The 54141-nt window shown below is 66.2% G+C and carries 71 protein-coding genes, 5 tRNA genes, 1 pseudogene and 1 riboswitch (2 of these 78 running past the window's edge); of the genes and pseudogenes, 68 read left to right on the plus strand and 9 right to left on the minus strand.

All coding sequences use genetic code 11. The features are described 5' to 3' along the window. From rlmB to trpE, 66 genes are all read left to right on the plus strand, one after another. A protein-coding gene (rlmB, locus tag PJB24_RS02370; RefSeq protein ID WP_273842290.1) for a 23S rRNA (guanosine(2251)-2'-O)-methyltransferase RlmB crosses the window boundary here: on the plus strand, positions 1-100 show its 3' portion. Its footprint begins 620 nt before the window's first position; the window shows 100 of its 720 coding nt (coding positions 621-720); the start codon falls outside the window, past its left edge; its stop codon occupies positions 98-100. Further along, complete coding sequence (locus tag PJB24_RS02375) at positions 85-597, plus strand: NYN domain-containing protein (RefSeq protein ID WP_273842291.1); 513 nt, start codon at positions 85-87, stop codon at positions 595-597. Before rlmB ends, PJB24_RS02375 begins: the two co-directional genes overlap by 16 nt. A 20-nt stretch (positions 598-617) precedes the next feature. Then, positions 618-689 (plus strand) — tRNA-Thr (locus PJB24_RS02380). An 87-nt stretch (positions 690-776) separates the two neighbouring features. Continuing rightward, positions 777-858: transfer RNA gene (locus PJB24_RS02385), tRNA-Tyr, on the plus strand. Between the two features lie 9 nt (positions 859-867). Continuing rightward, positions 868-940: transfer RNA gene (locus tag PJB24_RS02390), tRNA-Thr, on the plus strand. A gap of 44 nt (positions 941-984) precedes the next feature. Further along, positions 985-1058 (plus strand) — tRNA-Met (locus PJB24_RS02395). Between the two features lie 40 nt (positions 1059-1098). Next, positions 1099-2301, plus strand: coding sequence for an elongation factor Tu (gene tuf, locus PJB24_RS02400; RefSeq protein ID WP_273842293.1), 1203 nt, complete (start codon positions 1099-1101; stop codon positions 2299-2301). A gap of 67 nt (positions 2302-2368) precedes the next feature. Beyond that, the gene (rpmG, locus tag PJB24_RS02405; RefSeq protein WP_273842295.1) at positions 2369-2518 is read left to right on the plus strand and encodes a 50S ribosomal protein L33; all 150 of its coding nucleotides are present in this window, start codon (positions 2369-2371) and stop codon (positions 2516-2518) included. A gap of 23 nt (positions 2519-2541) precedes the next feature. After that, positions 2542-2614 (plus strand) — tRNA-Trp (locus PJB24_RS02410). 30 nt (positions 2615-2644) lie between these two features. Further along, a complete protein-coding gene (gene secE, locus PJB24_RS02415) occupies positions 2645-2911 on the plus strand; it encodes a preprotein translocase subunit SecE (protein WP_273842296.1) in 267 nt (88 codons plus the stop codon). Between the two features lie 28 nt (positions 2912-2939). Further along, positions 2940-3470 (plus strand): transcription termination/antitermination protein NusG, encoded by a 531-nt coding sequence (gene nusG, locus PJB24_RS02420; RefSeq protein ID WP_273842298.1) that lies wholly within the window; start codon positions 2940-2942, stop codon positions 3468-3470. Between the two features lie 42 nt (positions 3471-3512). Further along, positions 3513-3950, plus strand: coding sequence for a 50S ribosomal protein L11 (rplK, locus tag PJB24_RS02425; protein WP_273842300.1), 438 nt, complete (start codon positions 3513-3515; stop codon positions 3948-3950). Then, positions 3943-4632, plus strand: a complete 690-nt coding sequence (rplA, locus tag PJB24_RS02430) for a 50S ribosomal protein L1 (protein ID WP_273842302.1) — start codon at positions 3943-3945, stop codon at positions 4630-4632. The genes rplK and rplA overlap by 8 nt, the downstream gene beginning before the upstream one ends. A 180-nt stretch (positions 4633-4812) precedes the next feature. Beyond that, positions 4813-5340 (plus strand): 50S ribosomal protein L10, encoded by a 528-nt coding sequence (gene rplJ / locus PJB24_RS02435; RefSeq protein ID WP_273842305.1) that lies wholly within the window; start codon positions 4813-4815, stop codon positions 5338-5340. Between the two features lie 39 nt (positions 5341-5379). After that, positions 5380-5769 (plus strand): 50S ribosomal protein L7/L12, encoded by a 390-nt coding sequence (gene rplL, locus PJB24_RS02440; RefSeq protein ID WP_273842307.1) that lies wholly within the window; start codon positions 5380-5382, stop codon positions 5767-5769. Positions 5770-5952: 183 nt separating this feature from the next. Beyond that, positions 5953-9324 (plus strand): DNA-directed RNA polymerase subunit beta, encoded by a 3372-nt coding sequence (rpoB, locus tag PJB24_RS02445; protein ID WP_273842309.1) that lies wholly within the window; start codon positions 5953-5955, stop codon positions 9322-9324. Positions 9325-9327: 3 nt separating this feature from the next. After that, positions 9328-13212 carry a DNA-directed RNA polymerase subunit beta' gene (locus PJB24_RS02450; RefSeq protein ID WP_420541866.1) on the plus strand — a complete coding sequence of 1295 codons (3885 nt, stop codon included), beginning with the start codon at positions 9328-9330 and terminating at the stop codon, positions 13210-13212. Between the two features lie 124 nt (positions 13213-13336). Further along, on the plus strand, positions 13337-13705 hold the full coding sequence (gene rpsL / locus PJB24_RS02455; protein ID WP_273842311.1) for a 30S ribosomal protein S12: 369 nt from the start codon (positions 13337-13339) through the stop codon (positions 13703-13705). A gap of 13 nt (positions 13706-13718) precedes the next feature. Then, the gene (gene rpsG / locus PJB24_RS02460; RefSeq protein WP_273842314.1) at positions 13719-14189 is read left to right on the plus strand and encodes a 30S ribosomal protein S7; all 471 of its coding nucleotides are present in this window, start codon (positions 13719-13721) and stop codon (positions 14187-14189) included. A 17-nt stretch (positions 14190-14206) separates the two neighbouring features. Next, positions 14207-16351, plus strand: a complete 2145-nt coding sequence (gene fusA, locus PJB24_RS02465; protein ID WP_273842315.1) for an elongation factor G — start codon at positions 14207-14209, stop codon at positions 16349-16351. A gap of 15 nt (positions 16352-16366) precedes the next feature. Then, positions 16367-17569, plus strand: coding sequence for an elongation factor Tu (gene tuf / locus PJB24_RS02470; protein WP_273842293.1), 1203 nt, complete (start codon positions 16367-16369; stop codon positions 17567-17569). A gap of 10 nt (positions 17570-17579) precedes the next feature. Then, on the plus strand, positions 17580-17891 hold the full coding sequence (gene rpsJ, locus PJB24_RS02475; protein ID WP_273842318.1) for a 30S ribosomal protein S10: 312 nt from the start codon (positions 17580-17582) through the stop codon (positions 17889-17891). Continuing rightward, complete coding sequence (gene rplC, locus PJB24_RS02480; protein ID WP_273842319.1) at positions 17891-18508, plus strand: 50S ribosomal protein L3; 618 nt, start codon at positions 17891-17893, stop codon at positions 18506-18508. The genes rpsJ and rplC overlap by 1 nt, the downstream gene beginning before the upstream one ends. A gap of 1 nt (position 18509) precedes the next feature. Next, on the plus strand, positions 18510-19139 hold the full coding sequence (gene rplD, locus PJB24_RS02485) for a 50S ribosomal protein L4 (RefSeq protein WP_273842321.1): 630 nt from the start codon (positions 18510-18512) through the stop codon (positions 19137-19139). Beyond that, positions 19139-19426 (plus strand): 50S ribosomal protein L23, encoded by a 288-nt coding sequence (gene rplW / locus PJB24_RS02490; protein WP_273842323.1) that lies wholly within the window; start codon positions 19139-19141, stop codon positions 19424-19426. Before rplD ends, rplW begins: the two co-directional genes overlap by 1 nt. 3 nt (positions 19427-19429) lie before the next feature. Then, the gene (gene rplB, locus PJB24_RS02495) at positions 19430-20269 is read left to right on the plus strand and encodes a 50S ribosomal protein L2 (protein WP_273842325.1); all 840 of its coding nucleotides are present in this window, start codon (positions 19430-19432) and stop codon (positions 20267-20269) included. A 5-nt stretch (positions 20270-20274) separates the two neighbouring features. Then, the gene (rpsS, locus tag PJB24_RS02500) at positions 20275-20556 is read left to right on the plus strand and encodes a 30S ribosomal protein S19 (protein ID WP_273842327.1); all 282 of its coding nucleotides are present in this window, start codon (positions 20275-20277) and stop codon (positions 20554-20556) included. A 2-nt stretch (positions 20557-20558) separates the two neighbouring features. Continuing rightward, positions 20559-20927 (plus strand): 50S ribosomal protein L22, encoded by a 369-nt coding sequence (gene rplV, locus PJB24_RS02505; protein ID WP_273842329.1) that lies wholly within the window; start codon positions 20559-20561, stop codon positions 20925-20927. Positions 20928-20931: 4 nt separating this feature from the next. After that, positions 20932-21591, plus strand: a complete 660-nt coding sequence (gene rpsC, locus PJB24_RS02510) for a 30S ribosomal protein S3 (protein ID WP_273842331.1) — start codon at positions 20932-20934, stop codon at positions 21589-21591. Positions 21592-21594: 3 nt separating this feature from the next. Next, the gene (rplP, locus tag PJB24_RS02515) at positions 21595-22005 is read left to right on the plus strand and encodes a 50S ribosomal protein L16 (RefSeq protein WP_273842333.1); all 411 of its coding nucleotides are present in this window, start codon (positions 21595-21597) and stop codon (positions 22003-22005) included. Positions 22006-22010: 5 nt separating this feature from the next. Further along, positions 22011-22205 carry a 50S ribosomal protein L29 gene (gene rpmC / locus PJB24_RS02520; protein ID WP_273842335.1) on the plus strand — a complete coding sequence of 65 codons (195 nt, stop codon included), beginning with the start codon at positions 22011-22013 and terminating at the stop codon, positions 22203-22205. Between the two features lie 37 nt (positions 22206-22242). Beyond that, positions 22243-22569, plus strand: a complete 327-nt coding sequence (gene rpsQ / locus PJB24_RS02525; RefSeq protein ID WP_420541872.1) for a 30S ribosomal protein S17 — start codon at positions 22243-22245, stop codon at positions 22567-22569. Between the two features lie 4 nt (positions 22570-22573). Then, positions 22574-22942 carry a 50S ribosomal protein L14 gene (rplN, locus tag PJB24_RS02530; RefSeq protein WP_273842337.1) on the plus strand — a complete coding sequence of 123 codons (369 nt, stop codon included), beginning with the start codon at positions 22574-22576 and terminating at the stop codon, positions 22940-22942. A gap of 2 nt (positions 22943-22944) precedes the next feature. Further along, positions 22945-23262, plus strand: a complete 318-nt coding sequence (rplX, locus tag PJB24_RS02535) for a 50S ribosomal protein L24 (RefSeq protein WP_273842340.1) — start codon at positions 22945-22947, stop codon at positions 23260-23262. Next, positions 23255-23794: a 50S ribosomal protein L5 gene (gene rplE / locus PJB24_RS02540; protein WP_273842342.1), complete on the plus strand. Its 540-nt coding sequence runs from the start codon at positions 23255-23257 to the stop codon at positions 23792-23794. Before rplX ends, rplE begins: the two co-directional genes overlap by 8 nt. 23 nt (positions 23795-23817) lie before the next feature. Next, positions 23818-24003, plus strand: coding sequence for a type Z 30S ribosomal protein S14 (locus PJB24_RS02545; RefSeq protein ID WP_273842344.1), 186 nt, complete (start codon positions 23818-23820; stop codon positions 24001-24003). 11 nt (positions 24004-24014) lie between these two features. Beyond that, the gene (rpsH, locus tag PJB24_RS02550; protein ID WP_273842552.1) at positions 24015-24413 is read left to right on the plus strand and encodes a 30S ribosomal protein S8; all 399 of its coding nucleotides are present in this window, start codon (positions 24015-24017) and stop codon (positions 24411-24413) included. A gap of 12 nt (positions 24414-24425) precedes the next feature. Further along, entirely contained in the window at positions 24426-24959 is a 534-nt protein-coding gene (rplF, locus tag PJB24_RS02555) for a 50S ribosomal protein L6 (RefSeq protein ID WP_273842346.1), read from the plus strand. A gap of 19 nt (positions 24960-24978) precedes the next feature. Beyond that, complete coding sequence (gene rplR, locus PJB24_RS02560) at positions 24979-25332, plus strand: 50S ribosomal protein L18 (protein ID WP_273842350.1); 354 nt, start codon at positions 24979-24981, stop codon at positions 25330-25332. An 85-nt stretch (positions 25333-25417) separates the two neighbouring features. Then, positions 25418-25981, plus strand: a complete 564-nt coding sequence (rpsE, locus tag PJB24_RS02565) for a 30S ribosomal protein S5 (protein ID WP_420541873.1) — start codon at positions 25418-25420, stop codon at positions 25979-25981. Continuing rightward, positions 25978-26163 carry a 50S ribosomal protein L30 gene (rpmD, locus tag PJB24_RS02570; RefSeq protein WP_273842352.1) on the plus strand — a complete coding sequence of 62 codons (186 nt, stop codon included), beginning with the start codon at positions 25978-25980 and terminating at the stop codon, positions 26161-26163. The genes rpsE and rpmD overlap by 4 nt, the downstream gene beginning before the upstream one ends. Continuing rightward, the gene (gene rplO / locus PJB24_RS02575) at positions 26164-26625 is read left to right on the plus strand and encodes a 50S ribosomal protein L15 (protein ID WP_273842356.1); all 462 of its coding nucleotides are present in this window, start codon (positions 26164-26166) and stop codon (positions 26623-26625) included. Between the two features lie 3 nt (positions 26626-26628). After that, positions 26629-27909, plus strand: coding sequence for a preprotein translocase subunit SecY (gene secY / locus PJB24_RS02580; RefSeq protein ID WP_273842358.1), 1281 nt, complete (start codon positions 26629-26631; stop codon positions 27907-27909). Further along, positions 27906-28541 carry an adenylate kinase gene (locus PJB24_RS02585; RefSeq protein ID WP_273842360.1) on the plus strand — a complete coding sequence of 212 codons (636 nt, stop codon included), beginning with the start codon at positions 27906-27908 and terminating at the stop codon, positions 28539-28541. Before secY ends, PJB24_RS02585 begins: the two co-directional genes overlap by 4 nt. Then, the gene (gene map, locus PJB24_RS02590; RefSeq protein ID WP_273842363.1) at positions 28538-29317 is read left to right on the plus strand and encodes a type I methionyl aminopeptidase; all 780 of its coding nucleotides are present in this window, start codon (positions 28538-28540) and stop codon (positions 29315-29317) included. Before PJB24_RS02585 ends, map begins: the two co-directional genes overlap by 4 nt. 98 nt (positions 29318-29415) lie before the next feature. Further along, positions 29416-29637 (plus strand): translation initiation factor IF-1, encoded by a 222-nt coding sequence (gene infA / locus PJB24_RS02595; protein WP_273842365.1) that lies wholly within the window; start codon positions 29416-29418, stop codon positions 29635-29637. Between the two features lie 21 nt (positions 29638-29658). Next, on the plus strand, positions 29659-29772 hold the full coding sequence (gene rpmJ, locus PJB24_RS02600; RefSeq protein ID WP_273842368.1) for a 50S ribosomal protein L36: 114 nt from the start codon (positions 29659-29661) through the stop codon (positions 29770-29772). A gap of 1 nt (position 29773) precedes the next feature. Then, positions 29774-30142: a 30S ribosomal protein S13 gene (gene rpsM / locus PJB24_RS02605; RefSeq protein ID WP_273842371.1), complete on the plus strand. Its 369-nt coding sequence runs from the start codon at positions 29774-29776 to the stop codon at positions 30140-30142. Beyond that, positions 30143-30547: a 30S ribosomal protein S11 gene (gene rpsK, locus PJB24_RS02610; RefSeq protein WP_273842373.1), complete on the plus strand. Its 405-nt coding sequence runs from the start codon at positions 30143-30145 to the stop codon at positions 30545-30547. It begins immediately after the preceding gene. 26 nt (positions 30548-30573) lie between these two features. Continuing rightward, positions 30574-31176 (plus strand): 30S ribosomal protein S4, encoded by a 603-nt coding sequence (gene rpsD / locus PJB24_RS02615; RefSeq protein WP_273842377.1) that lies wholly within the window; start codon positions 30574-30576, stop codon positions 31174-31176. Between the two features lie 45 nt (positions 31177-31221). After that, positions 31222-32166: a DNA-directed RNA polymerase subunit alpha gene (locus PJB24_RS02620; RefSeq protein WP_273842379.1), complete on the plus strand. Its 945-nt coding sequence runs from the start codon at positions 31222-31224 to the stop codon at positions 32164-32166. Then, complete coding sequence (gene rplQ, locus PJB24_RS02625; RefSeq protein WP_273842382.1) at positions 32153-32524, plus strand: 50S ribosomal protein L17; 372 nt, start codon at positions 32153-32155, stop codon at positions 32522-32524. Before PJB24_RS02620 ends, rplQ begins: the two co-directional genes overlap by 14 nt. Positions 32525-32602: 78 nt before the next feature. Then, positions 32603-33391 carry an ATP-binding cassette domain-containing protein gene (locus PJB24_RS02630; protein ID WP_273842385.1) on the plus strand — a complete coding sequence of 263 codons (789 nt, stop codon included), beginning with the start codon at positions 32603-32605 and terminating at the stop codon, positions 33389-33391. Next, positions 33388-34191: an energy-coupling factor ABC transporter ATP-binding protein gene (locus tag PJB24_RS02635; protein ID WP_273842388.1), complete on the plus strand. Its 804-nt coding sequence runs from the start codon at positions 33388-33390 to the stop codon at positions 34189-34191. Before PJB24_RS02630 ends, PJB24_RS02635 begins: the two co-directional genes overlap by 4 nt. Before the next feature lies 1 nt (position 34192). Next, the gene (locus PJB24_RS02640; protein WP_273842391.1) at positions 34193-34981 is read left to right on the plus strand and encodes an energy-coupling factor transporter transmembrane component T family protein; all 789 of its coding nucleotides are present in this window, start codon (positions 34193-34195) and stop codon (positions 34979-34981) included. Further along, entirely contained in the window at positions 34978-35742 is a 765-nt protein-coding gene (truA, locus tag PJB24_RS02645) for a tRNA pseudouridine(38-40) synthase TruA (protein ID WP_273842392.1), read from the plus strand. Before PJB24_RS02640 ends, truA begins: the two co-directional genes overlap by 4 nt. After that, positions 35732-36397 carry an O-methyltransferase gene (locus PJB24_RS02650; RefSeq protein WP_273842396.1) on the plus strand — a complete coding sequence of 222 codons (666 nt, stop codon included), beginning with the start codon at positions 35732-35734 and terminating at the stop codon, positions 36395-36397. Before truA ends, PJB24_RS02650 begins: the two co-directional genes overlap by 11 nt. A gap of 73 nt (positions 36398-36470) precedes the next feature. Continuing rightward, positions 36471-36672, plus strand: a riboswitch (cobalamin riboswitch). A 173-nt stretch (positions 36673-36845) separates the two neighbouring features. Continuing rightward, positions 36846-39629: a ribonucleoside-diphosphate reductase subunit alpha gene (locus PJB24_RS02655; protein ID WP_420541874.1), complete on the plus strand. Its 2784-nt coding sequence runs from the start codon at positions 36846-36848 to the stop codon at positions 39627-39629. Positions 39630-39651: 22 nt separating this feature from the next. After that, entirely contained in the window at positions 39652-40716 is a 1065-nt protein-coding gene (locus tag PJB24_RS02660; RefSeq protein ID WP_273842400.1) for a ribonucleotide-diphosphate reductase subunit beta, read from the plus strand. Between the two features lie 134 nt (positions 40717-40850). Continuing rightward, positions 40851-41282, plus strand: coding sequence for a 50S ribosomal protein L13 (rplM, locus tag PJB24_RS02665; protein ID WP_273842403.1), 432 nt, complete (start codon positions 40851-40853; stop codon positions 41280-41282). A gap of 5 nt (positions 41283-41287) precedes the next feature. Continuing rightward, positions 41288-41680: a 30S ribosomal protein S9 gene (rpsI, locus tag PJB24_RS02670; protein WP_273842557.1), complete on the plus strand. Its 393-nt coding sequence runs from the start codon at positions 41288-41290 to the stop codon at positions 41678-41680. Between the two features lie 52 nt (positions 41681-41732). Beyond that, positions 41733-43052, plus strand: coding sequence for a phosphoglucosamine mutase (glmM, locus tag PJB24_RS02675; protein ID WP_273842405.1), 1320 nt, complete (start codon positions 41733-41735; stop codon positions 43050-43052). Continuing rightward, positions 43049-43906 carry a hypothetical protein gene (locus PJB24_RS02680; RefSeq protein ID WP_337958999.1) on the plus strand — a complete coding sequence of 286 codons (858 nt, stop codon included), beginning with the start codon at positions 43049-43051 and terminating at the stop codon, positions 43904-43906. The genes glmM and PJB24_RS02680 overlap by 4 nt, the downstream gene beginning before the upstream one ends. Positions 43907-43911: 5 nt before the next feature. Continuing rightward, entirely contained in the window at positions 43912-44700 is a 789-nt protein-coding gene (gene hisF, locus PJB24_RS02685) for an imidazole glycerol phosphate synthase subunit HisF (protein WP_420541875.1), read from the plus strand. Continuing rightward, a complete protein-coding gene (hisIE, locus tag PJB24_RS02690) occupies positions 44669-45310 on the plus strand; it encodes a bifunctional phosphoribosyl-AMP cyclohydrolase/phosphoribosyl-ATP diphosphatase HisIE (protein WP_273842409.1) in 642 nt (213 codons plus the stop codon). Before hisF ends, hisIE begins: the two co-directional genes overlap by 32 nt. Continuing rightward, positions 45303-46814, plus strand: a complete 1512-nt coding sequence (gene trpE / locus PJB24_RS02695; protein WP_273842411.1) for an anthranilate synthase component I — start codon at positions 45303-45305, stop codon at positions 46812-46814. Before hisIE ends, trpE begins: the two co-directional genes overlap by 8 nt. Here the strand turns inward: trpE and PJB24_RS02700 are convergent. Then, the gene (locus PJB24_RS02700) at positions 46811-47389 is read right to left on the minus strand and encodes a TetR/AcrR family transcriptional regulator (protein WP_273842414.1); all 579 of its coding nucleotides are present in this window, start codon (positions 47387-47389) and stop codon (positions 46811-46813) included. The genes trpE and PJB24_RS02700 overlap by 4 nt on opposite strands. A 129-nt stretch (positions 47390-47518) precedes the next feature. Between PJB24_RS02700 and wrbA the strand changes: the two genes are divergently transcribed. Both wrbA and PJB24_RS02710 read left to right on the plus strand, forming a co-directional pair. Further along, on the plus strand, positions 47519-48124 hold the full coding sequence (wrbA, locus tag PJB24_RS02705; protein ID WP_273842415.1) for an NAD(P)H:quinone oxidoreductase: 606 nt from the start codon (positions 47519-47521) through the stop codon (positions 48122-48124). A gap of 11 nt (positions 48125-48135) precedes the next feature. Further along, positions 48136-49158, plus strand: coding sequence for an iron-containing alcohol dehydrogenase (locus tag PJB24_RS02710; protein WP_273842417.1), 1023 nt, complete (start codon positions 48136-48138; stop codon positions 49156-49158). On the opposite strand, the gene PJB24_RS02715 is transcribed toward PJB24_RS02710, so the two are convergent. From PJB24_RS02715 to PJB24_RS02750, 8 genes and pseudogenes are all read right to left on the minus strand, one after another. Next, positions 49152-50072 carry an NADP-dependent oxidoreductase gene (locus PJB24_RS02715; RefSeq protein WP_273842560.1) on the minus strand — a complete coding sequence of 307 codons (921 nt, stop codon included), beginning with the start codon at positions 50070-50072 and terminating at the stop codon, positions 49152-49154. The two genes, PJB24_RS02710 and PJB24_RS02715, sit on opposite strands and share 7 nt — an antisense overlap. A 5-nt stretch (positions 50073-50077) precedes the next feature. Beyond that, entirely contained in the window at positions 50078-50671 is a 594-nt protein-coding gene (locus PJB24_RS02720; protein WP_273842419.1) for a DNA integrity scanning protein DisA nucleotide-binding domain protein, read from the minus strand. Between the two features lie 183 nt (positions 50672-50854). Then, positions 50855-51802 carry a ring-cleaving dioxygenase gene (locus tag PJB24_RS02725; RefSeq protein ID WP_273842421.1) on the minus strand — a complete coding sequence of 316 codons (948 nt, stop codon included), beginning with the start codon at positions 51800-51802 and terminating at the stop codon, positions 50855-50857. A 10-nt stretch (positions 51803-51812) separates the two neighbouring features. Then, a pseudogene (locus PJB24_RS02730) lies at positions 51813-52222 on the minus strand (PPOX class F420-dependent oxidoreductase). After that, positions 52223-52726 (minus strand): DoxX family protein, encoded by a 504-nt coding sequence (locus PJB24_RS02735; RefSeq protein WP_273842425.1) that lies wholly within the window; start codon positions 52724-52726, stop codon positions 52223-52225. Between the two features lie 64 nt (positions 52727-52790). Then, positions 52791-53249, minus strand: coding sequence for a MarR family winged helix-turn-helix transcriptional regulator (locus PJB24_RS02740; protein WP_273842428.1), 459 nt, complete (start codon positions 53247-53249; stop codon positions 52791-52793). 97 nt (positions 53250-53346) lie between these two features. After that, a complete protein-coding gene (locus PJB24_RS02745; protein WP_273842430.1) occupies positions 53347-53820 on the minus strand; it encodes an SgcJ/EcaC family oxidoreductase in 474 nt (157 codons plus the stop codon). Between the two features lie 94 nt (positions 53821-53914). Beyond that, positions 53915-54141, minus strand: partial view of a DHA2 family efflux MFS transporter permease subunit gene (locus PJB24_RS02750; protein WP_273842433.1) — the 3' end only. It continues 1408 nt past the right edge of the window; the window shows 227 of its 1635 coding nt (coding positions 1409-1635); its start codon lies beyond the right edge, outside the window — the gene reads right to left on this strand; it ends in the stop codon at positions 53915-53917.

The following is a 54141-nucleotide window of genomic DNA, read 5'->3' on the forward strand; positions in this document are numbered from 1 at the left end:
CATTCCCATGCTCGGCGCCGTGGACTCCCTCAACGTCTCGGCCGCTGCGGCGGTCGTACTCTACGAGGCGATCAGGCAGCGCGGATGGCGCGGTACCTGATCCTTGACGGTTACAACCTGATCGCCGCGCTGGATCGCTACCGGCGGGGAGGGGAGGAGGCCGGGCTCGAGGAGCGCCGCGATCTGCTGGTGAACGACGCCCTCAAGGCAGCCGGGTGGACCGACCGCGTCGTCATCGTCGTCTTCGACGCCCACGGGACCACGGAACCGCGCAGGGAGGAAGAGCACGCCGGGGGTGCGGTGCGCGTGATCTACAGCTCCGCTGGCGAGACCGCCGACGACGTCATCGAACGGCTCATAGAGAGCCTCGATGGGCCCGCGACGGTCTTCACGGCGGACTTCGCCCTGCAGCGTACGGCCCTCATCCGCGGAGCCACCCGCGCGACACCCCGCGAGTTTCAGGACCTGCTCGACGAGCTTCCCGTCTTGGCACGCAGTCCCCGCAGTGCCCGCAGGCTGCGTCTCGCGGAGAGAATATCCGCCGAGACGCTGCGTTCGCTCGAGGAGATCAGACGCCGCGAGCCGAGGGAGCGGTGAGCTATAATCCCCCGGGAGAGGCCCGGGTAGCTCAGCGGTAGAGCAGCCGCCTTGTAAGCGGCAGGTCGGGGGTTCGAATCCCTTCCCGGGCTCCGCCGGAAGGACCGAAGGCGCGTTGAAAACTCGTTATGGTTTGCTACCATAGCGGGGTGCTCGAGAGAGCACCGAAAAAGCGTGTCGGGGGTGTGCCCGAGCGGCCAAAGGGAGCAGACTGTAAATCTGCCGGCATTGCCTACGGAGGTTCGAATCCTCCCGCCCCCATGACGACGTGCCCCTGTAGCTCAGTCGGTAGAGCACTTCCATGGTAAGGAAGGGGTCACCGGTTCAAGTCCGGTCGGGGGCTCTCGGCGTCCGGGCCTCTGCCCGGGTGTCGGGTGAAGTTGATGTGGCGGTGTAGCTCAGTTGGTCAGAGCAGCGGAATCATAATCCGCGTGTCGCAGGTTCGAGTCCTGCCACCGCTACCTCGGGTTTTGAGGTTTCAGAGAGAAAGGAACGGCCGAGATGTCCAAGGGCAGGTTTGAGAGGACCAAGCCGCACGTAAACGTGGGGACCATAGGGCACATAGACCACGGCAAGACGACGCTTACGGCGGCGATAACGAAGGTATTGGCCAAGCACTACCCGGATGATCCGGCCAACCACGAGGTGGCCTTTGAGCAGATAGACAACGCCCCTGAGGAGCGTCAGCGGGGGATAACGATAGCGACCTCCCACCAGGAGTACGCCACGCCCAAGCGGCACTATGCGCACGTGGACTGTCCTGGGCATGCGGACTACGTGAAGAACATGATCACTGGTGCGGCCCAGATGGATGGGGCGATACTGGTGGTTTCTGCGGCGGATGGGCCGATGCCGCAGACGCGGGAGCACATTCTTCTTGCGCGTCAGGTAGGGGTACCGTCGATTGTTGTGTTTTTGAACAAGGCGGACATGGTGGACGACCCGGAGCTGTTGGAGCTGGTGGAGATGGAGGTACGCGAGCTCCTGAGCGAGTATGACTTTCCCGGGGATGAGATACCGGTAGTGGTAGGCAGTGCCCTGAGGGCTCTTGAGGGGGATGAAGGGGAGCTTGGGGAGCAGTCGATCCTCAAGTTGATGGAGGCAGTAGACGAGTACATCCCTGAGCCCAAGCGGGATGTGGACAAGCCGTTTTTGCTTGCGATAGAGGATGTGTTCACGATCCAGGGTCGTGGGACTGTAGCGACCGGGCGAGTGGAGCGCGGGCGGCTGCGCCTCAACGAGGAAGTAGAGATAGTAGGGATAAGGCCGACGCGCAAGACGGTGGTTACGGGCATAGAGATGTTCAACAAGAGCATGGACGAGGCGCAGGCAGGGGACAACATAGGGGCGCTTCTGAGGGGCGTGAGGCGCAACGAGGTAGAGCGAGGGCAGGTACTGGCGCATCCTGGGACGATAACGCCGCACACGAAGTTCAAGGCTGAGGTGTATGTACTCAGTAAGGAGGAGGGAGGCAGGCACACGCCGTTTTTCTCTCACTACAGGCCGCAGTTCTACTTCCGGACGACTGATGTGACTGGGGAGATCACGCTGGAGGAGGGAGTAGAGATGGTGATGCCTGGGGACAACACGGTGATGAGTGTGGAGTTGATCTCACCGATAGCGATGGATGAGGGGCTCAACTTTGCGATAAGGGAGGGTGGCCGGACGGTTGGAGCCGGTGTGGTCACCCAGATAATAGAGTAGAGCGCTCAGGAGGTTTTCGTGGAGGGGCGGGAGATCCCGCCCCTCCCGGTGAGCTTAGAGGAGAAGCATGAGACAGCTGGTAACACTGGCGTGTGAGGACTGCAGGAGGCGCAACTACCACACCCGCAAGAACAGGCGCAACACGCCCGATCGTCTGCAGCTCAGAAAATACTGTCCGTGGTGCCGCCGGCACACCACGCACAGGGAGACCAGGTAGTAAGATAAGTGTCGGCGAAGCGGAGGGCAGTAGCTCAGTTGGTAGAGCAGCGGTCTCCAAAACCGCAGGTCGGGGGTTCGAGTCCCTCCTGCCCTGCTTTTACCTGCGAGGCGAGGCGAGGAAACGATGTCTAAGAGACGGGGCTCTACGGCTCAGCAGCGCCGGGCCGGTGGCAAGAAGGCCCAGCAGAGCGGCAGGCAGCGCAGGGCCGGGTCGGGAGTGGTCGATTCCCTCAAGGAGGCCCGGGCCGAGGTACGGCGGGTGAGTTGGCCCGACCGCGAGCAGCTCAAGCAGAGTACGGCGGTCGTGATCATCGTGGTCGTCGTACTCGGTATCTATGTCACGTTCTGGGACTATGTCTTCCAGAATCTGACGCGGCTGGTCTTCTTCTAGTGCTGTAGCGGCTGGGGAGTTGGTTGCTTTGAAGAAGTGGTATGTCGTCAATACGTACTCCGGGCACGAGAACAAGGTCAAGACCACGCTCGAGCGGAGGATAGAATCCCTCGGTCTCGGGCGGTACTTCGGGGAGATCAGGATCCCCACCGAGAACGTCGTCGAGATCAAAAACGGCAAGAAGGTGCCGACGGTCCAGCGGCAGTTCCCGGGCTACATACTGGTGAACATGGAGATGAACGACGACACCTGGCAGGTGGTGCGGCAGACGCCGGGGGTCACGCAGATCGTCGGGGCGGGGGACAAGCCGGTACCCCTCAGCCGGGCGGAGGTCGAGAGGCTTTTGCATCCGGGCGAAGTGGAGACCCGCGAGAAGGTCAAGACGACGGTGGACTACGAGATCGGGGAGACCGTACGCGTGGTGAGCGGTCCGCTCTCCGACTTCACCGGCCAGATCTCCGACATAAACGTCGACCAGTCGCGGTTGAAGGTGATGGTCTCGATCTTCGGGCGTGAGACGCCGGTCGAGCTCTCTTTCAACCAGGTCGCCAAGCTCTAGTTGTTCGTTTTGGAGTAAACGTGAGAGGGAGTTTGTAAAGCCATGGGTAGAGGACGCGGAAGAAGGGTGGCAAGGAAACTGAAGCTCCAGATCCCGGGCGGGCAGGCGAACCCTGCTCCCCCCGTCGGGCCGGCTCTCGGCCAGGCCCAGGTGAACATCGGGGAGTTCGTGCGGCAGTTCAACGACGCCACCCGAGATCAGATGGGCCAGATCATCCCGGTCGAGATAACGGTGTACGAGGACCGTTCGTTCTCTTTCGTCACCAAGACACCGCCGGCGGCGTTTCTTTTGCGGCAGGCCGCCGGGGTCGAGAAGGGGAGCGGCGAGCCCAACCGGGACAAGGTAGGCTCGGTGAGCCGCCAGCAGGTGGAGGAGATAGCCAAGACGAAGCTGCCGGACCTGAACGCCGCAGACCTGGAGGGCGCGGTGAAGATAATAGAGGGTACGGCGAGGAGCATGGGGATCACGGTAAATGGGTAAGAGGCTGCTCGAGCAGAAGAACAGGATAGACCGGGAGAGGCTCTACTCGCCCAGGGAGGCGATAGAGCTGTTGAAGGGGCTCGACGGAGCGAACTTCGACGAGAGCGTCGAGGTGCACATAAACCTCAACGTCGACCCGCGACGGGCGGATCAGATGGTGCGCGGGACGCTGATGCTGCCCAACGGCACGGGCAAGACGCAGCGGGTCGCGGTCTTCGCCGAGGGTGAGGCGGCCCGGGAGGCCGAGGAGGCCGGGGCGGACATAGTCGGGTCCGAAGATCTGGTAGCGCGCATCCGCGACGAGGGCTTCCTCGACTTCGACGTCGCGGTGGCGACCCCGGACCAGATGCGCATCGTCGGACGGCTGGGGCAGATACTCGGTCCCCGCGGGCTCATGCCGAACCCGAAGAGCGGCACCGTAACGCAGGACGTCGGAAAGACCGTGCGCGAGATAAAGCAGGGCAAGATCGAGTACCGGGTGGACCGCTACGGGATAATCCACAGCATCATCGGCAAGAAGTCCTTCGACACCGACTCTCTGCTCGAGAACTACTACGCGCTGCGCGACGAGCTGCAGAGGGTGCGCCCCTCGGCGGTCAAGGGACGCTACTTCAAGTCGGTGGCGATAACCAGCACGATGGGGCCCTCGGTGAAGGTTGACCCCGCCGCGACGAGCGATTAGTATCTTTCGCGGACCAGAGAACGACAAAAGAGAGAGGCCAGAGACAGCCGGGGCTCCGGTGAGGAGCTCAAACCCAGCGGGTAACCCGGCCGAGGCCGCGCAGAGAGAAGATTTCGGGATGGAGAGTCCCGGGTGCCTCTACGCGGCCCCGGGGCTCTCTTTTCAGGAGAGGAGTCGGAGGTGAGACGCGAGGAGAAAGCGAAGGTAGTAGAGGAGCTGGCCGAGAAGCTGAGGAGCGGCTCGGCGCTCGTGGTGGATTACCAGGGGATGAACGTGGCGCAGAGCACCGAGCTGCGCCGCCGCAGCCGGGAGCTCGGGGTGGAGTTCGTGGTGGCGAAGAACACCCTGGCGCGCAGGGCCGCGGACGCCGCCGGCATAGACGGCGAGTTTTCCGGGTTCTTCACGGGCCCGACGGCGATAGCCTTCTCGGAGGATCCGGTCGCCGGGGCGAAGCTTCTGGCGGAGTTCGCCGATCAGATAGAGACATTCACCCTGAAGGGTGGGAGGCTTGACGACGGGCAGGTTCTCGACGCGGAGCAGGTCGTCGCGCTCTCGAAGCTGCCCGGCCGCGAGCAGCTCATAGCCCAGGTCGTCGGCGGGCTCGCCGCCCCGATCTCCGCTCTGGTGAACGTACTCAACAACACGGTGCAGGGGCTCGTGATCGCGCTGAATCAGATCGCCGAGCAGAAGCGCGCGCAGGAGTCGTAGCAGGCAGGAAACGCTGGTAAGAACTGGAGGTTTTGGTTCATGGCCGTAAGCAAAGAGGAACTGATAGAGACGATCGAGAACATGAGCGTGCTCGAGCTCTCCGAGCTTGTCAAGGCGCTGGAGGAGCGCTTCGGGGTCTCCGCCACCGCCGTGGCCGCCGCCCCCGCCGCCGGTGCCGCCGCGGGCGACGGTGGGGCCGCCGCGGCCGAGGAGGAGAAGACCGAGTTCGACGTCATCCTGCAGGCGGCCGGGGACAAGAGGCTGCAGGTCATCAAGGAGATAAGGGCCGCCACCGGGCTCGGGCTCAAGGAGGCCAAGGCGCTGGTGGACGAGGCTCCCAAGCCGGTCAAGGAGGGCATCTCCAAGGAGGACGCCGAGGCCCTGAAGGCCAAGCTAGAGGAGGCCGGAGCCACCGTCGAGCTCAAGTAGCCTCTGTGGCGCGCAGCCCCAGGGTGTGCTAAACTTCCGGGCGTTGGACACAGAACCAACGCCCATACTTATTGTTCGGGATATTCTGCCCCGGATCTCCTTGACTTATACGGGGAAGCGGGGTAGGATATCCGTTCGCGTGCTTAGCCGTTCTTCAACGATTCAGCGTGGAGGAGAGCCAATTTGGTAACCCCTGTTGTGCGCCGCAAGCGGCGTCCCTTCTCGCGGACGCAGACTCTGGACTTTCAGATGCCGGGGCTGGTGGACATCCAGCTCGGCTCGTTCAGGAGGTTCCTCGATGAGGGCATAAGGCAGGTCTTCGAGGAGATCTCTCCGATAGAAGACTACACGGGCTCTTATGCCGTGGAGTTTGGGGACTTCTACTTCGAGGAGCCGCAGGTCTCAATAGACGAGTGCGTCTCGAAGGACAAGACGTACGCGGCCCCGCTGTTCGTGAAGGTCCGCTTCATCGTAAAGGAGACCGGGGAGATCCGCGAGCAGGACGTGTTCATGGGCGACTTCCCGCTCATGACCGACTGGGGGACCTTCATAATAAACGGGACCGAGCGGGTGGTCGTCACCCAGCTCGTGCGCTCTCCGGGCGCGTACATCATGGAGCCCAAGGACCCGAGCAAGCAGGTTCTCACGGCGAGCCTGATGCCGGGTCGGGGGTCGTGGCTCGAGTTCGAGGTGGAGTCCAAGGGTTATATCTCGGTCAGGATAGACCGCAAGAGGAAGCTACCGGTTACGGTGCTCCTGAAGGCGCTCGGGCTCGGCGGGCCCGAGGAGATAATGGAGCGCTTCGAGGGCTCCTGGCTGATGCGCAACACGCTGGAGCGGGACGACACCGCCTCGCGGGAGGAGGCACTTCTGGAGGTATTCCGGCGGCAGCGTCCCGGCGAGCCGGTCAACCTGGAGAACGCGCGCAATCTGGTCGAGGGGCTCTTCTTCGATCCCAAGCGCTACGACCTGACCGAGGTCGGGCGTTACAAGGTCAACAAGAAGCTCAAGCTCGAGGTGCCTCTCGAGGTGCGCACGCTCACCAACGAGGACATAGAGGCGCTTCTCGGGCGGTTGATCGAGATCGCGGAGGGCTTCGCCGAGGACGAGGAGTTTGGCAGGATCAACTACGAGCGCTACCGGCACCTGCTCGACGAGTACGAACATCTCGGGAACCGGCGGCTCAGGACTGTGGGCGAGCTGGTGCAGGAGGCGTTCCGGATCGGGATGTACCGGATGGAGCGCGTGGTGCGCGAGCGGATGACCACACAGGACGAGGAGAGCATAACGCCCCAGAGCGTGGTCAACACCAAGCCGGTGGCGAGCGCGATCAAGGAGTTCTTCGGCTCGAGCCAGCTCTCGCAGTTCATGGATCAGACGAACACCCTGGCCGGCCTCTCGCACAGGCGGCGCCTCAACGCTATGGGCGCGGGCGGGCTTTCCAGGGAGCGTGCACCGATCGAGGTGCGCGACGTCCATCCGACGCACTACGGGCGGATGTGTCCGATAGAGACCCCGGAGGGGCCGAACATCGGGCTCATCGGTCAGCTGGCGACCTACGCCAGGGTCAACGAATACGGGTTCATCCAGACGCCGTACAGGAAGGTGGTCGACGGGGTCGCCACGGACGAGATCGAGTACCTCTCCGCGGACGAGGAGGAGGGGCTCATCATCGCGCAGGCGAACACCCCGGTGGACCCGGAGAGCGGCAGGATCACCGCCGAGCACGTCCTGGCGCGGGCCCGGGGCGGGGAGGTCACGACCGTCTCCCCGCAGGAGGTCGACTACATGGACGTGGCCCCGCTGCAGACGGTCTCGGTCGGGACCGGGCTCATCCCGTTCCTCGAGCACGATGATGCCAACCGGGCTCTGATGGGCGCGAACATGCAGCGGCAGGCGGTACCGCTCCTGAGGAGCGAAGCGCCCTACGTCGGGACCGGGATGGAGTTCCGGGCCGCGACGGATACCGGGGATGTGGTGCTCGCGCGGGAGGCCGGCAGGGTCGAGCGGGTGTCGGCGGACGTGATCACGGTGCGCCGGGAGAGCGGGGAGCTCGACGAGTACCGGCTCAAGAAGTTCGCCCGCTCAAACCAGGGCACGTGCGTCAACCAGCGGCCGCTGGTGAAGGAAGGTGAGGAGGTCCAGGCGGGGACGGTGCTCGCCGACGGCTCCTCCACCGATCAGGGCGAGCTGGCCCTGGGCAAGAATTTGCTCGTCGCGTTCATGCCGTGGGAGGGGTACAACTTCGAGGACGCGATAATCATCTCCGAGCGGCTCGTCAAGGAGGACGTGCTCACCTCCATCCACATCGAGGAGTACGAGGTACAGGCGCGGGACACCAAGCTCGGACCCGAGGAGATCACCCGCGACATCCCCAACGCCTCCGACGACGTACTGATGAACCTCGATGCCGACGGGATCATCCGCATCGGCGCCGAGGTCGGGAGCGGGGACGTGCTGGTCGGGAAGGTCACTCCGAAGGGAGAGAGCGAGCCCACCCCGGAGGAGAAGCTCCTGCGGGCGATCTTCGGGGAGAAGGCCAAGGAGGTCAAGGACTCCTCGCTCAAGGTCCCGCACGGCGAGGGCGGGGTCGTCATCGACGTCAAGCGCTTCTCGCGGGATGCCGGGGACGAGCTCCCGCCCGGGGTCAACGAGATGGTGCGGGTCTTCGTCGCCTCCAAGCGCAAGATCGCCGAGGGCGACAAGCTCGCCGGCCGCCACGGGAACAAGGGTGTGATCTCGAAGATCGTGCCCGAGGAGGACATGCCGTACATGGAGGACGGCACGCCGGTCGACGTCATCCTCTCGCCGCTCGGGGTGCCGAGCCGGATGAACATCGGTCAGATACTCGAGACGCACCTCGGGTGGGCTGCGAGCAAGGGCCTCGGGGAGAACGGTGGCGAGCCGGTCTTCGTCTCCACGCCGGTCTTCCAGGGGGCGCGGGTCGAGGACATAAACAAGGTGATAGACAAGGTCCGCCAGGACGGCGGCTCGAAGGTGAACATGACCGGCGGGGGCAAGGTGACCCTCTACGACGGGCGCACCGGCGAGCCGTTCGACAGCAAGATCACGGTCGGCTACATGTACATCATGAAGCTGATCCACCTGGTCGACGACAAGATCCACGCCCGCTCGACCGGTCCGTATTCGCTCGTGACCCAGCAGCCCCTGGGCGGCAAGGCGCAGTTCGGCGGGCAGCGCTTCGGCGAGATGGAGGTGTGGGCGCTCGAGGCCTACGGCGCGGCGCACACCCTGCAGGAGCTGCTCACGATAAAGAGCGACGACCGGATCGGGCGCGTCAAGAGCTACGAGGCGATCGTCAAGGGCGAGAACATCCCCGAGCCCGGTGTGCCGGCGAGCTTCAAGGTGCTCCTGAAGGAGATGCAGGCGCTGGGGCTCTCGGTCAAGCCGGTCTACAACGCCGAGGCCGCGGCGGAGGATTCTGATCAGCGAGACTGGGACGAGGCGGCCAGAGCGCTCGGTATAAACCTGAGCCGCGAGGAGCCGACCGGTAACCTGGACGACACCCCGGATGTTTCCAGAGGAGGGATGTAAGGGTTGCAGAGCCTAGAGCGCGACATAGACATAAACAAGCTGGAGAAGATCTCCATCGGTCTCGCCTCCGCTGAGGAGATCCGGGAGTGGTCCCGCGGCGAGGTGACCAAGCCCGAGACCATCAACTACCGGACGCTCAGGCCCGAGAAGGACGGGCTGTTCTGCGAGCGGATCTTCGGGCCCTCGAAGGACTTCGAGTGCTACTGCGGGAAGTACAAGAGGATCCGCTTCAAGGGCATCATCTGCGAGCGGTGCGGGGTCGAGGTCACCCGGGCGCGCGTCAGGCGCGACAGGATGGGCCACATAGAGCTTGCCGCCCCGGTGGCGCACGTGTGGTTCGTCAAGGGCGTGCCGAGCCGGATGGGGTACCTGCTCGACATAAGCCCCAAGGAGCTCGACCGGGTGCTCTACTTCGCCTCCTCTATCGTCACCTGGGTCGACCGCGAGGCGCGAGCGAACGACATAGACACCCTGCGCCAGCGGGTCGAGGACGAGATCCGGCAGCTCGAGGAGGAGCGCGAGGAGGAGATCACCCAGATACAGGCGCTGCGCACCAAGCGGGAGAGCGTGATCCGGGGCGAGAGCTCCCCGGACGAGCTCACCGAGGAGTACGCCGACGTTCCCGAGGAGGAGCGTGAGGCGGCGATCGAGAAGGTGCACCGGCAGGCCGAGGAGGACATCGCCGACATCCGGCGCTCGATCGACGAGCAGATAAACCTCGTCCGACGGGCGTGGGAGGAGTTCCAGACGCTCGAGCCGCGTCAGATCGTGGACGACGAGGAGCTCTTCCGCGAGATGAAGGACCGCTTCGGGGACGAGTACGGCTACGGCGTGTACTTCCGGGGCGGGATGGGCGCCGAGGCGATCCGCGACCTCATCCAGCAGATCGACCTCGACGAGGAGGCCCGGAACCTGCGGGAGATCATCAACACCTCCAGGGGGCAGCGGCGCCAGAAGGCGATAAAGCGCCTGAAGGTCGTCGACGCGTTCCGCACCAGCGGCAACAAGCCGGAGTGGATGATCATGGACGTGATCCCGGTCCTCCCTCCGGATCTGCGGCCGATGGTGCAGCTCGACGGCGGGCGGTTCGCCACGAGCGACCTGAACGATCTCTACCGCCGGGTCATCAACCGCAACAACCGCCTGAAGAGGCTCCTGGACCTGGGGGCGCCGGACGTCATCGTCAACAACGAGAAGCGGATGCTGCAGGAGGCCGTCGACGCCCTCTTCGACAACGGGCGTCGGGGCCGGGCGGTGACCGGCGCGGGCAACCGGCCGCTGAAGTCGCTCTCGGACATGCTCAAGGGCAAGCAGGGCCGGCTGCGCGGCAACCTGCTGGGCAAGCGCGTCGACTACTCGGGACGCTCGGTGATCGTGGTCGGGCCCTCGCTCAAGATGCACCAGTGTGGTCTGCCGCGGCTGATGGCCGTCGAGCTGTTCAAGCCGTTCGTGATGAAGGTGCTGGTTGACCGGGCTCTCGCGCCGAACATCCGCAGCGCCAAGCAGATGGTCGAGCGCCTGAGGCCCGAGGTCTGGGACGTGCTCGAGGACGTGATCAAGGAGCACCCGGTCCTCCTGAACCGGGCCCCGACGCTGCATCGCCTCGGCATCCAGGCCTTCGAGCCGGTCCTGGTGGAGGGCAAGGCGATCCAGGTGCACCCGCTGGTGTGCGCGGCGTTCAACGCGGACTTCGACGGCGACCAGATGGCGGTGCACGTGCCGCTCTCGCCGGAGGCGCAGGCCGAGGCGCGCATCCTGATGCTCTCTACGCAGAGCATCCTTCAGCCCTCGAACGGGTTCCCGATCGCGGTCCCGTCGCAGGACATGGTTCTCGGGCTCTACTACATCACCTATGCTCCGGAGGGCTACGAGGACGAGGAGCCCAAGGCCTACCTCACCTCCTACGAGGAGGCGGAGGTCGCCTACAGGAACGGGACGCTCAAGGTGCACGACAAGGTCATCTTCCGGCGCGAGGGCGAGCGGATAGAGACCACCCTCGGCCGGGTCATCTTCAACGAGAGCGTAGAGGAGACCTTGAGGGATTACCTCGGTGATTCCTACGATCCCTCCTCCTACGAGTTCGTCAACTACGAGCTCAGGAAGGGCGAGATCAAGAACCTCGTCGCCGAGTACGTGAGCCGCTACCCGACCGAGCTGACCAGCCGGCTGCTCGACACGTTGAAGGAGGTCGGGTTCCGCACGGCGACGCGGGCCGGGATCTCGATCGGCAAGAACGACATCGTCGTGCCCCAGGAGAAGCCGGAGATCGTCGCCAGGTACGAGGAGCTCGTCGCCGAGGTCGAGGAGCAGTGGGATCAGGGCTTCATCTCCGACGACGAGCGGATGGAGCGCATCATCGAGCTGTGGACGCGGGCCCGGGACGAGGTCGAGGAGGCGATGAAGAAGAACTTCTGGAGCCTCAACCCGATGCACATCATGGCCCACTCCGGTGCCCGGGGCAACTACTCGGCGATCACGCAGCTCGCCGGGATGCGTGGCCTGATGACCAACACGAAGGGTGAGATCATCCCGGAGCCGGTCAAGAGCAATTTCATGGAGGGGCTCTCGGTCCTGGAGTACTTCACCTCGACCCACGGGGCGCGCAAGGGGCAGGCGGACACCGCTCTCAGGACCGCCGACTCTGGTTATCTGACAAGAAGGCTGGTCGACGTCTCGCAGGGGATCGTCGTGACCAGCGAGGACTGCGGCACCGACGGGTACGTCGAGATCCCGCTCTACCTCAAGAACGGCGACCCGAACGACTCGGTGGCGGCCCGTTACCTGGCGCGCGATCTGGTCAACCCCGAGACGGGCGAGGTGGTGGCCGAGGCCGGTACGGACGTCACCCCGGACATCCTGGCGCGCTGGCGTGAGGAGCTGCCCAAAGAGACGATGGTCCCGGTCCGGACGCCGACCAAGTGCGAGGATCCGAACGGCGTGTGCCGCAAGTGCTACGGCAGGGCCCTCTCCACCTACCAGCCGGTGGACATCGGGGAGGCCGTCGGGATCATCGCGGCCCAGTCGATCGGCGAGCCGGGGACGCAGCTCACCATGCGTACCTTCCACAGCGGCGGTGTGGCGGGTGAGGACATCACCGCCGGGCTGCCGAGGGTGGTCGAGCTCTTCGAGGCGCGCCACCCGAAGGCCGAGGCGATCCTGTGCGAGATCGACGGCACCGTGAGCATCGAGGACGAGGGTGATCGGCTCGTCAAGGTCGTCGTCACCTCCGCCGACGGCTCCGAGAGCCGGGAGTACCGGGTCGAACGCCAGCTCCTCAACCCCGAGGTGAGGGAGGGGGCCGAGATAAGGGCCAACACCCCGCTCACCGACCCGGAGAACACGGCGCTCTACCCGCACGCGATCCTGGAGAACGACCTGCGCTACGGCCGGGGCACGACCGCCACCGAGCGCTACCTGGTCGACGAGGTACAGAAGGTCTACCGGGCGCAGGGGGTCGACATCCACGACAAGCACATAGAGATCGTGGTGCGTCAGATGCTGCGGCGCGTGGTCGTCGACGACCCGGGCGACACCAGCTTCCTGCCCGAGCAGGTGGTGGATCGCTTCACCCTCGAGAAGGAGAACGAGCGGGTCGAGGCCGAGGGCGGCCGGCCGGCGAGCGCCCACCGGGTGCTCATGGGCATAACCAAGGCGTCGCTCGCCACCGACAGCTTCCTCTCGGCGGCCTCTTTCCAGGAGACCGCGCGCGTGCTGACCGACGCGGCCATAGAGGGCAAGGTGGACGAGCTCTCCGGGCTCAAGGAGAACGTGATCATCGGCAAGCTCATCCCGGCGGCGACGGGTCTGCCGAAGTACCGCAGGCTCACGGTGACCGTGGACGGACACAGGACCGACGATGTCGATGAGCTTGACATAGCGGCTTCTTAAGCCTAAAATAGCGCGTCGCGGTGCGGCATGGGCTGGCTCACGTGCCGGGCCTTTCCGGCCGCGACGCGCGACTTTGTTTGTGTAAACCCCCTTTTCTACAGAAAGAGAAAGGAGAGGCGCGGTCGTGCCGACGATCAACCAGCTTGTGCGCAAAAAGCGGGTGAGAAAGACCAAGAAGACGGCCACCCCGGCGCTGGGCGGGGCGCCACAGCGGCAGGGTGTGTGCACCCGCGTCTCGACCCAGACGCCGAAGAAGCCGAACTCGGCGCTGCGCAAGATCGCACGAGTGAGGTTGACCAACGGCAACGAGATCACGGCGTACATCCCCGGGGAGGGGCACAACCTGCAGGAGCACTCCGTGGTTCTGGTACGCGGGGGACGCGTGAAGGACCTGCCGGGAGTGCGCTACAAGGTGATCCGGGGCTCCCGGGACGCGCTGGGGGTCAGCGACCGCAAGCAGGCCCGATCCAGGTACGGGACCAAGAAGTCTTAGGAGGTTTTGAGAGATGCCCAGGCGTGCAGCGCCGCCGAAGAGGAAGATCCCACCCGATCCCGTCTACGGGAGCGTGCTCGTGCAGCAGCTCATAAACAAGGTCATGGTGGACGGGAAGAAGAGCAAGGCGGAGAAGATAGTCTACGACGCTCTTGCGCGGGTCGAGGAGCGCACCGGCAACAACCCGGTGAGCGTCCTCAACAACGCGGTCGAGAACGTCAAGCCCCGCCTGGAGGTCCGCTCGCGGCGGGTCGGTGGGGCCACCTATCAGGTGCCGATGGAGGTGCAGCCCCGCCGGGCGAACACGCTGGCGCTGCGCTGGCTGGTGGGCTACGCCCGCGCCCGCCGGGAGAAGACGATGGGGGCGCGTCTCGCTGGCGAGATACTCGACGCGAACGACAACGTCGGCGCGAGCGTCAAGCGCAGGGACGACACCCACCGGATGGCGGAGGCCAACCGGGCATTCGCACACTACAGATGGTAGACGAGGTGCTTTGACCTATGGCGGTATCCGTAGCTAGAAAGACACCCCTGAGCCGGGTCCGGAACATCGGGATCATGGCTCACATAGACGCTGGTAAGACGACCACGACCGAACGTATCCTGCTCTACGCCGGACTGACCCACAAGCTGGGCGAGGTCCACGACGGGAACGCCGTCATGGACTGGATGGCGCAGGAGCGCGAGCGCGGCATCACCATAACCAGCGCCGCGACCACCGTCTTCTGGGGCGGTATCGAGGGAGACTCCAGAAACGGTAAGACCCAGAAGGGTTCCCACAGCCGCATACCCGAACAGCACCGCATCAACATCATAGACACGCCCGGACACGTGGATTTCACGGTCGAGGTGGAGCGATCGCTGCGGGTATTGGACGGTGCGATCGCGCTGTTCGACTCGGTTGCGGGTGTCGAGCCGCAGTCGGAGACGGTGTGGCGGCAGGCGGACAAGTACCACGTGCCGAGGATCGCGTTCGTCAACAAGATGGACCGCATCGGGGCGGACTTCTACCACGCGGTAGAGACGATGAAGGAGAGGCTCGGGGCGAACGCGGTTCCGGTGCAGCTCCCGATCGGCAAGGAGGCCGAGTTCACGGGGATCGTGGACCTCGTGGAGATGAAGGCGATCATCTACAAGGACGATCTGGGGGCCGAGTGGGACGAGACCGAGGTCCCGGAGGACATGCGGGCGCAGGTCGATGAGTATCGGGAGAAGCTCATCGAGGCTGCGGCGGAGTATGACGAGGATCTCATGGTCGCCTACCTCGAGGGGGAGGAGATAGACCCCGATCAGCTCCGGGCGGCGATAAGGAAGGGGACGCTCGCGATCCAGATGACTCCCGTCTTCTGCGGTTCGGCGTTCAAGAACAAGGGCATCCAGCCGCTGCTGGACGGGGTCATAGACTACCTGCCGAGCCCGCTGGACGTGCCGCCGCTCAGGGGGCAGACCCCCGATGGCGAGGAGGTCGTGCGCGAGGCGGACGAGAACGGGCCGCTCGCGGCGCTGGCGTTCAAGATCCAGGCCGACCCGCACGTCGGGAAGCTGACCTACATAAGGGTCTACTCGGGTACGCTCCGGGCCGGCTCCTACGTGTACAACACCACCAAGGGGGTGCGTGAGCGCGTGGGGCGGCTCCTGCAGATGCACGCGAACTCGCGGGAGCCGCGTGACGAGGTGTACGCAGGGGAGCTCGTGGCGGCGATCGGGCTGCAGAACACGAGCACCGGGGATACGCTGGTCGCCGCCGACGATCCGGAGAAGATCGTCATCGAGCAGATGACCTTCCCGGAGCCGGTCATAGACCAGGCGATCGAGCCCAAGACCAAAGCCGATCAGGAGAAGCTCAGCCAGGCCCTGCAGCGGCTCGCCGAGGAGGACCCCACCTTCCGGGTGCGCACCGACGAGGAGACCGGTCAGACGGTCATCGCCGGGATGGGTGAGCTGCACCTGGAGATCATCCTGGACCGGCTCACCCGGGAGTTCAAGGTCGATGCGAACATCGGCAAGCCGCAGGTCGCCTACCGCGAGACGGTCAGGAGGCGTGTCGAGGGCGTCGAGGGAAGGTTCGTGAGGCAGACCGGCGGGCGTGGTCAGTACGGGCACGTCATCATCAACCTCGAGCACAACGACGAAGGTGGCTACGAGTTCGAGGACAGGATCGTCGGTGGGGTCGTCCCCAGGGAGTACATACCGAGCGTCGACAAGGGCATCCAGGAGGCGCTCGAGTCCGGCGTGGTGGCGGGCTATCCGGTCGTCGACGTGAAGGTGGAGCTCGTGGACGGCTCCTACCACGAGGTCGACTCCTCGGAGATGGCCTTCCAGATCGCCGGCTCGATGGCCGCCAAGGAGGCCCTGAGGCGTGCCGACCCGGTGCTGCTCGAGCCGATCATGGCCGTGGAGGTCACCGTACCCGATGAGTTCATGGGGGACGTGATGGGTGACCTCTCGGCGAGGCGCGGGCAGATCCAGGGCATGGACAGCCGCGGTAGCGGGCAGGTCATCCGGGCGATGGTGCCGCTCGCCGAGATGTTCGGGTACGCCACCTCGCTCAGGAGCAGGACCCAGGGACGGGCGACGTTCACCATGCAGTTCGACCACTACGCCGAGGTGCCGAAGAACATCGCGGCCGAAATCGCATCGGAGTAAGGAAGGAGGAACGAGATGTCCAAGGGCAGGTTTGAGAGGACCAAGCCGCACGTAAACGTGGGGACCATAGGGCACATAGACCACGGCAAGACGACGCTTACGGCGGCGATAACGAAGGTATTGGCCAAGCACTACCCGGATGATCCGGCCAACCACGAGGTGGCCTTTGAGCAGATAGACAACGCCCCTGAGGAGCGTCAGCGGGGGATAACGATAGCGACCTCCCACCAGGAGTACGCCACGCCCAAGCGGCACTATGCGCACGTGGACTGTCCTGGGCATGCGGACTACGTGAAGAACATGATCACTGGTGCGGCCCAGATGGATGGGGCGATACTGGTGGTTTCTGCGGCGGATGGGCCGATGCCGCAGACGCGGGAGCACATTCTTCTTGCGCGTCAGGTAGGGGTACCGTCGATTGTTGTGTTTTTGAACAAGGCGGACATGGTGGACGACCCGGAGCTGTTGGAGCTGGTGGAGATGGAGGTACGCGAGCTCCTGAGCGAGTATGACTTTCCCGGGGATGAGATACCGGTAGTGGTAGGCAGTGCCCTGAGGGCTCTTGAGGGGGATGAAGGGGAGCTTGGGGAGCAGTCGATCCTCAAGTTGATGGAGGCAGTAGACGAGTACATCCCTGAGCCCAAGCGGGATGTGGACAAGCCGTTTTTGCTTGCGATAGAGGATGTGTTCACGATCCAGGGTCGTGGGACTGTAGCGACCGGGCGAGTGGAGCGCGGGCGGCTGCGCCTCAACGAGGAAGTAGAGATAGTAGGGATAAGGCCGACGCGCAAGACGGTGGTTACGGGCATAGAGATGTTCAACAAGAGCATGGACGAGGCGCAGGCGGGGGACAACATAGGGGCGCTTCTGAGGGGCGTGAGGCGCAACGAGGTAGAGCGAGGGCAGGTACTGGCGCACCCTGGGACGATAACGCCGCACACGAAGTTCAAGGCTGAGGTGTATGTACTCAGTAAGGAGGAGGGAGGCAGGCACACGCCGTTTTTCTCTCACTACAGGCCGCAGTTCTACTTCCGGACGACTGATGTGACTGGGGAGATCACGCTGGAGGAGGGAGTAGAGATGGTGATGCCTGGGGACAACACGGTGATGAGTGTGGAGTTGATCTCACCGATAGCGATGGATGAGGGGCTCAACTTTGCGATAAGGGAGGGTGGCCGGACGGTTGGAGCCGGTGTGGTCACCCAGATAATAGAGTAGAGCGGGGACCATGGCCGTATCGAAGATAAGGATCAAACTCAAGGCCTACGACCACGAGGTCATAGACAAGACGGCCAAGTCCATCGTGGAGACGGCCGAGCGGACCGGGGCCTTCGTCTTCGGCCCCGTTCCGCTGCCGACCAAGCGCAGCCGCTACACGGTGATAAGGAGCCCGTTCAAGGACAAGGACTCGCGGGAGCACTTCCAGCTGCACACGCACAAGCGTCTGATCGACATCCAGCAGCCCACCCCCAGGACGGTGGACTCGCTGCAGCGGCTGGACCTCCCGGCGGGCGTGAGCATCGAGATAAAGGCGACCTGATGGCTACGGCAGTATTCGGACGCAAGAAGCACATGACACAGGCCTTCGAGGAGGACGGCACGCTGGTTGCCGCCACCGTGATCGAGGTCGAGCCCAACTTCGTCGCCGCGGTCAGGACCCCGGAGAAGGACGGCTACCAGGCGGTGCAGCTCGGCTTCGGCACGGTGCCCTCCCGGAAGGTGAACAGGCCCCACGCCGGGCAGTTCGAGAAGCACGAGACCCCTCCCCGGCGCCATCTGAGGGAGGTGCGCGGGGCGCAGGCCGAGGTGGGCCAGACCATCGGGGTCGAGGTCTTCGAGGTCGGCGAGAGGGTGGACGTGAGCGCGACGAGCAAGGGCAAGGGCTTCCAGGGGACCGTCAAGCGCCATGGGTTCGGGCGTGGACCGGTGACGCACGGCTCGCACAACATCCGCCAGCCCGGCTCGGTCGGGGCCTCGGCGGACCCCTCGCGCATCTTCCCCGGTCAGCGGATGCCGGGGCACACCGGCGACCGCACCGCGACCATCAAGAACCTGCGGGTGGTGAGGGTCGACCCGGAGAAGAACGAGCTCTGGGTGCGCGGTGGCGTGCCCGGGGGGCGTGGGGCGATAGTCAGGATCCGGAAGGCGGGTGATTAGGTTGGCCGAAGCGCAGATCTTCGACGCGAGAAGCGGCGAGCGTTCTTCGGCCGGGCTGGCCCCCCGCCTCGAGGTGGAGCCCAAGGAGCACGTCATACACCGGGCCGTGGTGGCCGAGCTCGACGCCAGGAGGCGCTACACGGCCTCGACGAAGGGCCGCAGCGAGGTGCGCGGCTCGGGGGCCAAGCTCTACCGCCAGAAGGGGACCGGACGGGCGCGGGCCGGCGACATCAAGACTCCCGTGCGCGTCGGCGGTGGGACCTGGGGCGGTCCGAAGCCGAAGGGCCCCCGCTACGGCAAGCGGATAAACCGCAAGGAGGCGAAGGCCGCCTTCTACGGGGCGCTGTCGGCCAAGGCCCGCGAGGGCGAGCTCTACGTGCTGGATTCGCTCGAGTTCGAGAAGCCCTCGACCAAGGAGGCCAGGAAGGTACTCGAGGGCATGGGGCTCTCTGGTCCGGTGCTCCTCGTGCTCGACCGGGGCGAGGACGACGCGGCACTCTCGTTCAGGAACCTCCCTGAGGTGACGGTCGTCGGGCCGCACGAGTACGGGGTCTACGAGGTGCTTCGGGCGAAGGAAGTCGTCTTCTCGCGGGCCGCTTACACCAGGCTCGCCGGAGAAGGAGGGAGCTGATGGACCCGCATCAGATCATCATACGCCCGGTAATCTCGGAGAAGAGCTACAACCTGATCGAGAACCAGAACCAGTACACCTTCGAGGTGGACCGCCGGGCGAACAAGAACCAGATCAAAAAAGCGGTGGAAGAGGCCTTCGACGTGAGCGTGGAGAAGGTGAACACGGTCAACGTCAAGAGCAAGCCCAAGCGGCAGGGCTTCACCCGCGGCCGTACATCCAACTGGAAGAAGGCCGTGGTGAAGCTGGCCGAGGGCGACCGCATAGAGCTTTTCGAGGGGGTCTAGCACATGCCTGCAATACGCTACAAGCCGACGAGCGCAGGCCGCAGGAACTCCTCGGTTCTCACGCGTGACTCGGTGACGCGTGAGAAGCCCGAGAAGTCTTTGCTGAGGAAGCTTCACAAGACCGGCGGGCGCAACAACCAGGGGCGCATCACCACCCGGCACATCGGGGGTGGGCACAAGCGGCGCTACCGGCTCATAGACTTCAAGCGCGACAAGGACGGTGTGCCGGCGACGGTGGCGGCGATAGAGTACGACCCGAACCGCTCGGCGAACATAGCGCTCCTGCACTACCACGACGGCGAGAAGCGATACATCCTGGCGCCGCGCAACCTCGAGGTGGGCAAGGTCGTTATGAGCGGACCCGGGGCGGAGGTCGACGTTGGTAACGCGCTGCCGCTCAACCGCATCCCGGTTGGCACGGTGGTACACGCGGTCGAACTCGAGCCCGGAAAGGGCGCGCAGCTGGCGCGCTCGGCCGGTACCAGCGCGCAGATCATCGCCCGCGAGGGTTCGCTCGTGACGCTGCGACTCCCCTCGGGGGAGCGGCGGATGGTACGCGCCGAGTGTCGGGCCACCGTCGGGGTGGTCGGCAACCAGTCGCACCAGAACGTGCGCTGGGGCAAGGCCGGCCGCAAGCGCTACCTCGGCGTGAGGCCGACGGTGCGCGGCACGGCGATGAACCCCGTCGACCACCCACACGGAGGAGGAGAGGGCAAGGCCGGCCCGGGTCGGGCGCCGGTCACGCCGTGGGGCAAGATCACCCAGGGGCAGCCCACGCGCAAAAAGAAGAAGCCTTCCGACGCCATGATCGTCAGCCGACGCGGCAAGGGAAGGAGGCGTTAGGAGAGATGACGAGATCCGCCAAGAAGGAACCCTTCGTCGAGGAGCGTCTGATGGAGCGCATCAGACGGATGAACGAGCGGGGCGAGAAGAGGATGCTCAAGACCTGGAGCCGGGCGAGCGTGATCTACCCGGAGTTCGTCGGGCACACCATCGCGGTGCACGACGGGCGCAAGCACGTGCCGGTCTACGTCACCGAGAGCATGGTGGGCCACCGGCTCGGCGAGTTCGCCCCCACCCGCACCTTCCGTACCCACATAAAGAGCGACCGTACCGCGAGGAGGCGCTAGGGATGAAGGCCGTAGCGAAATACGTGCGCATCTCGCCACGCAAGGCCCGGCTCGTTGCGGACCAGGTGCGCGGCAAGAGCTACCCGGAGGCGCTCTCCATCCTGCAGTTCACGAACAAGAAAGCCGCCAGGATCATCGACGAGGTCCTCAGGAGCGCCGGCGCCAACGCCGAGAACAACCACGCCATCGACCCCGACGAGCTGGTCGTGCGCGAGATCCGGGTCGACGAAGGTCCCACCCTCAAGCGCTACAGGGCCCGGGCCCTGGGCCGGGCGACCATGATCCGCAAGAGGACCAGCCACATAACCGTGGTGCTCGGTGAGCCCGCCGCGGTCGCCGTGGGCACGCCCGGAAGCGAGGAGGAAGGATAGGCTTATGGGGCAGAAGATACATCCCGAGGGCTTCCGGCTCGGCGTCAGGCGCAGGGGCGAGAAGCTCGACTTCAAGAGCAACTGGTATTCGGACAGGGACTTCGCCGAGCTCCTCGGCGAGGATCTCAAGATCCGCGACCACATAACCAGGAAGCTCACGCGGGCCGGGATCGCGGACATCCAGATCCGAAAGGCCGCGGAGCAGGGTGAGATCGCGGTGGACATCTACACGGCGCGTCCGGGGATCGTGATCGGCAAGGGCGGCAGCGAGGTGGATGCCCTGAGGGCCGAGCTTGAGCGCCTCACCAGCAAGCGGGTGCAGGTCAACGTCCGGGAGGTCTCCCGGCCCGAGCTCAACGCCTATCTCGTCGCCGAGTCGATAGCCGAGCAGCTCGAGGGGAGGGCCTCCTTCCGGCGGGCGATGAAGCGGGCGCTCACGAGCGCGATGCGCAGCGGGGCCGAGGGCGTGCGCATACAGTGCGCCGGGAGGCTCGGCGGCATAGAGATGAGCCGGCAGGAGACCATCTCCGAGGGAAGGGTGCCGCTCCACACGCTCGACGCCGACATCGACTACGGGTTCAAGGAGGCCCGGACCAAGATGGGTCAGATCGGGGTCAAGGTCTGGATCAACCACGGTATCCACGAGGACGGAGGCGAGGGGTAGGCGATGCTCGTACCCAAGAAGCTCAAGTACCGCAAGCCCCAGCGGGGCAGGATGCGGGGCAAAGCCAAGGGGCAGACTGAGGTGCAGTTCGGCGAGTACGGGCTGCAGGCCCTCGAGCCCGCCTGGGTGACCAACCGGCAGATAGAGGCCGCGCGTATCGCGATGACCCGCAAGATAAGGCGTGGCGGGAAGGTCTGGATCAACATCTTCCCGCACAAACCCGTCACCAAGAAGCCCGCCGAGACCAGGATGGGCAGCGGCAAGGGCAGTCCGGAAGAGTACGTCGCGGTCGTCAAGCCCGGGCGGGTCATGTTCGAGATGAGCGGCGTGAACGAGGAGCTCGCGCGGGAGGCCATGATGCTCGCCGCGCAGAAGCTTCCAATAAAGAGCCGTTTCGTCGTCCGAGGAGGTTGATGAGGATGAAGACGGCTGAGATAAGGGAGCTGGACGTCGAGGAGCTCGAGCAGCGGGTCGCCGAGGCCCGCCGGGAGCTCTTCAACCTCCGCTTCCAGCATGCGACGGGACAGCTCAAGAACACGGGACAGCTCAGGGAGGTCCGCAGGAACATCGCCCGACTTCTGACCGTGTTGAACCAGAAGAAGCAGGAGAACTGAACCGAAGATGACAGAGGAACCGGAAAACCAGGAGCTCGTGGAGGAGCCGTCTCCCGTCTCGGGTGGTCCGAGGCTCGACCAGGACCAGGGCCAGGTACAGAAGGCCGACTCCAGTCGGGGACGGCGCAAGGAGAGGGTCGGCATGGTCGTCTCCGACGCGCAGGACAAGACCGTGACGGTCTCGGTGGAGACGTTGGTCGAGCACCCGCTCTACAAAAAGCGCGTGAGGCGTTCCAAGAAGTTTCTCGCGCACGACGAGAACAACGAGGCACGCGTCGGGGATACGGTCAGGATCATAGAGACCCGGCCGCTCAGCCGGCGCAAGCGCTGGCGGGTGGCGAGGATTATCTCGAGGGCGGAGTAGCAGGATGATCCAGAACGAAACCAGGCTGCGGGTTGCGGACAATACGGGGGCGAGAAGCCTCCTGTGCATCAGGGTGCTCGGTGGCAGCAGGCGGCGCAGCGCGGGGATAGGCGACGTCATAGTGGCCTCGGTCAAGGAGGCTGCGCCCGGCGGTGCGGTGCGCAAAGGGGACGTGGTCCGGGCCGTGGTGGTCAGGACCACGAAGGAGACCCGGCGCAGCGACGGCTCCTACATCCGTTTCGGGGAGAACGCCGGCGTGATCATAAACAACGACGGCGCCCCGCGCGGTACCCGCATCTTCGGGCCTGTCGCCCGGGAGCTCAGGGACAAGGGGTACACCAGGATAATCTCGCTCGCACCGGAGGTGTTGTAGCGATGGGGCAGAAGATAAGACGCGGGGACACCGTGGTGGTGATCTCCGGCAAAGAGAAGGGCAAGCGGGGCGAGGTCGAGCGTGTCCTGCCCCGCGAGAACCGGGTGGTTGTGAGCGGGGTCAACGTTCGCACCCGCCACGCGCGCCCGAGCCAGAACAACCAGGAGGGGCTCTACACGTTCGAGGCCCCGATACACGTCTCGAACGTGATGCTCGTCGACCCGGCCTCCGGGGAGCCGACCAGGGTCGGCTACCGTTTCACCGAGAGCGGGGAGAAGGTCCGGGTCGCCAGGCGGTCCGGGAGGGATATAGATGGCTAGGCTGAAGGACTACTACATGAGCGAGGTGGCCCCGACGCTGCGCGACAGGTTCGGTATAGAGAACGTGATGCGCACACCGAACCTGGAGAAGATCGTGGTCAACATGGGCGTCGGGGAGGCCGCGCAGGACTCCCGGGCGCTGGACGGGGCGATGAACGATCTGGCGCGCATCACGGGGCAGAAGCCCCAGGTGCGGCGGGCCAAGAAGAGCATCGCGGGTTTCAAGATCCGGGAGGGCATGCCCGTGGGGGCGCGCGTGACCCTCAGACGTCAGCGGATGTGGGAGTTCCTGGACCGCCTGATCTCGGTCGCGCTGCCCCGGGTGAGGGATTTCCGGGGGGTGAACCCCGACTCCTTCGATGGGAGAGGAAACTACGCGCTGGGGCTCAGGGAGCAGCTCATCTTCCCGGAGATCCCGTACGACGAGATAGACCGCACTCGCGGGATGGACGTGGTGATCGTCACCACTACCGACAGCGACGAGGAGGCCCGGGAGCTTCTCAGGCTCCTCGGCATGCCGTTCAGGAGCTAAGGGAGAAGAGAGGTTTTGGAGAGATGACCAGGAAAGCGCTTCTGGTGAAGCAGAGAAAGCCGCAGAAGTACTCGACGAGGGAGTACAACAGGTGCCAGCGGTGCGGCCGGGCCCGCGCCTATTACAGGAAGTTCGGGCTGTGCAGGATCTGCCTGCGGCAGCTGGCGCACGAGGGGAAGGTCCCCGGGGTAAAGAAGGCGAGTTGGTAGGGCTTATAGAGATGTCCGTCAACGATCCGATAGCAGATTTCCTGACCCGCATACGCAACGCCGGGATGGCCCGGCACGAGACGGTGGAAATGCCGTACTCCAGGATAAAGCGCGAGCTGGCCCGCATCCTCAAGGAGGAGGGCTACATAAAGGACTACTCCGAGAAGGGTGCCGGAGCCCAGGCGCGCCTCGTCGTCGAGCTCAAGTACGACCCGGAAGGCAGGTCTGCGATAACGGGTCTGCGGCGCATGAGCCGCCCCGGGCGCCGCATCTATCGCAAGCGGGCGGAGATCCCGCGGGTACTGGACGGTCTGGGCGTCGCGATCCTGTCCACCTCCAGGGGTATCCTCACCGACCACGAGGCGCGCAGGATGGGTGTGGGCGGCGAGGTCCTCTGCTTCGTCTACTAGGAGGTTTGTGAGGTGTCTAGGATAGGCAGGGCTCCGGTGAGCTTGCCCGACAGCGTACAGGTCGAGATGGACCGGCGCAGCGTCCGGGTCACCGGGCCTAGGGGCGAACTTACCGTGCCGGTCGGCCGGGGGGTCAGCGTGCGCCAAGAGGATGGCCGGCTCGTCTTCGAGCGGGCTTCGGACTCTCCTGAGCACAAGGCGATGCACGGTCTGACCCGCACGCTGGTGCAGAACGCGGTCACGGGGGTCACTGAAGGGTTCTCGAAGACGCTGCAGATCTCGGGCGTAGGTTACCGGGCCCAGCTGCAGGGCCGGAACCTCACCCTCCAGGTGGGCTACTCCCACCCGGTGGTGATCGAACCCCGGGAGGGGATAGAGCTCGAGGTGCCCAACCAGACGACCATCGTTGTGCGCGGGATCGACAAGCAGCAGGTCGGGCAGACCGCGGCGGAGATAAGGGCCGTGCGGCCTCCGGAGCCGTACAAGGGCAAGGGTATCCGCTACGCCGACGAGCAGATACGGCGCAAGGTCGGCAAGGCGGGCTAGAGCCGGGAGGTTTGAAGAGTTGAGGACGGTCAAGGCCAAGCAGCTGCACAGGAACAGGCGCCGGGCCCGCGTGCGGCGCAAGATCTACGGGACGGCCCGGAGGCCGAGGCTCTCGGTCTACAGGTCCAACGTACACATCTACGCCCAGCTCATCGACGACGACGCGGGGCATACCCTGGTCGCGGCGGACTCGCGGGAGGTCGGCGAGGCCGAGAGCCGCGTGGAGGCTTCGCGCAGGGTCGGGGAGCTGGTGGCTAGGCGCGCGGTGGAGGCCGGCATAGAGGAGGTGGTCTTCGACCGCGGGGGGAACAAGTACCACGGCCGGGTGGCGGCGCTCGCGGAGGGTGCCCGCTCCGGCGGACTGAAGTTCTGATGACGAGGAGGTTGTGACCTTGGGACGACCGAGAGGAGAGAGGAGCCGGGGGCAGGGCCCTTCCGGCACCAGCCGCGGCGGCGGTATGGACAGCCGTGGCGGCGCCCGTGGTGGTGGCAGGACCACCAGGGAGCGCAGCGACGGCCGTCCCACGCCCCGCGAGCGGCAGCGCGAGGGCGGCTCGGAGCTGCAGGACAGGCTCGTCGAGATCCGGCGGGTCGCCAAGGTCGTCAAGGGCGGGCGGCGCTTCAACTTCAGCGCGCTCGTCGTGGTCGGCGACGGTAACGGGCGCGTGGGCGTCGGGCTCGGCAAGGCCAACACGGTCCCTGAGGCTATAGCCAAGGGTCAGGAGAGGGCCAAGCGCGACATGTTCGACGTGCCGATGCGCAACACGACGATACCGCACGAGGTGATAGGCGAGTTCGAGAGCTCGGCGGTGCTTCTGAAGCCGGCCTCGGAGGGTACCGGGGTGATCGCGGGCGGTCCCGTGCGGGCGGTGCTCGAGCTCGCCGGCATAAAGGACGTGCTCACCAAGTCGCTCGGCTCCACGACGGCCGTGAACCTGGCCCGGGCCACCGAGCAGGGGTTGCGGTCGCTGCGCACCAAGGCCGCCATAGAAGAGATAAGGGGGGTGAAGATAAGGTTATGAGCCCTCTGAAGATAACCCAGACGAAGAGCTCGATAGGGGCCATCGAGCGGCACAAGCGGACGCTAAGGGCGCTCGGTCTGAAGCACCTGCACGATTCCCGGGTGCACCGTGATACGCCCCAGATCCGCGGCATGATCCGCAAGGTCTCCCATCTGGTCCGCGTCGAGGAGGTGGACGGCTAAGTGAAGCTCAACGAACTCTCCCCGGCCCCCGGCTCCAAGCGTGCGCGCAAGAGGGTCGGCCGCGGCGAGGGGAGCGGCTACGGGAAGACCTCCGGCAGGGGGCACAAGGGGGCGGGCGCCCGTTCGGGGGCTGCCATCCCGGCCGGCTACGAGGGCGGTCAGATGCCCCTGCAGCGCCGGCTGCCGCGCCTGAGGGGGATGGCGCGCGGGAGGCACACCCCGGCGCACCCCACGGTGTACGCGGTGGTGAACGTGGGGCAACTGGAGCGTTTCTCCGGTGATACCATAGACGTGGAGGATCTCAGGGCTGCCGGGCTGGTGGCCAAGAAGGACATGCCGGTCAAGATCCTCGGCGAAGGGGAGATCGAGAGGGTGGTGACCGTACGGGCCCACGCCTTCTCCGGATCCGCGAAGAAGAAGATAGAGGCGGCCGGCGGGAGAGCCGAGACAGTGGAGAGATAGGAGATGCTCGAAGCCTTAGCGAACGCCTGGCGCATCCCCGAGCTGCGCCGGAAGCTGCTTTTCACCGGGTTGATGCTCGCCCTGTACCGGCTCGGGTCTTACATACCCGCGCCCGGCGTCAACCCCCAGGTCATAGCTTCCGGCGGGCTCGGGGGCAGTGGCAACGCGATAACCAACCTGTTCGGCATATTCACCGGGGGTGCCTTCAACACGCTCTCCATCTTCGCCCTCGGGATCATGCCCTACATCACGGCGGCGATCGTGATGCAGCTTCTCACGGTCGCCGTGCCGCGCCTGCAGGCGCTCGCTAAGGAGGGGGAGGTCGGCCAGCAGAAGATAACCCAGTACACCCGCTACTTCACGCTGGCGCTCGCGCTCATCCAGTCGGCTGCCTTCGCGCTCCTGTTCCTGCCGAGCCAGTTCGGCTCCTCGTTCGCTCCGGACGCGCTGCACAAGCTTTTGATCATCGTGAGCATGACCACCGGGGTGATGCTCATCATGTGGATGGGCGAGCTGATAACCCAGCACGGGCTGGGCAACGGGATCTCGCTCATAATCACGGTGGCGATCCTCTCGCGGGCGCCGCTCGGGTTCCAGGCCCTGCGGGAGAACGCGAGCGCTATCACCTGGGTGGTGCTGGCGGTGATAGCGGTTCTGATCGTGGCGGCGATCGTCTTCGTCAACGAGGGTCAGCGCCGGATCCCCATAACCTACGCCAAGCGTCAGGTCGGGCGGAGGATGAGTCAGGGGGGGACGACCTACCTGCCGCTGAAGGTGAACATGGCTGGGGTCATCCCTATACTCTTCGCCGCTTCGCTGCTTCTGGTCCCCATCACGATTGCGCAGTTCGCCGGTGGTAACCCGAACACCGCGCTCGGGCGTCTGGCTCAGTTCTTCGCTCCGGGCAGCGGCCCCTATCTGGCGCTGTATGCCGTACTGGTCATACTCTTCACTTACTTCTACACGGCGGTGCAGTTCAACCCGGTAGAGCACGCGGACAACCTGAAGAAGACCGGTGGGTACATCCCCGGGATAAGGCCGGGGGAGCCCACGGCCCGCTACCTGAACAACGTCCTGACGCGCATCACGCTCTTCGGGGCCATCTTCCTGGCGGCGATAGCCGTGCTGCCGTACATCATAACGGGGGCGCTCAACCTGCCCAACACGATCTACATCGGGGGCACCTCCATCCTGATCGTGGTCGGCGTCTCGCTGGATACGGTCAGGCAGCTCGAGGGGCAGCTCATGATGCGTAACTACGAGAGCTTCCTGAGGAAGCGATGAGGGTGATCCTGATCGGGCCTCAAGGGGCCGGGAAGGGCACCCAGGCCAAAAGGATCTCGGAGAAGACCGGGGCGCGCGTGATCTCGACGGGGGACATGGTCCGCGCGGAGATAAAGGCAGGGACGGAGCTGGGCCGGAAGGTCAAGGAGTACAACGACCGCGGGGAGCTGGTGCCCGACGAGATCATAGTGGAGATGGCCAAACCTCATCTCGGGGCGCCGGAGGGTTGGGTGCTGGACGGGTTCCCGCGCACCGAGGCGCAGGCCCGGGCTCTGGAGGAGGTACTCGCCGAGCTCGGCATTGGCATAGACCGTGTGATCGCGCTTGAGGCCCCCGACGAGGTGCTCGTGGAGCGCCTCTCTGGGAGGCGGCAGAGCCAGGCGACGGGACGGATATACCACGTCAGATACGACCCGCCGCCTCAGGACAGCGAGGAGGATCCGGGGCCCTTCGTGCAGCGCGACGACGATACGGAGGAGGCCATCCGGCGCAGGCTCGAGCTCTACCACGAGCAGACCGAGCCCTTGAAGCGGTACTACGCCCGGCAGGGGCTCCTCGCGGAGGTGGACGCCACGCGGAGCATACCGGAGGTGACCGAGCAGGTGATGAAGGCGATCCGGGAGAACGGATGATCGTACGCAAGAGCAGGGCGGAGCTGGAAGCGATGCGTGAGGGTGGCGTCATAACCGCCGCGTGCATCAGGATGCTGCGTGAGCACGTGCGCCCCGGGGTGACGACGAGGGAGCTCGACCACCTCGCCGAGGAATTCATCCGCTCGCGTGGCGGCACCCCCGAGTTCAAGGGGTACCAGGGGTTTCCGGCTTCGATCTGCACCTCGCCGAACGACATGATCGTGCATGGTATCCCCGGACGCTACAGGTTGAAGGAGGGGGACATAATCTCGCTCGACGTCGGGGTCCGCTACGAGGGTTTCGTCACCGACAGCGCGACCACGGTGGCCGTCGGTGAGATCTCCCCCGAGGCGCAGGGGCTGCTCGACGTCACACAGGAGTGCCTCGAGGCGGCCACCCGGGAGGTCAGGCCCGGCAACCATCTGGGGGACATCGGGTATGCGATACAGGAGCTCGCGGAGGGGCGCGGCTACGGGGTGGTGCGGGACCTCGTCTCGCACGGCGTCGGGCGCGAGATGCACGAAGACCCGCAGATCCCCAACTACGGCAGGAGGGGTAGCGGTCCGCGGCTTCTGCCGGGGATGACCTTCGCCATAGAGCCCATGATCACCCTGGGCAGCTACGAGATAAAGATCGACGAGCATGACGGGTGGTCGATCTACACCGCCGACGGTTCTCTAGCCGCCCACTACGAGCACACCATCGCCGTCACCGACGACGGACCCTGGATCCTCACCCTCGAAGAGGGGGTCGATAGCCGCAGGAAGAGCGCGTAGCGGTGCCGGGTGTAACGGTGGGATTTACGTGGTAACATATTCGATTGGTTTCTGTCACCTTGTAACGACCCCGAGAGCATCGGAAGCGAAGGAGGTCCTTGGCTAAGGAAGGCGTCATAGAGGTTGAGGGAACGGTAACGGAGGCGTTGCCAAACACCCAGTTCAGGGTGGAGCTCGACAACGGGCACGAAGTTCTGGCCCACATCTCCGGCAAGATGCGGATGAACTACATCCGGATACTCCCCGGGGACAGGGTCAAGGTGGAGCTCAGCCCGTACGACCTTAACCGGGGACGGATAACCTACAGATTCAGGAGCTGATGGCAAGGAGCCTGGAGGACGATGAAGGTAAGAGCGAGTGTGAAACCGATATGCGAGCGGTGCAAGGTAATAAGACGCCGCGGGGTGGTGCGCGTGATCTGCTCCAACCCGCGACACAAGCAGAGGCAGGGGTAGCATGGCGCGGATAGCCGGGGTAGACCTGCCGAGGGAGAAGAGGGTCGAGATCGGCCTGACCTACATCTACGGCATCGGCCGCTCGACGGCGAAGAAGATCTGCGCCGAGACCGGGGTCGATCCCGACACCAAGGTGCGCGATCTGGCCGAGGGCGAGATCAGCGCGATCCGCAGCTACATAGACCAGAACCTGCGGGTCGAGGGTGATCTCAGGCGCGAGGTGAACCAGAACATACGGCGTCTGATAGACATCGGCTGCTACCGCGGCATCAGGCACCGCAGGGGGTTGCCGGTGCGCGGGCAGCGCACCCGGACCAACGCGCGTTCGCGCAAGGGACCGAGGCCGGCGATAGGCGGGAGGAAGAAGTAGATGGGCAGGCAGCGCCAGCGCACGCGCGGGGGACGTTCGCGCCGCAGGGTCCGCCGGAACATATCCACCGCGGTTGTGCACATAAAGAGCTCCTTCAACAACACGATCATCAGCGTCACCGACCCGGAGGGCAACGTCATCGCCTGGGAGTCGGCGGGTTCTCTGGGCTTCAAGGGCAGCCGCAAGAGCACCCCCTACGCCGCGCAGATGACCGCCGAGAGCGCGGCGAACAAAGCGATGGAGCAGGGCGTGCGCCGGGTGGACATCCAGGTCAAGGGCCACGGGGCGGGTCGGGACATGGCGACCAGGACGTTCCAGGCTCTCGGGATCGAGGTTCTCTCGATAAAGGATGTCACCGGGCAGCCGCACAACGGCTGCCGGCCGCCCAAGAGGCGCAGAGGCTAGAGCGAGCAGGAGGGTACTGAGAAGCAGTGGCGCGTTATACGGGACCGAGAGGCAGGCGCGACCGCCGGGCCGGCGTGATGATCTCCTCGATGCAGAAGAATCCGCTGGAGAGGAAGCCCTACCCGCCGGGAGAACACGGCCGGGGCCGTCAGCGGCAGACGGAGTACGGCATCCGGCTGATGGAGAAGCAGAAGGCCCGCTGGTACTACGGCGTGTCGGAGAAGCAGTTCAGGCGGGCCTACGAGAAGGCGAGCCGTGCTCAGGGCGTCACGGGTGAGAACCTGCTGCGCCTGATGGAGCTGAGGATGGACAACGTGGTCTACAGGATGGGCTTCGCCACCAGCAGGCCTCAGGCGCGGCAGCTCGTGGTGCACGGGCACTTCCTGCTCAACGGCCGCAAACACAACATCCCCTCGGCGGTTCTGAAGCCGGGGGACGTGATCACGGTGCGCGACAAGAGCCGCAGGATCGAGCCGATCCAGAACGCCGTGGAGCAGGTGGTGGCGGTCCCCGCGTGGCTCGAGGCCGACCACGAGAACTTCACCGGCCGGGTGCTCCACGTGCCGAGCCGGGACGAGATCGACGCCCCGGTCGAGGAGCAGCTGATCGTCGAGTACTACAGCCGGTAACGGTACCGGAAGAGTCTTTTTCTGGCAGGTGATGGTGATTTGACGATGTTGGACGTAGCACCGCCCCGTTTCAGGGTGGAAGAGGAGGAAGAACGGCGGGCGATCTTCGTCGCCGAGCCGCTGCCCCGTGGGCTCGGCCACACTCTGGGCAACTCGCTGCGGCGGGTGATGCTCAGCGGCCTGCCGGGGGCCGCGGTGACCAAGGTGCGCATCGAGGGCGTCTCGCACGAGTTCTCGACGATCCCCGGCGTCAGGGAGGATGTGGTCGACCTCATCCTCAACATCAAGGAGCTCAAGTTCAAGCTCGAGCGTGACGAGCCGGTGGAGCTGGAGGTCAACAAGAGCGGTCCCGCCGAAGTCACCGCCGGGGACATCGAGCTCAAGGCGGACGTCGAGGTGGTGGACCCCGAGACGCACATCGCCACCGTCTCCGAGGGCGGCAGGCTGGAGATGCGCCTGACGGTGGAGCGTGGGGTCGGCTACGTGCGGGCCGAGCAGAACAAGAGCGACGCGGACCCGATCGGGGTGATCGCGGTCGACTCTCTGTTCTCGCCGGTGCAGAAGGTAAACTACTCGGTGAGCGAGACGCGGGCTGGGGCACGCACCGACCTGGATTCGCTGAGGATCGAGGTGGAGACCGACGGCAGGATCTCCCCGCGCGAGGCCCTGCAGAGCGCGGCGCGCCAGCTCATCGACATGCTCGGGCTCTTCACCGACGGCTACGAGGGCTCGCGCGCCCCGGAGAACCGCTGGAGCGGCGGCCGTCAGGTGATAACGGACGAGCGCCCGATAGAGGAGCTGGAGCTCACCGTGCGCTCCTACAACTGCCTCAAGCGTGAGGGCGTGGACACCATCGGTCAGCTGGCGACGATGACCGAGGAGGAGCTGATGAACATCCGCAACCTCGGGATGAAGAGCGTCGAGGAGATCCGGTCCAAACTCGCGGAGTACGGTTATCAGCTGGAGAGCGAGAACTATGAGACACGCTAAGAGGGGACGCAAGCTGGGACGCGACGCCGCCCACCGCCGGGCGATGCTCGGCACGATGGCCGGGCAGCTCATAACCCACGGCAGGATCAGGACGACCGAGCCGAGGGCGAAGGAGCTGCGTGGGGTGGTGGACCGGCTCATCACAACGGCCAAGCGCGACGACCTGCACGCCCGCAGGCAGGCGGTGCGCGTCCTGAAGGACAAGAGGGTCGTGCGCAAGCTCTTCGAGGACGTGGCCCCGGAGCTCGACGATCGCAGCTCGGGCTACACCCGCATCCTCAAGCTGGGTCCGCGTCCGGGCGACGGCGCCGAGCAGGTCTACCTGGAGCTGGTGAACTACCGACCCACGGAGGGATAGACGCCGGAGGGGTTCTCCGCAGAGAGTCTTCCCGGTGGGGCCCGCCGCGGCGGGCCCCCGGTCGTCTCTTTCTCCGGGGTGTCGTGCCTCTACCCGGGGTCTTCGCGCGCGGCCGTCTCGGGGCTCGACTTTTCGGTATACGAGGGCGAGTACGTCGGGGTGGCCGGTCCGAACGGGGGCGGAAAATCCACGCTCGTCAAACTCCTGAACGGGCTGCTCGTGGCGTGTGAGGGCGAGGTGAGGGTGGCGGGCTTCGACCCCGCCGCCGAACCGCACGAGGTGCGCCGCAGGGTCTCTTTGGTCTTCCAGAACCCGGAGAGCAACCTCATCGCGCCCTCCGTCGAGGACGACGTGGCCTTCGGGCTCGAGAACCTGGGCGTGGAGCGGGGGGAGATGCGCCGGCGGGTCGTCGCAGCGCTCTCTTCCGTCGGCCTTGCGGGTTACGAGCGCCGCGAGCCGCACACGCTCTCCGGGGGCGAGAAGCAGCGCGTCGCGCTCGCGGGGGCGCTGGCGATGGAGACGGAGGTGCTCGCGCTCGACGAGCCGACCTCGATGCTGGACCCAGCCGGCAGGAGGGAGGTTCTGGAGGTGATCCGGGCGCTGAAACGCAGGCGCACCATAGTTCATGTCTCGCACGACCTCTCCGATCTTCTGGCAGCCGACCGCGTGCTGCTACTGCGCAGAGGTCGGCTGCTCGCCGACCTGCCTCCCTCGGGGCTGCTCGCCGACGGCCGGCTCCTCGAGGAGGCGGGCCTGGTTCTGCCGGTCGCCGCGAGGCTCGCCGCCGGGCTCGGCCTCGGGGTCTGCACCGGTCCGGAGGAGCTCGCGCGGGCCGTATTGAAGCGGCTGGGGGTGCAGACCCGATGAGGCTCGAGCTGGAGGATATCTGGTACTCCTATCCGGGAGGACGTGCGGTCCTTAAGGGGATCTCGCTCGCCGTCGCGGAGGGGGAGGTGCTCGGGATTATAGGCCCCACGGGCTCGGGGAAGAGCACGCTCGCCCGGCAGATGAACCTGCTGCTCGAGCCGGAGCGCGGACGGGTCCTCATAGACGGGGAGGACGCCGGGCGGATGGACCGCAGGGAAATCCGGCGCAGGATCGGGCTCTCCTTCCAGTTCCCCGAGGCTGCGCTCTTCGCCCCGACCGTGAGGGAGGACGTCGCCTTCGCCCCGAGGCAGCTCGGGCTGCCGGAAGAGGAGGTGACGGAGAGGACGGAGCGGGCGCTCGCGGCGCTGGACGCCTCCCACCTCGCGGAGCGTTCGATCTACGCGCTCTCCGGCGGCGAGAAGCGTAGGGTGGCCATAGCCGGTGTTCTGGCCATGGAACCCGAGGTGCTCGTGCTCGACGAACCGACGGCGGGCCTCGATCCCGCGAGCAGGCGGGCCCTGATCTCGTTGATCGGCGATCTCGCGGGGGAGGGTAGGTCGGTGGTTCTCATCTCGCACGACGTCGACGAGGTGGCGGAGGTGTCCGACCGTGTCTGCCTGCTCGATGATGGGGTGGTGCGCGCGTTCGGGACGCCTGCGGAGGTCTTCTACGCAAATCCGGATTTCGCCCCGGCGACCGTACGGACCGTGCTGCACCTGCTGGAGAGCTTCCCGCACCTCGGCCGACCGGTGCGTTTCGGCGAGACGCTCTCGGTCCTCAGGGATCTTCTGGAGGGGTAGCGTGGTACGGAGGGGCTTCGGCAGGTTCTACCCGGCGTCCTCCCCGCTGCATGCGCTCGACCCGCGTACGAAGCTGCTCGGGACGGTGCTGGTCGTGGCGGGGCTCTTCTTCGTCGGGAGCCTGGCGGGGCTCGCGCTCTTCGCCGCGGCGGTGGGCATCCTGTTCGTGGCGAGCCGGGTCCCGCCGCGGGCTTTCCTGGGGGCGCTCTGGCCGGTGTCTTACATCGTCCTCCTGACTTTCGTCTTTCAGGCCCTCTTCTACCATCGGGGAGCGATCGTGTTCTCCTCCGGCCCGGTCGAGGTTCACGCCGGGGGGATCCGGATGGGCTTCTTCCTCGCCTCCCGGATAGTGCTGCTCGTGCTGGCCGCCGGCCTTCTCACCGCGACCACCAGCCCTCTCGCGCTCGCCGACGGGCTCGAGATCCTCCTCTCGCCGCTGCGCCGGGTGCGCTTCCCGGTCCACGAGCTGACGATGATGGTAACGATAGCGCTGCGCTTCATCCCGACGCTGCAGGAGGAGGCGGAGAGGATACGCGAGGCCCAGGCCGCACGAGGGGCCGTCTTCGACGAGGGCGGCCTGCTCGGGCGCGCGAGGAGCTTCGTCCCTATCCTGGTGCCCCTCACGGTCGGGGCGTTCCGGCAGGCCGACGAGCTCGCCGAGGCGATGGAGAGCCGGGGCTACCGCGGCGGTGCGGGCCGCACCCGCTACCGCGAGCTGCATTTCGGCGGACAGGATGCGCTGGCGCTCACCTGCGCCGCGCTGCTCTTCCTCGCGGGGGTGGCGCTGTGAGGTTCGCCGGGCTCGTCGAATACGACGGGACGGACTTCTCCGGCTGGGCCCGCCAGCCGGGCCGGAGGACGGTCGAGGAGACGCTCTCCCGGGCGCTCTCCACCATTTTGCGCCAGCCGGTGAGGCTCACCGCCGCGGGGCGCACCGACGCCGGCGTACACGCACGGGGGCAGGTCGTCTCCTTCGACGCCGAGACCGGCCTCTCCCCATCCCTCATCGCCTACAAGACCAGCGCCGTACTGCCGGAGGACGTCGCCCTGCGCCGCTGCGTACGCGTCCCCGAGGGGTTCGACGCCCGGCGGGACGCCGTGAACCGCAGCTACGAGTACAGGATAGTGAACTCCCCGACCCGCTCGCCGCTTGAGCGCCGCTACGCCGTCCACGTGCCGGCTGTCCTCGACCGGGATTTGCTCGCGGAGGCCGCCTCGCTCGTTCGCGGCACCCACGACTTCAGGGCCTTCACCCCGGCGAAGACCTACCACGTCCGCTTCGAGCGGCTAATCAGCGAATCCCGTTGGGAGGAGAAGGGTGACGTCCTTGCCTACAGGATCACGGCCGACGCCTTCATGTACAACATGGTCCGCTCGCTGGTGGGCACGATGCTCGAGGTGGCGCGCGGCAGGAGGAGCCTGAGGGATTTCGGCCGCCTGCTCGAGGGTGCAGAGCGCTCCGAGGCCGGCCCGACGGCGCCGGCGAGGGGCCTCACCCTCGTCGGGGTGGAGTATGATGAGGACCCATGGGAGAGAAGCGATGATGGATGAGGCAGTGCTGGAGGCGTTGGACGCCTACGTGGAGTGCCTTTTCGCGCCGCAGGACGAAGCCCTCGAGTTCACGCTCTCCGCCTCGCGCCGCGCCGGGCTCCCGGACATACAGGTCTCCCCGGCCGAGGGACGGTTGCTGCAGCTGCTGGCTCTGATGGTCGGGGCGGGGCGCATCCTCGAGATAGGGACCCTCGGCGGCTACAGCGCCATCCATCTCGCCCGCGCCCTGCCCGACGTGGGGACCATGGTCTCTCTGGAGGCGAGCGCGCACCACGCGGAGGTGGCCCGCGCCAACATCGAGCACGCCGGGCTCTCCGAAAAAGTCGAGGTCCGCACCGGTGACGCCCGCAAGCTCCTCGCCCGTATGATCCAGGACGGCGAAGAGCCCTTCGACGTCGTCTTCATAGACGCAGACAAGAGAGGCTACCCGGAATACCTCGAGCTCTCCCTCACGCTCTCCCATCCCGGTACCCTCATCCTCGCCGACAACACCTTCCGGGGCGGCGCCGTGGTACAGCCCGCGGACGAAACCTCCCGCGTCCTGCACGAGTTCAACCTCTCGCTGGCGCGCGATCCCCGGCTCGACTCGATCCTGATACCCGTCGTCAGAGAGCGGGTGGATGGCCTCTCCATCGCCAGGGTGAAGAACATCTGAGCCCGTTTCCGGCTTAGAAAGGGCTTTTGCAGGACTTTCCCAAAATACCGTTGACACTGAAACGGCCCGGCAGCATAATGAGAGCGGCGCCGGTCGCCGGGCCCTTGGGGTCTGGCGCGAAGAGGGAATCCGGTGAGAATCCGGAGCTGCCCCGCAGCGGTGAGCGGGAACGAAAGCCGCAAGGGAGGCACTGACCCCTGATCTCCGGGGGCTGGGAAGCCGCGGCGAGTAGGTGGCCTGTGAGCCCGAAGACCTGCCGGCGCTGCCGCCTTTGGGGGCGGGTGGTGGTCTGGCCTTCGAGGGAGAGGTCGGCCGCGCGAGAGGGTTGATGTCGTGCCGGGGTGGAGGGCCGTCCCGGTTTCTCACATCTTCCTTGCGGCCGCCTCTTTTCACGAAGGCTGAGAGTGAGGAAGACGGACGAAGGGGGAGCGTTTTGATCACGGGGGAGATGCAGGTCAGGAAGCGGGATGGTCGGATCGTTGCTTTCGACGCGGGCAGGATAGCTCGAGCCGTCGAAGGAGCGTTCCGCGCGGAGCGGGGGCTCGGCAGGGACGACGCACTCGACGAAGAGCTGCGCGAGGAGGTCGAGCGCACGACGACGGCGGTGGTCTCGCGCCTGCCGCGGGACGGCGGGCCGGTCGAGGTGGAGACCATACAGGATCTCGTCGAGGAGCAGCTCATGCGCGACGGGAACTACCGGGTTGCCCGCCGCTACATCGTCTACCGCGAGGAGCGCAAGAAGGCGCGGATGCTGCGCGGCGAGGAGGGCGAGGCCCGGGGCGGTCCCTCCATCAGGGTACGCTACGCGGACGGCAGGGAGAGCGCGGTGGAGACCTGGCGCATCCGGCGCAGGATCGAGGAGGCCTGCCGGGACCTTCCGGACGTGGATCCGCAGCGGGTTTTGGACGAGACGCTCGCCTCGCTCTACGACGGGATAACGCCGGGGCAGCTGCAGCAGGCGATGGTGCTCGCCGCGCGCTCGTTCATAGAGGTCGAGCCCGCATACAGCACGGTCGCCGCCCGTCTTTTGCTCGGGATCATCTACCGGGAGGCGTGGGGCGGGATGCCGCGACCGGAGGAGTTCGAGGAGGTCTATCGTGCCCGCTTCGCGGAGTCTCTGCGGCGGGGTGTCGAGGCCGAGAGGCTCGATCCAAAGCTGCTCGACTTCGACCTGGAGAAGGTCTCCGCCGCGCTCGAGCCCGCCCGTGACGACAGCTTCACCTACCTGGGGCTTCAGACCATCTACGACCGGTACCTCATCCAGGCCGACGAGCAGCGCATAGAGTGCCCGCAGTACTTCTGGATGCGGGTCGCGATGGGGCTCGCGCTGCGCGAGGAGGAGCGCGAAGAGCGGGCCATAGAGTTCTACCAGATGCTCTCCACCTTCCGGGTCGTCTCCGCCACGCCCACCCTCTTCAACTCCGGGACTACGCACCCGCAGCTCTCCAGCTGCTACCTCACCACCGTCTCCGACGATCTCGAGGGCATCTTCAAGGCCATCTCCGACAACGCCAAGCTCAGCAAGTGGGCCGGCGGGCTCGGCAACGACTGGAGCCGCATCCGGGCTACGGGTTCTCTCATCAAGGGGACGGGCGGCAAGAGCCAGGGGGTCATCCCGTTCCTCAAGATCGTCAACGACACCGCCGTGGCGGTGAACCAGGGCGGCAAGCGCAAGGGTGCGGCCTGCGCCTACCTGGAGACCTGGCACCTCGACATAGAGGACTTTCTCGAGCTCAGGAAGAACACCGGGGACGAGCGGCGCCGCACCCACGATATGAACACCGCGGGCTGGGTGCCGGACCTCTTCATCAAGCGGGTCATCGAGGGTGGGGAGTGGACTCTCTTCTCCCCGAACGAGGTCCCGGATCTGCACGAGCTCTACGGCCGGGCGTTCGAGGAGCGCTACCTGGAGTACGAGCGGATGGCGGAGGAGGGGAAGCTCCGGCAGTACAAGAAGGTCGAGGCCACATCCCTGTGGAAGAAGATGCTCTCGATGCTCTTCGAGACCGGGCACCCCTGGATCACCTTCAAGGACCCCTCCAACATCCGCTCGCCGCAGGATCACGCCGGCGTGGTGCACAGCTCCAACCTCTGCACCGAGATACTGCTGAACACCTCCGACGAGGAGACCGCCGTCTGCAACCTGGCCTCGGTCAACCTGGCGGCCCACACCGACGCCTACGGTCTCGACGAGGAGAGGCTCGCCGAGACCGTGAGGGTCGCCGTGAGGATGCTGGACAACGTCATCGACATAAACTTCTACCCCACGCCCGAGGCGCGGCGGGCCAACCTCAGGCACCGTCCGGTGGGGCTGGGGATCATGGGCTTTCAGGACGCGCTCTTCGAGCAGCGCATCAGCTACGCGAGCGAAGAGGCCATCCGCTTCGCCGACTACTCGATGGAGTTCATCTCCTACCACGCCATCCTCGCCTCCACCGAGCTCGCTGCCGAGCGGGGCACCTACGAGAGCTACGAGGGCTCTAAGTGGAGCCGGGGGCTGCTGCCCATAGACACGATAGACCTGCTCGAGGAGGAGCGCGGGATGCCGGTCCTGATGGACCGGCAGAGGACGCTCGACTGGGAGCCGGTGAGAAAGGCCGTCGCCGAGCACGGGATGAGGAACAGCAACGTGATGGCCATAGCCCCGACCGCGACCATCTCGAACATCTCCGGCGTCTCGCAGTCCATCGAGCCCACCTACTCGAACCTCTACGTCAAGAGTAACCTCTCAGGGGACTTCACCATCGTCAACGAGCACCTGGTGCGTGATCTCAAGAAGCGCGGGCTCTGGGACGAGGAGATGCTCGAGGACCTCAAGTACTTCGACGGCTCGGTGCAGGAGATAGAGCGCATCCCCGAAGACCTCAAGAAACTCTACCTCACCGCCTTCGAGATAGACTCCGGCTGGCTCATAGACTGCGCGAGCCGCCGCCAGAAGTGGCTGGACATGGGGCAGTCGCTGAACCTCTACCTCGCCCGCCCGAGCGGCCGGGAGCTCTCCGAGATGTACCTCAACGCCTGGCGCAAAGGTCTCAAGACCACCTACTACCTGCGCAGCCGCGGGGCCACGGGCGTCGAGAAGGCGAGCATGGACATCAACAAGCGGGGCATCCAGCCGCGCTGGATGAAGAGCGTCTCGGCCTCCAGCCGGGTGAAGGTGGAGGAGGACGAGCCTGTCGTGAGGGGGGCGACCTGCTCCCCGGACGACGTCGAGTGCGAGGCCTGCCAGTAGGTAGAAGAGAGGAGGGAGATTCATGTCCCAGTGCTGTGGTGGAGGGGGCGAGAAGCCCTATGACCTCAGCAAGAGGATAAACGTCGAGGACAAGCGGCTTTTGAACTGCAAGGCCGTGGACGTCAACCAGCTGTGGCCGCTCAAGTACGAGTGGGCCTGGGAGCACTACCTCAACGGGTGTGCGAACAACTGGATGCCTTCCGAGGTGCCGATGCAGAAGGACATCTCGCTCTGGCACTCCCCCGACGGGCTCACCGACGCCGAGCGGCTCGTGATCATGCGCAACCTCGGGTTCTTCTCGACCGGAGAGTCGCTCGTCGGCAACAACATCGTGCTCGCCATCTTCGAGCACATCACCAACCCCGAGGCGCGCCAGTACCTCCTCAGGCAGGCCTACGAGGAGGCCGTCCACACCCACGCCTTCCACTACATCGTCGAGTCTCTGGGCCTCGACGGGCGCGAGGTCTTCAACATGTACCACGAGGTCGACTCGATCCGGGGCAAGGACGAGTTCGTCATGTCGCTCACCGAGGCGATCATGCGCCCGGGCTTCACCACCGAGACGGTCGAGGGGATCCAGGAGTTCATCAAGAACCTGGTCGGCTTCTACGTGATCATGGAGGGGATCTTCTTCTACTCCGGGTTCGTGATGATCCTCTCGTTCCACCGCCAGAACCGGATGACAGGCATCGGCGAGCAGTTCCAGTACATCCTGCGCGACGAGACGGTCCACCTCAACTTCGGGATAGACCTCATCAACACCATAAAGGAGGAGAACCCGGAGGCCTGGACCCCGGAGCTGCGGCGCGAGATCGTGGAGATGATCCGCAAGGCCGTCGAGTTCGAGATAGCCTACGCGAAGGCGTGCCTGCCGGAGGGCGTGCTCGGGCTCAACGCGGACCTGTTCCGCGAGTACGTCGGCTACATCGCCGATAGGCGTCTCAGGAGGATCGGGCTGCCCGCGCAGTACCGCTCGCGCAACCCCTTCCCCTGGATGAGCGAGACGATGGACCTCACCAAGGAGAAGAACTTCTTCGAGACGCGGGTCACCGAGTACCAGAGCGCGGGCTCGCTCATCTGGGACTGAGGCAACACGGGAGAGTCCCCGGGGGCCTTTGGCGGCTTCCCGGGGCCTTCTCGTGCCTGACCTTATTGTAGGTGTATGCTACTATTTGACGCGTCGTCAGGGTCAGTTGTAACCGTCGGAGATTCCGGAGGAACATGAAGAGTTACATGGCGCGACCCGGAACGGTCGAGCGGAAGTGGTACGTCATAGACGCCGAGGGCAAGCATCTTGGGCGTCTGGCCGCCGAGATAGCGATGCTCCTGCGGGGCAAGAGGAAACCACAGTACACCCCGCACGTGGACGTGGGGGACTTCGTGGTCGTCGTGAACGCCGAGAAGGTCGTGGTCAGCGGGCGCAAGGCCGAGCAGAAGCTCTACCGCTGGCACACGGGATACCCGGGCGGGCTCAAGAGCCGCACCTACGAGGAGATGCTGCAGAAGCGGCCGACCGAGATCATCCGCAAGGCGGTCTACGGGATGATGCCCAAGACCAGGCTCGCCCGCAGGCAGCTCGGGAAGTTGAAGATCTACGCCGGGCCTGAGCACCCGCACGCAGCTCAGAGCCCCGAGCCCTACGAGGTGAGGTGAGAGGTTTGGCAGAGGCACTCTACAGAGCCACGGGCAGGCGCAAGACCTCCGTCGCGCAGGTCAGGCTGTACGCCGGGGACGGCAGGATCACGGTGAATGGCAGGGACTACACGGAGTACTTCCCGCGCCTGACCTACCAGCGGACGGTGCGCTCCCCGCTGGAGATACTCGACGCCGCCGGGCGCTACGACGTGGTGGCGAAGGTCACGGGCGGTGGTCTCACCGGGCAGGCCGAGGCGCTGCGTCACGGCATAGCGCGGGCGCTGGCGGAGGAGTCCCAGCAGGCACGCGGAGACCTCAAGGAGGCGGGTTTCCTCACCCGCGACGCGCGGGCCGTCGAGCGCAAGAAGTACGGCCTCAAGAAGGCCCGCAAGCGCCCGCAGTTCTCCAAGCGTTAGTTACGCGGGAGATTTCCCACTGTCACCGTTGCCGGGCGCCGGGTGGATCGGGTTGGCTGGGTCGAGGATCAGGTTCGGTACGGACGGGGTGCGGGGGGAGGCGAACTCCACCCTGCGCCCGGAGCACGCGCTACGCCTCGGCCTCGCCGCCGCCCGGACGCTCGGCAGGCGGGTGTGCATCGGGCGCGACACCCGGCTCTCGGGCGGGATGCTCTCGTGTGCGCTGGCGGCCGGGCTCGCGAGCGGCGGGACGGAGGTGCTCGACCTCGGTGTCTTGCCGACGCCGGCGGTCGCGGCACTCGCTCCCGAGCTCGGGATGGATGCGGCGGGGGTGGTGAGCGCCTCGCACAACCCCTACCCGGACAACGGCATAAAGTTCTTCTCCGGCGAGGGGGTCAAGCTCTCCGGGGAGCAGGAGCGGGAGCTCGAACGCCTCGCGGCCGGGGAGTTCCCGGAGCGGCCCGTCGGCAGCGGGGTCGGCGGCGTGAGGGCGGTGGAGGATGCCGCCGGCATGTACGTCGAGGGGGTTCTCTCGCGGCTGTATCCGGATGCCGGAGGCCGTAGGATACTGCTCGACTGCGCCAACGGGGCGGCGTGCGAGACCGCTCCGCTGGCCTTCGAGAGGCTCGGAGCGCATTTCGGGCTGGTCGCGGCGGAGCCGGACGGCACGAACATAAACGACGGCTGCGGTTCGACCCACATAGGAGATCTCGACCCCTCCGGGTACGACGTGGCCTTCGCCTTCGACGGGGACGCCGACCGGGTGCTCGCGCTGGACGAGCGCGGAGGGGTGGTGGATGGGGACAGGATCATCGCCATCCTGGCCCGGGACCTCGCCGAGCGGGGCCAGATAGGCGGGGGGATCGTGGTGACCGTCATGAGCAACCTGGGGTTTTTCAAGGCGATGGAGCGGCTGGGGATACCCTGCGAGGTCGTACCGGTCGGGGACAGGTACGTGGCCGAGGCGATGCGGCGTACGGGTGCTGCGGTGGGCGGGGAGCAGTCCGGGCACGTGATCGTTTCGCGTTACACGAAGACCGGGGACGGGCTCGTGACCGCGCTGGCGCTGCTCGAGGTTATGGAGCGTTCCGGGATGCCGCTGTACGAGCTGGCGGGGGTGATGGAGGTCTACCCGCAAACCCTGATCAACGTGCCCGTCGGTGGAGCTGATGCGGGGGAGGTCTGCGGCTCGGAGGAGGTGAGGCGGGCGGTGGAGGAGGCCCGGCGCCGGCTCGGGGACGAGGGGCGTATTTTGCTCAGGCCGAGCGGGACGGAACCGGTGGTACGGGTCATGGTCGAGCACCTGGACGAGAGGGTGTGCACGGAGGTGTGTGAAGAAGTTGCAGAGGTGGTCGCGGGGGTGAGGTGTTGAGGTTCGTGGGATGCGCCCTGGCCTGGCGGCCGGGAGAGGCGGACAAAAAGGTCTCGGCGCTCTCGGTCCTCGACGAGCGGGGCAACATCATAGCCAACACCTTCTGCGGGACGGTCGAGGAGATCGCGGGCGCTGTCGAGGGCTACGATGCAGGACACGGTGAGATCATCGTCGGCGTCGATGCTCCGCTCGCGGTGCCGAACGAGCGGGGAACCCGGCGGGTGGAGCGGCTGCTCTCGCGGCTTTCGCTCCCGGCTTACTCTGCGAGCCGCAAGATCTTCGACGGCCGACCCCGCTCGGAGGAGCTGCTCGCGGCGCTGGAGAAGGTCGGTATCGAGTACACCGACTACCCGTTCAGGCGCGAGCGTGACCAGAGCGTCGTCGTCGAGGTCGACTCGGCTGCGACCCTCAAGGTGCTCTCGCTCGAGCGCAAGGGGATTTCTCAGAACGGCGACCTCTCCCGTCGGCTGGAGGAGATGAGGGAGCCGAGGTTGCGCAAGGGCAACAAGAAGGCCCGGGCGGAGGCGATAAAGGACGCGATAGACGTCCTGTGGAACACCCCGGGGCTGAGGTTGCGCACCGGGAACCTCTCGGCGGACCTGCACTCGCCCGAGAACGTGGACCTCTCGAAGCTTGAGGTGAACGAGGAGCTCTCCCACGCCGAGCTGGACCGGATCGTCGCCCTGATCGAGGCCACGCTCGCCGCCTACACGGTATACCGCCACTGGAAGGGTCGCGACGGTTCGCTCGTGCTCGGCAGCGGGGATGCGGGGGCGGTCCTCATCCCGGCGAGCGGGGCGCTGCGCGGGTGGATCTTCCGGGAGTGCAGGGCCGCCGGGATGCCCTGCGCCTGAGAGAGATGTCCCTCTGCGTGCGCATAATCCCCTGTCTGGACGTGGACGCCGGACGCGTCGTGAAGGGCACCCGCTTCGAGAACCTGCGCGACGCGGGAGACCCGGTCGAGCTCGCCGCCCTCTACGACCGCGAGGGGGCCGACGAGATCGTCTTCTACGACATCACCGCCTCCCATCAGCGGCGCTCTACGGCCGTGGAGCTGGCCCGGCGCGCCGCCGAGGAGGTCTTCGTCCCCTACACGATAGGCGGAGGGGTGAGGACCGTGGAGGACATGCGGGCGATGCTGCGGGCCGGGGCGGACAAGGTCTCGGTGAACAGCGCCGCCGTCAGGGACCCCGCCCTCATAAGCCGGGGCGCGGAGCGTTTCGGGAGCCAGTGTATCGTGCTGAGCGTGGACGTGAAACGCGGGGAGGGTGGCGCGGGTTGGGAGGTCTACCTGAACGGGGGCCGGGTGAACACCGGCAGGGACGCGCTGGAGTGGCTCGCCGAGGGCGAGCGGCGGGGCGCCGGGGAGTTCGTTTTGAACAGCATGGACTCCGACGGTACCGAGACCGGATACGACCTGGATCTCATCTCCGCGGTCGCCGGGAGGACGACCCTTCCGATCGTGGCCTCCGGGGGGGCGGGGCATCCGGATCACATGGTGGCGGCCGTCGAGGCGGGGGCGAGCGCGGTGCTGGCGGCGAGCATCTTCCACTTCGGATCGTGGAGCATACGGGATGTCAAGGAGTACCTGGCGAGAAAGGGGGTCCCGGTCCGTTTTGAGCGCGGCGGGGAACGTGAACTTCGGTGAGAGCGGGCTGGTCCCGGTCGTGGCGCAGGACGCGAACACGGGCGAGGTCCTCACGCTCGCCTACGCCAACAGGGAGGCTCTGGAGCGTACGCTCGAGAGCGGCGAGGCGCATTACTACTCCCGATCGCGGCGGGAGCTGTGGCGAAAGGGGGCGACGAGCGGCAACACCCAGAGGGTGGTCGAGGTGCGGGTGGACTGTGACGGAGACGCGCTCCTCTACAAGGTGGAGCCGCGGGGGCCGGCGTGCCACACGGGGCAGAAGAGCTGCTTCTTCAAGGCGCTCGCAGGGGAAGGGGTGGGGCTCGCGCTCGGCGGGAAGAAGGAGGAGGACGATTTCGGGGCGATGGTGCGCGAGCTCGCCGGGACGATAGCCCAGCGCCACCGCGAGATGCCCGAGGGGTCCTACACGGCGGAGCTCCTCCGGCAGGGCAGGGCCCGGGTCGCGCAGAAGGTGGGCGAGGAGGCGGTCGAAGTCGTGGTGGCCGCGCTTGCGGGTGAGAGGGTGGCCGAGGAGACGGCGGATCTCCTCTACCACCTGCTGGTCCTGCTCGAGGAGCAGCAGGTGGGTGTGGAGGACGTGACGCGCGTCCTGCGCGAGCGGCATGGCTAGCGGGGCTCTCACCCCCACGCTGAACGAGGCGCGCTCTCTCGCCGCGAGCTACGACGTGGTTCCTGTCTACGCCGAGTTCATCGGGGATCTCGAGACGCCGATCTCGGCGGTGATGAAGTTCGGCGGGGAGGAGAACCTCTTCTTGCTCGAGAGCGCGGAGGCGGCCGAGCGCTTCGGGCGCTACTCCTTCGTCGGCTTCGACCCCAAACGCACGCTCTCCTACCGCGGCGGCGTCTACACCGTGGTGGACGCCGACGGGGCGCGCGAGGTGGCCGCCGGGGACCCGTTCCGGGGGCTCGCCGGCATAGTGGGCAGAAAGAGCGTCGCCCCGCTGCCGAACCTGCCGGCTTTCGTCGGCGGGGCGGTGGGCTACTTCTCCTACGACGCGGTGCGCTACCTGGAACGGCTGCCGGACGCCCCGCCGGACGATCTGGGTATCCCGGAGGCTTACTTCCTGCTCACGGACACCCTCGTCGTCTTCGACCACCTGCGCCACCGGGTGCTCGTGGTCTCGCTTCTGGACGCCTCCGGGCTCTCGGACGTGGGCGGGGAGGGTTTCGTCGCGGCCTACCGCCGGGCGGCGGACGACATCCGGAGGGTTTCGGAGCGCCTGGCGGCCCCTCTCCGGTCGCGAAACCTGCCGTCCGGAGAGGGCAGCCTCGAGATCACCTCGAACATGGACCGGAGAGAGTACGAGGAGGCGGTGGCACGGGCGATAGAGTACATCCGGGCGGGTGACGCCTTCCAGGTGGTGCCCTCCCAGCGCTTCGAGGCCGGGGTGGGGGAGCTGGACCCGCTGCTCCTGTACCGTGGTCTGCGTACGGTCAACCCTTCCCCGTACATGACCTACCTGAAGATGGGAGACTTCGCGCTCGTCGGTGCTTCCCCCGAACCGCTGGTGCGGGTGGAGGGGAGAAGGGCGATGACCCGGCCCGTGGCGGGGACCAGGAGGCGCGGGGCTTCGCCGGAGGAGGACGTGGCCCTCGAGAAGGAGCTCCTCGCCGACGAGAAGGAGCGGGCGGAGCACGTGATGCTGGTCGATTTGGGGCGCAACGACCTGGGGCGGGTGTGCGAGGTCGGATCGGTCGAGGTCTCGGCCTTCATGCAGATAGAGCGCTACTCGCACGTGATGCACATAGTCTCCACGGTGGAGGGCGACCTGCGGGAAGACCTCACGGCGCTGGACGCCCTGGCGTCGGCCTTCCCGGCTGGAACGGTCTCCGGGGCGCCGAAGATCAGGGCGATGGAGATCATCGACGAACTGGAGCCCACCCGCCGCGGACCCTACGCCGGCGCGACGGGCTACTACGGGGTGGACGGGAGGCTCGACACCTGCATAACCCTGCGCACGGCGCTGGTGAAGGGGGGGAGGGTCTACTTCCAGGCCGGCGGCGGGGTGGTGGCGGACTCGGTTCCTGCTCTGGAGTACGAGGAGAGCCGCAACAAGGCCCGCGCGATCGTCCGGGCGCTGGAGGTGGCTCGGAGCCGCCCAATGTGGCTCTAGAGCTTCTCCGAGGCGAGGTCGCGCAGCCCGCGGGCTATCCGCTCCGAACTGAAACCTAGCACGTGCCGCTGGTAGTGGTAGAGATCCACCGCGAGCGGGGCGAGCAGGGCGTGCGCCAGATACTCGAGGTCGAGCCCCCGTCTGATCGCACCCTCCCGCTCGGCTTCTCGCAACAGCACCAGCACGGTCCAGCGCTGCCAGTCGTAGGCCGGGTGCGAGAACCGCTCGACCCTGTCCGAGCCGCAGAGCGGCTCCTGGCCCCCGTAGAGCAGCTCCAGGTTCTCCTCGGTGAAGAGGACCATCTCCTCCAGAAACCGATCCAGCTTCTCCAGCGCACCGATCCCGCTCTCCGAGACGAGCTTCATCGTCCGCCGCTGGAAGACGCGGGTGGGCTCGTCGAGGAGCGCCTCGCACAGAAGCCCCTTGTTCGGAAAACGCCGGTAGAGCGTCCCCTTCCCGACCCCGGCGGCCCGGGCGATCTCGGACATCGTCACCCCCGTCACCCCGCGCTCGGAGAACAGAGCGCGCGCCGCATCGAGGATCCTCTCCCGGTTGCGCACCGCGTCTTTGCGCATCCCCTCTTCGCCTCTCGACCACGAACCCCGCATGTGAGCCCGTACACCTTTCGTCCTTGACAGCATGAGTCTACCGCGTTAACTTCACGGCATAAACGGACTGTAGTCCATATATTGGAAGGAGTCTGGATGGCGGTCAGGGTAGCGGTGATCTACTACAGTGCGACGGGCAACGTCTACCGGCTGGCGCGGGCTGTCGAGGAGGGTGCCCGGGAGGCCGGGGCGGAGGTGCGTCTGCGCAAGGTACGGGAGCTGGCGCCGCAGGAGGCGATAAAGAGCAACCAGGGCTGGTACGAGCATTCGCTCGAGACGCAGGACGTACCGGAGGCGAGCCTGGAGGATCTGGAGTGGGCGGACGCGTTCGTCTTCGGGACGCCGACGCGGTTCGGGAACGTCTCGGCGCAGCTCAAGCAGTTCCTCGACACGACGGGTCCGCTGTGGGCGGAGGGGAAGCTCGCGGACAAGGTGGCGAGCGCGTTCACGAGCGCGCAGAACGCCCACGGCGGGCAGGAGACGACCATCGCGACGCTCTACAACGTGTTCGCGCACTGGGGTGCGGTGATCGTACCGCCCGGGTACACCGCTCAGGAGGTCTTCGAGGCGGGGGGCAACCCCTACGGGGCGAGCAGCACCGGGCGCGAGGAGGGGCCGACCGGGGAGGAGCTCGCCGCGGCCCGCTACCAGGGACGCCGGGTGGTCGAGAAGGCTGCGGCCCTGGTAAGGAGCCGGGTGTAGAATCCCCTGGTGTGAGAGCGGGGACGCACACCTTCCTTCCCACGCGCCGGGTGCATTTCGGCGCGGGCAGCGTCGCGAGGCTCGAGGAGGAGGCGCGGCCGTACGGCCGCGCCTTCGTCGTCACCGGCCGGACGCTCGACGAAAAGACGGACCTGGTGAGGAGGGTGGAGGGGCTTCTGGGGGAGCGTCACGCCGGGACCTTCGCCGGGATGGGCGAGCACACGCCGGGGAGCGCCGTGGAGCGGGCGGCGGAGCGGGCGCGGGAGGCCGACCTCCTAGTCGCCTTCGGCGGGGGGAGCGTCGTAGACGGGACGAAGGCGGTGGCTGCGAGAGTCGGTTACCCGCAGCAGGTCGCCGTCCCGACGACCCTCTCGGGGGCCGAGTGGGCGCACCTCGTCGGGGTGACCGACGAGGCCGCCGGGCGCAAGGCGGGGTTTGCGGACGAACGGGCGGTGCCGCCGGTGGTCATACTCGACCCCGAGCTCACGCTCGCCACGCCCGAGAGGCTCTGGCTCTCGACCGGCATCCGGGCGCTCGACCACGCGGTGGAGGGAATCCTCTACGGGGGGGAGCACCCGGTGACCGACGTGACCGGGGTTGAGGGTGCGCGGCGTCTGGTGCGGCTTCTTCCGCGCTCGAAGCGCGAGCCCGGGGACGTGGAGGTGCGGGGTGAGCTTCAGGTCGCATCCTGGCTCGCGTACTTCGCCCCGCTGAACACCCCGATGGGGATCTCACACGTGCTCGGGCGCAGGTTGGGGGCGAGCTACGGTATACCGCACGGCATCACCTCGTGCATCACGCTCGCCCCGAGTCTGGAGGTCATGCGGGAGGGCTTCGCCTCACAAAGGTGGGAGCTTCTCTCCGGGGCGCTCGGCGGGGACCCGCCGGAGAGGGTGGCGGCGCTGGTCCGGGAGCTCGGTCTCCCGCACAGGCTGCGGGACTTCGGCGTGCCCGAAGAAGACCTGGAGAAGGTGGCTTCGGAGTTCGGGGAGCGCGCCGCCCGGGCGCTCGAGATACTGCGCCGGGCCTACTGATCCGCGACCCTGAGTACGATCTTGCCGCGGGTGTGGCCGGACTCCACCCGCTCGTGGGCCTCGGCCGCACTCGCGAGCGGCAGGACGTCCGCGACCTCGACGTGCAGCCTGCCGGCGTCGATCATCTCCGCTAACCTCTCCAGCCTGGGGCGGTCGGAGGTCGCGCTGAAGGCGTGGTAGGAGATCCCACGCCCCACCTCCTCGCCGAAGGCGACTATCGAGACGACGCGCCCGCCGTCGCGCACCGCGCCGAAGCTCCTTCTGAAGGTCTCGCCGCCGACGCAGTCGAAGACGGCGTCAACACCGTCCGGAGCGGCTTCCCTCACCGCCGAGACCCAGTCGCCGTGGTAGTCGATGGCCGCCTCTGCGCCGAGATCGCGCAGGTAGTCGTGGTTGCGGGGGCTCGCGGTCCCTATGACCCGCGCCCCGATCACGCCGGAAGCCAGCTGGACGGCGAAGGTGCCCACACCGCCCGTGGCCCCGGTGATGAGGATGGTCTCGCCGCGGCGGAGCCCTATCTCGTCGAAGAGAGCCTGATGCGCCGTGCAGCCCGCGATCGGGACCGCCGCGGCCTCCTCGAAGGAGAGCGAGGCCGGTTTGTGGGCCACGACCCCGGCCGGGGCGGTGACGTACTCCGCGTAGCAGCCGCCCGAAGCGAGGTAGACCTCATCCCCCTCGGCGAACCCTCCGGCCTGCGGACCGGCCGCCTCGACCACGCCCGCGCCCTCGAGCCCGAGGACGTGGGGGAAGCTCCTTCGCCCGAAGAGCCCCTCGCGCTCCTTGACGTCCCAGGGGCCGACCCCGGCGGCCCGGACGCGTACGAGCACGCCCTCGGGGGAGACTTCCGGTTTCGGGAGCTCTACGAGCCGCATGCGCTCCCGGCCGCCGAAACCGTCTATCGCCACCGCTCGCATCACGGTCAGTCGGACTTCCCGATGACGGTGATGTCCTCCTCCGTGCGGGTGAAGGTCCTGCCTTCGAGGCGGGAGTTGTACCCGTCCCACATCCAGAACTCTGGGACGATCTCCGAGATGAGCTCCCCATCGTCGAACATCCGGACCATCGAGCTCTCCGAGACGACTATCGCGACCGCCCCGGTCTGCCGGGTCACCGAGGCCGCGGCCATGTGCCGGCTGCCCAGCCCCAGCGGCAGCTCGACCCCCTCGGAGGTCGTGTCGATGTAGCGGGTGGCCGAGACGACGACGCCATCGTCCGAAACGACGAAAGCCCCATCGAGCTGGGCTAGCTCCTTTACCGTCTCACGCATGTTGGCGTCCTCTATGTGCTTGCGCTCCTCCGGATGCCCCTCCAGGGGGTCGAGGATCAGGGTCTTCGAGCGCCTGAGCACCTCCTCGGAGTCCCCGACCACGAAGAGCGTACCTATCTTGCGTCCCTCGCGTCCCTCGCGCGCTATCTCGACCGCCAGGGCTATGGTCTGCTCCAGGACCCTGGTGTTGACCCCCCGCTTCTGGGAGCAGATCTCCTTGAAGAGCGTCCTCTTGCCTTTGGCCAAGTATCAAACCTCCATCTTCTCGAGAAGAGAACCGCCGGCTTCTCCGGGTGCCACGTGCTGACCCCTGCTTTCCCACCCCGGGGAATATACGAAGAAACATCCCCCCGGTAGCGAGCCTCCCGTATGGATTTATATAAGCATTGTATCATGAGCCGGCCTCTCTTCCCGCATCCGCGGTCTCCCTCAGCCTCTGGAGAGGGCGGGGAGGAGTCCTTCCAGACTCGTGCGCTGAGGTTCGAGCCACGGTGGCAGCTGGAGCCTCTCTCCGAGGTGGTCGGGGTCCTCGTCTACGGTGAAGCCGGGAGGGTCGGTTGCGATCTCGAAGAGGACGCCGCCGGGCTCGCGGAAGTAGACCGAGCGGAAGTACTTGCGGTCCATCACCGGTGTTACGTGGTACCCGAGGGAGGACAGTTCCTCCCTCAGCGCGAGCTGGCTCTCTTCGTCCGGGACCCGGAAGGCCACGTGGTGGACGGTGCCCACCCCCGTGCTGCCGCCCGGGAACCCCGCGGCCTCCGAGACGTCCACGAGCGAGCCCGGCTTCCCGTCACCGGCCGCGAACCGAACCCGGCCCTCCGTCTCGCCGACCTTCCGGAAACCGAGGTGTTCGGTGAGAAGCTCCGCGGTCTTCTCGGCACCTTCGACGGCGAGCGTGACGTGGTGCAGCCCGCGCACCGCGCTCTCCGGTGGGACGGGACCGCCGAAGTATCCCTGCCGGGTCTCCTTCCTGCCTGCGACGAGCTCCAGACGTAACCCGTCAGGATCCTGGAAGCCGAGAACCGTGTCCCCGAACCGCTCACGCGGCTTTTCGAAGCGGACTCCATTTTCTATGAGCCTCTGTGTCCAGTATCCGAGCGAGCCCGCGGGTACGGAGACGGCGGTCGTGATCACCTGCCCCGACCCCTTGCGTCCCTTCGGGGCGCCCGGCCAGGGGAAGAAGGTGATGATCGTGCCGGGGCTGCCGGTCCCGTCGCCGTAGTAGAGGTGGTAGGTCGTGGGGTCGTCGAAGTTCACCGTCTTCTTCACCAGACGCATCCCCAGGACCTCCGAGTAGAACAGCACGTTCTCACGCGGCGGACCGGCTATCGCGGTGAGGTGGTGTATCCCGTGGGTTACGGTCTTCGTCTCGCCCATCGCACCGCCTTCAGCCCATGTGGGTGGTGTGCTCGGGACGGACGTAGATTATCACCCGCTCCTCTCCCGGCCGCCGGTCGGGGTATTCGTCCACCCGAGATACTTCTTGGCCATCGCGTTTATGAAGTCGAAGTTCGGATCGTCCTCGATGCGCTCCACCACACCGCGTACCTCGAGGTAGCGGTAAGGGTTCTCGGGATCGACGATCGAGAGGGCTACCCTCGGGTCGCGCCTGAGGTTGCGGTACTTCTGGCGCGTCTTGGTCTGGCTGAACTTTATGTACTCGCCGTCCCAGTCGAACCACACCGGGTTGCTCTGCGGCTCGCCTTTGGGACCCACGGTCGCCACGTGGGCCAGCGCCTTGCTCCTGAGCAGATCCTCGAACTTATGCGGGATGACGGAGGAAGTCTTCTCGCTCAACTACTCTCCCTCCTCCTGTATCTCTCTCTCGCTCTCCTGAACGGCTTTCGCGACGATAGCGAGCGCGACCACGAGACCGACCGGCCCCACCCAGCCGGGCAGCCGGATGCCGAAGAGCCGGTCCAGAGAGTACCTGTCGGGTCCGGAGAGCATGAGCGCAAGCGCGATCGCCATGTTGGTGAGCGGAAGCTCCGCACCGCCCTCCGTCGCCCAGATCGGCTTGTTCCAGTGCACCTTGCGCGCCGCCATCGCCATCGCCCCGATGATCCCGAGCGGCCCCACCGGGTGGAAGAGCCCGAGCGCGGTGAGCACCCCGCCACCGAACTCCGAGGCACCGCCCACGAACGCCCAGCGCTCGGCGGGTTTGAGGTTGAGCGTCTCCATCATACCCCTGGTTCCCTCGGGGCCGGGGCCCCCGAACCAACCGAAGAGCTTCTGCCCCCCGTGACCGGCGAGGAGTGTCCCCGCAGTACCCCTCAGCACAAGCTGCGAAAGATCTTTCACTACCGACCTCCCTTTCCTCTCTGGATCGTCTCTGGATCGCTACACACAGACTGCCCGACAGCCGCTACTCGTTAACGCCCGTCACCCCCTCCAGGTTGCCCCGTACCCTCTCCAGAAGGCCTCGCAGAAGAGCCCTCTCTTCGCTGCTCAGACCGTCGAGCGCCTCCTGCTCGACCTGCTCCCAGCAGCGGAAGACGCGTTCCACCGCACTCCGTCCTCGCCCGGACAGATACACCCGGAAGCTGCGCGCATCCTCGGGGTCCCTCCGCCTCTCGACGAACCCGCAGCGCTCCAGACGCTGGACCATCCGGGTCGCCGTCGGCGGTTCCACCCCAAGCCTCCCGGCCAGCTCGCATACCCGCAGACCGTCCTCCCGCCACAGCTCCGCCAGTACCAGCTCCTGACCCGGGTGCAGTCCCAGCGCCGCCAGCTCACGCCCGACCCTGCCCCGGTGAGCCCTGCTCACCCGGGCCAGCAGATGCCCGGTGGTCTCCCTGATCTCTTCTCCGCTTCCGCGGTTCACTCTCAGACTCCCGCCAGACCAATTAGTTAGCCGGCTAAACATCTAACACGGGAGGGATGTTTGTCAAGAAGATCAGCGTTTTTGGGGGCTGTCCGCCTCATCCCGGGCGTGGCGTGAAGTGTGCGAGCGCCAGCAGTCGTCCGAGGAGGGTTCGGGCGAACGGCCGGTAGCGGGTGTTCTGGAACGCGGCGAGGCGCCAGCCTTTCTCTCCTTCTCTGACGGCGACCATCGTCTGGACGGAGAGCCGCCGGCTCGAGGGGTGATTCTGGTGTGCCCGGAGGATGGCTCCCCTGCTGTGGATGAGAGCCACGTCGGGTGAGAGGAAGCGCAGCGAGGAGGACTCGGTGACGAGGCGGGAGCCTTTCATGAACCGATCGAAGAGCGGCCGGTGGGCCTCGGCGATCTCCTGGCGTCCTTTGAGATGCGTCCCGTCGAAGACGACGTAGTCGGCGTCTTCGGTGAACAGGGAGGCGTAAGCGTCGGCATCACCCCGGTCCCAGGCCTCACCTAACTCCTGTATGAGGCCCTGGATGGCGGCTTCGTCATTCGGGTGTGGTGTTTTCTTCTGCATCTTCGTTTCTCCTGCATCGTTGAGCACGCTGTATTTCTTTGGTGTCCGTGATCTGAGCGGGCTGCGCGCCGTCCTGGCGTGCCACCCGGTGGAACTATCCGGTGGTTGTGTCTTCGGTCATGAACACCTGATGATCTTTGCGCCGGTTGTCCACGGCGAGGCAGCCCAGGGCGGCGAGCAGGACGACGGCTATCGGGAGCACCATCGTCGGGTGCATCGCGTCCACGAAGCCGTGGGTGAAGACGCTGTGGGCGGCGCTCTCTATGCGGTGAGCGAGCTGCGGGGGTACGCTCCGCGGTAGGTGCGTCCCGCCTCCCGTCT

This window comes from Rubrobacter calidifluminis (genome assembly GCF_028617075.1).
GTDB lineage: Bacteria > Actinomycetota > Rubrobacteria > Rubrobacterales > Rubrobacteraceae > Rubrobacter_E > Rubrobacter_E calidifluminis.

Bases quoted from the DNA above. Each gene is read 5' to 3' on its own strand.
- rplA (WP_273842302.1), top strand. From the start codon at position 3,943: ATGGGTAAGAGGCTGCTCGAGCAGAAGAACAGGATAGACCGGGAGAGG.
- rplX (WP_273842340.1), top strand. From the start codon at position 22,945: ATGGGGCAGAAGATAAGACGCGGGGACACCGTGGTGGTGATCTCCGGC.
- rpmG (WP_273842295.1), top strand. From the start codon at position 2,369: ATGAGACAGCTGGTAACACTGGCGTGTGAGGACTGCAGGAGGCGCAAC.
- secE (WP_273842296.1), top strand. From the start codon at position 2,645: ATGTCTAAGAGACGGGGCTCTACGGCTCAGCAGCGCCGGGCCGGTGGC.
- rpsH (WP_273842552.1), top strand. From the start codon at position 24,015: ATGTCCGTCAACGATCCGATAGCAGATTTCCTGACCCGCATACGCAAC.
- PJB24_RS02725 (WP_273842421.1), bottom strand. From the start codon at position 51,802: ATGGGCGAGACGAAGACCGTAACCCACGGGATACACCACCTCACCGCG.
- rpsE (WP_420541873.1), top strand. From the start codon at position 25,418: ATGGACAGCCGTGGCGGCGCCCGTGGTGGTGGCAGGACCACCAGGGAG.
- rpsS (WP_273842327.1), top strand. From the start codon at position 20,275: ATGACGAGATCCGCCAAGAAGGAACCCTTCGTCGAGGAGCGTCTGATG.
- rplK (WP_273842300.1), top strand. From the start codon at position 3,513: ATGGGTAGAGGACGCGGAAGAAGGGTGGCAAGGAAACTGAAGCTCCAG.
- PJB24_RS02650 (WP_273842396.1), top strand. From the start codon at position 35,732: ATGATGGATGAGGCAGTGCTGGAGGCGTTGGACGCCTACGTGGAGTGC.
- rpsM (WP_273842371.1), top strand. From the start codon at position 29,774: ATGGCGCGGATAGCCGGGGTAGACCTGCCGAGGGAGAAGAGGGTCGAG.
- secY (WP_273842358.1), top strand. From the start codon at position 26,629: ATGCTCGAAGCCTTAGCGAACGCCTGGCGCATCCCCGAGCTGCGCCGG.
- rpmJ (WP_273842368.1), top strand. From the start codon at position 29,659: ATGAAGGTAAGAGCGAGTGTGAAACCGATATGCGAGCGGTGCAAGGTA.
- wrbA (WP_273842415.1), top strand. From the start codon at position 47,519: ATGGCGGTCAGGGTAGCGGTGATCTACTACAGTGCGACGGGCAACGTC.
- rplQ (WP_273842382.1), top strand. From the start codon at position 32,153: ATGAGACACGCTAAGAGGGGACGCAAGCTGGGACGCGACGCCGCCCAC.
- map (WP_273842363.1), top strand. From the start codon at position 28,538: ATGATCGTACGCAAGAGCAGGGCGGAGCTGGAAGCGATGCGTGAGGGT.
- rplV (WP_273842329.1), top strand. From the start codon at position 20,559: ATGAAGGCCGTAGCGAAATACGTGCGCATCTCGCCACGCAAGGCCCGG.
- PJB24_RS02660 (WP_273842400.1), top strand. From the start codon at position 39,652: ATGTCCCAGTGCTGTGGTGGAGGGGGCGAGAAGCCCTATGACCTCAGC.
- rpsG (WP_273842314.1), top strand. From the start codon at position 13,719: ATGCCCAGGCGTGCAGCGCCGCCGAAGAGGAAGATCCCACCCGATCCC.
- rplN (WP_273842337.1), top strand. From the start codon at position 22,574: ATGATCCAGAACGAAACCAGGCTGCGGGTTGCGGACAATACGGGGGCG.
- PJB24_RS02745 (WP_273842430.1), bottom strand. From the start codon at position 53,820: ATGCAGAAGAAAACACCACACCCGAATGACGAAGCCGCCATCCAGGGC.
- rpmD (WP_273842352.1), top strand. From the start codon at position 25,978: ATGAGCCCTCTGAAGATAACCCAGACGAAGAGCTCGATAGGGGCCATC.
- PJB24_RS02655 (WP_420541874.1), top strand. From the start codon at position 36,846: ATGCAGGTCAGGAAGCGGGATGGTCGGATCGTTGCTTTCGACGCGGGC.
- PJB24_RS02620 (WP_273842379.1), top strand. From the start codon at position 31,222: ATGTTGGACGTAGCACCGCCCCGTTTCAGGGTGGAAGAGGAGGAAGAA.
- fusA (WP_273842315.1), top strand. From the start codon at position 14,207: ATGGCGGTATCCGTAGCTAGAAAGACACCCCTGAGCCGGGTCCGGAAC.
- rpsC (WP_273842331.1), top strand. From the start codon at position 20,932: ATGGGGCAGAAGATACATCCCGAGGGCTTCCGGCTCGGCGTCAGGCGC.
- rplP (WP_273842333.1), top strand. From the start codon at position 21,595: ATGCTCGTACCCAAGAAGCTCAAGTACCGCAAGCCCCAGCGGGGCAGG.
- rplL (WP_273842307.1), top strand. From the start codon at position 5,380: ATGGCCGTAAGCAAAGAGGAACTGATAGAGACGATCGAGAACATGAGC.
- rpsJ (WP_273842318.1), top strand. From the start codon at position 17,580: ATGGCCGTATCGAAGATAAGGATCAAACTCAAGGCCTACGACCACGAG.
- hisF (WP_420541875.1), top strand. From the start codon at position 43,912: ATGTCCCTCTGCGTGCGCATAATCCCCTGTCTGGACGTGGACGCCGGA.
- rplW (WP_273842323.1), top strand. From the start codon at position 19,139: ATGGACCCGCATCAGATCATCATACGCCCGGTAATCTCGGAGAAGAGC.
- rplC (WP_273842319.1), top strand. From the start codon at position 17,891: ATGGCTACGGCAGTATTCGGACGCAAGAAGCACATGACACAGGCCTTC.
- PJB24_RS02585 (WP_273842360.1), top strand. From the start codon at position 27,906: ATGAGGGTGATCCTGATCGGGCCTCAAGGGGCCGGGAAGGGCACCCAG.
- tuf (WP_273842293.1), top strand. From the start codon at position 1,099: ATGTCCAAGGGCAGGTTTGAGAGGACCAAGCCGCACGTAAACGTGGGG.
- trpE (WP_273842411.1), top strand. From the start codon at position 45,303: ATGGCTAGCGGGGCTCTCACCCCCACGCTGAACGAGGCGCGCTCTCTC.
- PJB24_RS02375 (WP_273842291.1), top strand. From the start codon at position 85: ATGGCGCGGTACCTGATCCTTGACGGTTACAACCTGATCGCCGCGCTG.
- PJB24_RS02635 (WP_273842388.1), top strand. From the start codon at position 33,388: ATGAGGCTCGAGCTGGAGGATATCTGGTACTCCTATCCGGGAGGACGT.
- rplM (WP_273842403.1), top strand. From the start codon at position 40,851: ATGAAGAGTTACATGGCGCGACCCGGAACGGTCGAGCGGAAGTGGTAC.
- PJB24_RS02700 (WP_273842414.1), bottom strand. From the start codon at position 47,389: ATGCGCAAAGACGCGGTGCGCAACCGGGAGAGGATCCTCGATGCGGCG.
- rpsK (WP_273842373.1), top strand. From the start codon at position 30,143: ATGGGCAGGCAGCGCCAGCGCACGCGCGGGGGACGTTCGCGCCGCAGG.
- rplB (WP_273842325.1), top strand. From the start codon at position 19,430: ATGCCTGCAATACGCTACAAGCCGACGAGCGCAGGCCGCAGGAACTCC.
- tuf (WP_273842293.1), top strand. From the start codon at position 16,367: ATGTCCAAGGGCAGGTTTGAGAGGACCAAGCCGCACGTAAACGTGGGG.
- rplE (WP_273842342.1), top strand. From the start codon at position 23,255: ATGGCTAGGCTGAAGGACTACTACATGAGCGAGGTGGCCCCGACGCTG.
- PJB24_RS02715 (WP_273842560.1), bottom strand. From the start codon at position 50,072: ATGCGAGCGGTGGCGATAGACGGTTTCGGCGGCCGGGAGCGCATGCGG.
- PJB24_RS02545 (WP_273842344.1), top strand. From the start codon at position 23,818: ATGACCAGGAAAGCGCTTCTGGTGAAGCAGAGAAAGCCGCAGAAGTAC.
- rpmC (WP_273842335.1), top strand. From the start codon at position 22,011: ATGAAGACGGCTGAGATAAGGGAGCTGGACGTCGAGGAGCTCGAGCAG.